General features: G+C 69.1%; 48 protein-coding genes, 1 tRNA gene and 1 riboswitch (2 of these 50 cut by a window edge). Of the genes, 19 read left to right on the top strand and 30 right to left on the bottom strand.

Annotated elements, in window-relative coordinates; translation table 11 throughout:
* Positions 1 to 521: the 3' portion of a DUF305 domain-containing protein gene (locus EVU97_RS10530; protein ID WP_129665641.1), read on the top strand. It extends 238 nt beyond the left edge of the window; only the last 521 of its 759 coding nucleotides appear in the window; the start codon falls outside the window, past its left edge; it ends in the stop codon at positions 519 to 521.
* Between the two features lie 241 nt (positions 522 to 762).
* Here the strand turns inward: EVU97_RS10530 and pdxH are convergent, their stop codons facing one another.
* Positions 763 to 1440, bottom strand: coding sequence for a pyridoxamine 5'-phosphate oxidase (gene pdxH, locus EVU97_RS10525; protein ID WP_129665639.1), 678 nt, complete (start codon positions 1438 to 1440; stop codon positions 763 to 765).
* A gap of 37 nt (positions 1441 to 1477) precedes the next feature.
* On the opposite strand from pdxH, the gene serC reads away from it, so the two are divergent.
* Both serC and pepN read left to right on the top strand, forming a co-directional pair.
* Positions 1478 to 2614 carry a phosphoserine transaminase gene (gene serC / locus EVU97_RS10520; protein ID WP_240730206.1) on the top strand — a complete coding sequence of 379 codons (1137 nt, stop codon included), beginning with the start codon at positions 1478 to 1480 and terminating at the stop codon, positions 2612 to 2614.
* Positions 2615 to 2688: 74 nt separating this feature from the next.
* Positions 2689 to 5271 (top strand): aminopeptidase N, encoded by a 2583-nt coding sequence (gene pepN, locus EVU97_RS10515; RefSeq protein ID WP_129665635.1) that lies wholly within the window; start codon positions 2689 to 2691, stop codon positions 5269 to 5271.
* A gap of 87 nt (positions 5272 to 5358) precedes the next feature.
* Here pepN and EVU97_RS10510 read toward each other — a convergent pair whose 3' ends face one another.
* On the bottom strand, positions 5359 to 6699 hold the full coding sequence (locus EVU97_RS10510) for an MFS transporter (RefSeq protein WP_129665633.1): 1341 nt from the start codon (positions 6697 to 6699) through the stop codon (positions 5359 to 5361).
* A gap of 95 nt (positions 6700 to 6794) precedes the next feature.
* Positions 6795 to 7670 (bottom strand): hypothetical protein, encoded by an 876-nt coding sequence (locus EVU97_RS10505; RefSeq protein ID WP_129665631.1) that lies wholly within the window; start codon positions 7668 to 7670, stop codon positions 6795 to 6797.
* 131 nt (positions 7671 to 7801) lie between these two features.
* Here EVU97_RS10505 and EVU97_RS10500 point away from each other — a divergent pair, with 131 nt between their 5' ends.
* From EVU97_RS10500 to EVU97_RS10485, 4 genes are all read left to right on the top strand, one after another.
* Positions 7802 to 8497 carry a response regulator transcription factor gene (locus EVU97_RS10500; RefSeq protein WP_129665629.1) on the top strand — a complete coding sequence of 232 codons (696 nt, stop codon included), beginning with the start codon at positions 7802 to 7804 and terminating at the stop codon, positions 8495 to 8497.
* 166 nt (positions 8498 to 8663) lie between these two features.
* Positions 8664 to 10115 carry a cell wall metabolism sensor histidine kinase WalK gene (locus EVU97_RS10495; RefSeq protein WP_129665627.1) on the top strand — a complete coding sequence of 484 codons (1452 nt, stop codon included), beginning with the start codon at positions 8664 to 8666 and terminating at the stop codon, positions 10113 to 10115.
* A gap of 42 nt (positions 10116 to 10157) precedes the next feature.
* The gene (locus EVU97_RS10490) at positions 10158 to 11717 is read left to right on the top strand and encodes a S1C family serine protease (protein ID WP_240730205.1); all 1560 of its coding nucleotides are present in this window, start codon (positions 10158 to 10160) and stop codon (positions 11715 to 11717) included.
* A 140-nt stretch (positions 11718 to 11857) separates the two neighbouring features.
* Positions 11858 to 13999 (top strand): AAA family ATPase, encoded by a 2142-nt coding sequence (locus EVU97_RS10485; RefSeq protein ID WP_129665625.1) that lies wholly within the window; start codon positions 11858 to 11860, stop codon positions 13997 to 13999.
* On the opposite strand, the gene EVU97_RS10480 is transcribed toward EVU97_RS10485, so the two are convergent.
* The 3 genes from EVU97_RS10480 to EVU97_RS10470 are packed head-to-tail and all read right to left on the bottom strand — an operon-like array spanning position 13944 to position 17651.
* Positions 13944 to 14339, bottom strand: coding sequence for a cupin domain-containing protein (locus EVU97_RS10480; protein WP_129665623.1), 396 nt, complete (start codon positions 14337 to 14339; stop codon positions 13944 to 13946). The two genes, EVU97_RS10485 and EVU97_RS10480, sit on opposite strands and share 56 nt — an antisense overlap.
* A gap of 19 nt (positions 14340 to 14358) precedes the next feature.
* Complete coding sequence (locus tag EVU97_RS10475) at positions 14359 to 16899, bottom strand: ABC transporter permease (protein WP_129665621.1); 2541 nt, start codon at positions 16897 to 16899, stop codon at positions 14359 to 14361.
* 2 nt (positions 16900 to 16901) lie between these two features.
* Complete coding sequence (locus EVU97_RS10470) at positions 16902 to 17651, bottom strand: ABC transporter ATP-binding protein (RefSeq protein ID WP_129665619.1); 750 nt, start codon at positions 17649 to 17651, stop codon at positions 16902 to 16904.
* Between the two features lie 281 nt (positions 17652 to 17932).
* Between EVU97_RS10470 and EVU97_RS10465 the strand changes: the two genes are divergently transcribed.
* Entirely contained in the window at positions 17933 to 18229 is a 297-nt protein-coding gene (locus EVU97_RS10465) for a WXG100 family type VII secretion target (RefSeq protein ID WP_047312300.1), read from the top strand.
* 86 nt (positions 18230 to 18315) lie between these two features.
* Here EVU97_RS10465 and EVU97_RS10460 read toward each other — a convergent pair whose 3' ends face one another.
* From EVU97_RS10460 to EVU97_RS10425, 8 genes are all read right to left on the bottom strand, one after another.
* Positions 18316 to 20466, bottom strand: a complete 2151-nt coding sequence (locus EVU97_RS10460; RefSeq protein ID WP_129665617.1) for an NADPH-dependent 2,4-dienoyl-CoA reductase — start codon at positions 20464 to 20466, stop codon at positions 18316 to 18318.
* Complete coding sequence (locus tag EVU97_RS10455) at positions 20463 to 21089, bottom strand: PadR family transcriptional regulator (RefSeq protein WP_082128865.1); 627 nt, start codon at positions 21087 to 21089, stop codon at positions 20463 to 20465. The genes EVU97_RS10460 and EVU97_RS10455 overlap by 4 nt, the downstream gene beginning before the upstream one ends.
* An 84-nt stretch (positions 21090 to 21173) precedes the next feature.
* Positions 21174 to 21818, bottom strand: a complete 645-nt coding sequence (locus tag EVU97_RS10450) for an ATP-binding cassette domain-containing protein (RefSeq protein WP_052947075.1) — start codon at positions 21816 to 21818, stop codon at positions 21174 to 21176.
* Positions 21815 to 23476: an ATP-binding cassette domain-containing protein gene (locus EVU97_RS10445; protein ID WP_129665615.1), complete on the bottom strand. Its 1662-nt coding sequence runs from the start codon at positions 23474 to 23476 to the stop codon at positions 21815 to 21817. Before EVU97_RS10445 ends, EVU97_RS10450 begins: the two co-directional genes overlap by 4 nt.
* The gene (locus EVU97_RS10440) at positions 23473 to 24477 is read right to left on the bottom strand and encodes an ABC transporter permease (protein ID WP_129665613.1); all 1005 of its coding nucleotides are present in this window, start codon (positions 24475 to 24477) and stop codon (positions 23473 to 23475) included. The genes EVU97_RS10445 and EVU97_RS10440 overlap by 4 nt, the downstream gene beginning before the upstream one ends.
* 4 nt (positions 24478 to 24481) lie before the next feature.
* Positions 24482 to 26110, bottom strand: coding sequence for an ABC transporter substrate-binding protein (locus tag EVU97_RS10435; RefSeq protein ID WP_129665611.1), 1629 nt, complete (start codon positions 26108 to 26110; stop codon positions 24482 to 24484).
* Positions 26111 to 26505: 395 nt separating this feature from the next.
* The gene (groL, locus tag EVU97_RS10430) at positions 26506 to 28143 is read right to left on the bottom strand and encodes a chaperonin GroEL (protein WP_047312306.1); all 1638 of its coding nucleotides are present in this window, start codon (positions 28141 to 28143) and stop codon (positions 26506 to 26508) included.
* Positions 28144 to 28387: 244 nt separating this feature from the next.
* Positions 28388 to 28666 carry a DUF3263 domain-containing protein gene (locus EVU97_RS10425; RefSeq protein ID WP_047312307.1) on the bottom strand — a complete coding sequence of 93 codons (279 nt, stop codon included), beginning with the start codon at positions 28664 to 28666 and terminating at the stop codon, positions 28388 to 28390.
* Positions 28667 to 28866: 200 nt separating this feature from the next.
* Between EVU97_RS10425 and EVU97_RS10420 the strand changes: the two genes are divergently transcribed.
* From EVU97_RS10420 to EVU97_RS10395, 6 genes are read left to right on the top strand one after another with little or no spacing between them, the layout of a single operon-like run.
* The gene (locus EVU97_RS10420; protein WP_129665610.1) at positions 28867 to 29541 is read left to right on the top strand and encodes a uracil-DNA glycosylase; all 675 of its coding nucleotides are present in this window, start codon (positions 28867 to 28869) and stop codon (positions 29539 to 29541) included.
* A complete protein-coding gene (locus EVU97_RS10415) occupies positions 29538 to 30410 on the top strand; it encodes an SGNH/GDSL hydrolase family protein (RefSeq protein ID WP_047312309.1) in 873 nt (290 codons plus the stop codon). Before EVU97_RS10420 ends, EVU97_RS10415 begins: the two co-directional genes overlap by 4 nt.
* Positions 30407 to 31159 (top strand): molybdate ABC transporter substrate-binding protein, encoded by a 753-nt coding sequence (modA, locus tag EVU97_RS10410; RefSeq protein WP_129665607.1) that lies wholly within the window; start codon positions 30407 to 30409, stop codon positions 31157 to 31159. The genes EVU97_RS10415 and modA overlap by 4 nt, the downstream gene beginning before the upstream one ends.
* A 5-nt stretch (positions 31160 to 31164) precedes the next feature.
* The gene (gene modB / locus EVU97_RS10405) at positions 31165 to 32010 is read left to right on the top strand and encodes a molybdate ABC transporter permease subunit (protein WP_129665605.1); all 846 of its coding nucleotides are present in this window, start codon (positions 31165 to 31167) and stop codon (positions 32008 to 32010) included.
* Positions 32007 to 33077, top strand: coding sequence for an ABC transporter ATP-binding protein (locus EVU97_RS10400; protein WP_129665603.1), 1071 nt, complete (start codon positions 32007 to 32009; stop codon positions 33075 to 33077). Before modB ends, EVU97_RS10400 begins: the two co-directional genes overlap by 4 nt.
* Positions 33078 to 33137: 60 nt before the next feature.
* Positions 33138 to 33902: an SDR family NAD(P)-dependent oxidoreductase gene (locus EVU97_RS10395; protein WP_129665601.1), complete on the top strand. Its 765-nt coding sequence runs from the start codon at positions 33138 to 33140 to the stop codon at positions 33900 to 33902.
* Here EVU97_RS10395 and EVU97_RS10390 read toward each other — a convergent pair.
* The 7 genes from EVU97_RS10390 to EVU97_RS10360 form a co-directional block, all read right to left on the bottom strand.
* On the bottom strand, positions 33862 to 34794 hold the full coding sequence (locus EVU97_RS10390; protein WP_129665599.1) for a phosphatase PAP2 family protein: 933 nt from the start codon (positions 34792 to 34794) through the stop codon (positions 33862 to 33864). The two genes, EVU97_RS10395 and EVU97_RS10390, sit on opposite strands and share 41 nt — an antisense overlap.
* Positions 34795 to 34906: 112 nt before the next feature.
* Entirely contained in the window at positions 34907 to 35221 is a 315-nt protein-coding gene (locus EVU97_RS10385) for a hypothetical protein (RefSeq protein WP_047312313.1), read from the bottom strand.
* Between the two features lie 461 nt (positions 35222 to 35682).
* Positions 35683 to 36612, bottom strand: a complete 930-nt coding sequence (locus EVU97_RS10380; RefSeq protein WP_129665597.1) for a restriction endonuclease — start codon at positions 36610 to 36612, stop codon at positions 35683 to 35685.
* 344 nt (positions 36613 to 36956) lie between these two features.
* Positions 36957 to 37029: transfer RNA gene (locus EVU97_RS10375), tRNA-Thr, on the bottom strand.
* A gap of 204 nt (positions 37030 to 37233) precedes the next feature.
* A complete protein-coding gene (locus EVU97_RS10370) occupies positions 37234 to 37965 on the bottom strand; it encodes a transglycosylase family protein (protein ID WP_129665595.1) in 732 nt (243 codons plus the stop codon).
* 8 nt (positions 37966 to 37973) lie between these two features.
* A riboswitch (cyclic di-AMP (ydaO/yuaA leader) is annotated at positions 37974 to 38145 on the bottom strand.
* Between the two features lie 205 nt (positions 38146 to 38350).
* On the bottom strand, positions 38351 to 39904 hold the full coding sequence (locus tag EVU97_RS10365) for a threonine/serine exporter ThrE family protein (RefSeq protein WP_129665593.1): 1554 nt from the start codon (positions 39902 to 39904) through the stop codon (positions 38351 to 38353).
* Between the two features lie 86 nt (positions 39905 to 39990).
* Positions 39991 to 41973, bottom strand: coding sequence for a serine/threonine-protein kinase (locus EVU97_RS10360; RefSeq protein ID WP_129665591.1), 1983 nt, complete (start codon positions 41971 to 41973; stop codon positions 39991 to 39993).
* Positions 41974 to 42138: 165 nt separating this feature from the next.
* Here EVU97_RS10360 and EVU97_RS10355 point away from each other — a divergent pair, with 165 nt between their 5' ends.
* Both EVU97_RS10355 and otsB read left to right on the top strand, forming a co-directional pair.
* A complete protein-coding gene (locus tag EVU97_RS10355) occupies positions 42139 to 43557 on the top strand; it encodes a trehalose-6-phosphate synthase (protein WP_129665589.1) in 1419 nt (472 codons plus the stop codon).
* The gene (gene otsB, locus EVU97_RS10350; protein WP_240730204.1) at positions 43554 to 44390 is read left to right on the top strand and encodes a trehalose-phosphatase; all 837 of its coding nucleotides are present in this window, start codon (positions 43554 to 43556) and stop codon (positions 44388 to 44390) included. The genes EVU97_RS10355 and otsB overlap by 4 nt, the downstream gene beginning before the upstream one ends.
* Positions 44391 to 44474: 84 nt before the next feature.
* On the opposite strand, the gene EVU97_RS10345 is transcribed toward otsB, so the two are convergent.
* The 4 genes from EVU97_RS10345 to EVU97_RS10330 form a co-directional block, all read right to left on the bottom strand.
* A complete protein-coding gene (locus tag EVU97_RS10345; RefSeq protein WP_129665587.1) occupies positions 44475 to 45524 on the bottom strand; it encodes a LacI family DNA-binding transcriptional regulator in 1050 nt (349 codons plus the stop codon).
* A gap of 140 nt (positions 45525 to 45664) precedes the next feature.
* Complete coding sequence (locus EVU97_RS10340; protein WP_129665585.1) at positions 45665 to 46621, bottom strand: sugar ABC transporter permease; 957 nt, start codon at positions 46619 to 46621, stop codon at positions 45665 to 45667.
* The gene (locus tag EVU97_RS10335) at positions 46621 to 48144 is read right to left on the bottom strand and encodes an ABC transporter permease subunit (protein WP_129665583.1); all 1524 of its coding nucleotides are present in this window, start codon (positions 48142 to 48144) and stop codon (positions 46621 to 46623) included. The genes EVU97_RS10340 and EVU97_RS10335 overlap by 1 nt, the downstream gene beginning before the upstream one ends.
* 86 nt (positions 48145 to 48230) lie before the next feature.
* Positions 48231 to 49547, bottom strand: a complete 1317-nt coding sequence (locus EVU97_RS10330) for a maltose ABC transporter substrate-binding protein (protein ID WP_129665581.1) — start codon at positions 49545 to 49547, stop codon at positions 48231 to 48233.
* Positions 49548 to 49907: 360 nt separating this feature from the next.
* Here EVU97_RS10330 and EVU97_RS10325 point away from each other — a divergent pair, with 360 nt between their 5' ends.
* From EVU97_RS10325 to EVU97_RS10315, 3 genes are all read left to right on the top strand, one after another.
* Positions 49908 to 50978, top strand: a complete 1071-nt coding sequence (locus tag EVU97_RS10325; protein WP_129665579.1) for an ABC transporter ATP-binding protein — start codon at positions 49908 to 49910, stop codon at positions 50976 to 50978.
* A 125-nt stretch (positions 50979 to 51103) separates the two neighbouring features.
* The gene (locus tag EVU97_RS10320; protein WP_129665577.1) at positions 51104 to 52345 is read left to right on the top strand and encodes a DUF4032 domain-containing protein; all 1242 of its coding nucleotides are present in this window, start codon (positions 51104 to 51106) and stop codon (positions 52343 to 52345) included.
* 96 nt (positions 52346 to 52441) lie between these two features.
* Positions 52442 to 53209, top strand: coding sequence for an RDD family protein (locus EVU97_RS10315; protein WP_205744891.1), 768 nt, complete (start codon positions 52442 to 52444; stop codon positions 53207 to 53209).
* A 92-nt stretch (positions 53210 to 53301) separates the two neighbouring features.
* Here EVU97_RS10315 and rlmB read toward each other — a convergent pair whose 3' ends face one another.
* From rlmB to ispF, 5 genes are all read right to left on the bottom strand, one after another.
* Positions 53302 to 54276, bottom strand: coding sequence for a 23S rRNA (guanosine(2251)-2'-O)-methyltransferase RlmB (rlmB, locus tag EVU97_RS10310; RefSeq protein ID WP_118913466.1), 975 nt, complete (start codon positions 54274 to 54276; stop codon positions 53302 to 53304).
* The gene (gene cysS, locus EVU97_RS10305) at positions 54276 to 55724 is read right to left on the bottom strand and encodes a cysteine--tRNA ligase (protein WP_047312323.1); all 1449 of its coding nucleotides are present in this window, start codon (positions 55722 to 55724) and stop codon (positions 54276 to 54278) included. Before cysS ends, rlmB begins: the two co-directional genes overlap by 1 nt.
* Positions 55725 to 55824: 100 nt before the next feature.
* Positions 55825 to 56481 carry an MBL fold metallo-hydrolase gene (locus EVU97_RS10300; protein ID WP_129665572.1) on the bottom strand — a complete coding sequence of 219 codons (657 nt, stop codon included), beginning with the start codon at positions 56479 to 56481 and terminating at the stop codon, positions 55825 to 55827.
* On the bottom strand, positions 56481 to 57566 hold the full coding sequence (locus tag EVU97_RS10295; RefSeq protein ID WP_129665570.1) for an S-(hydroxymethyl)mycothiol dehydrogenase: 1086 nt from the start codon (positions 57564 to 57566) through the stop codon (positions 56481 to 56483). The genes EVU97_RS10300 and EVU97_RS10295 overlap by 1 nt, the downstream gene beginning before the upstream one ends.
* An 83-nt stretch (positions 57567 to 57649) precedes the next feature.
* Positions 57650 to 57671, bottom strand: partial view of a 2-C-methyl-D-erythritol 2,4-cyclodiphosphate synthase gene (ispF, locus tag EVU97_RS10290; protein WP_129665568.1) — the final stretch only. The gene runs 479 nt beyond the window's last position; 22 of the gene's 501 nt are visible here — the last part of the coding sequence; the start codon falls outside the window, past its right edge; the stop codon is at positions 57650 to 57652.

Raw genomic sequence — 57671 nt, 5'->3', positions numbered from 1 at the left:
CGGCGCACCACGCGCAGGCTGTCGACATGTCGATGACGGTGCGCTCGCGCAGCACCGCAGCCGACATCCAGACGCTGTCCTACGACATCGCGACGACGCAGGAGAACCAGCGCGGCCAGATGATGGCGTGGCTGCAGGAATGGGAGCTGCCCCTCGCGGTGTCCGGTGAGCGCATGGCGTGGATGGCGCGGACCGGCCACCAGCACGCTGGTCTTCCGAAGGGACAAATGCTCCTCGCGGACGGCCGGATGCCGGGCATGGCGTCCGGCGAGCAGTTGTCGAAGCTACGCGAGAGCCGCGGCAAGCAAGCAGAGATCCTCTACCTGCGGCTGATGATCGTCCACCACCGCGCGGGCGTGGAGATGGCAGAGGCCGCTCAGGCTGCGGCGAGCGACTCACAGACCGTCCGCCTGGCCAGAACCATGGTGGAGGGCCAGAAGAGCGAGATCAACCTCATGACGAGCATGCTCGCCAAGCGCGGCGCCAAACCCTGGAGCGATGCCGAAGCAGGTCAGAAATAGCCATCAGCACACAAAAACGAAGGGCCGGACGCCACGTGGGAGTCCGGCCCTTCGCCGTTCGGCGCGCACCCGAAGGCGCTGCGGCCGAACAGAACGAAGCACGCCACCAGGGGGAGGGAACGCGGCGCGCTTCGTCATGGTCAACGCTACAACGGGTCGACTTCGTTCCCGAAGGAACACCCACCGCGCGTGAGGTAGGTCGCATCGTCCCGGCAGGGGATTTCGCGTCAGCGAATCTCGTTCACGGCCAACGACGTTCGAGACGCCATGCCGAAGGGTCGTCGAGGTTCCCCTCGGCGGTTCGCACGAAAACAAGACGGTCGTGAAGGCGCGAGTGGCGACCCGCCCAGAACTCGATCTCATCGCAGTCGATGCGGTAGCCGCCCCAGAAGTCGGGCAACGGAACGTCGTCGGGGCTGCCGGTGTCGGGGTAGCGCGCAGCCATCTCGGCGTTCGCCGCTTCGAGCTCGGCGCGTGAGTCGAGCGGGTGCGACTGCTTCGAGACCCACGCACCGACGCGCGAACCCCACGGGCGTGAGTCGAAGTATGTGCGCACGACGTCACGCGGCAGCTCCCGAGCCGTGCCGGTGAACCGGATCGCGCGGAACATCATGGGCCACGTCAGCGCGCCCGCCACCTGAGGGTTGGCCGCAAGATCGGATGCCTTCGCCGACTCGAGATTCGTGTAGAAACCGGGTCCGTCGGTCTCGAGGTAGCGCATGAGCACCGTCCGCACGTGGGGTGCGCCCTGAGCGTTCGCCGTCGCGATGCTGATGGCCTCAGGCTCCGGCACGTCACCCAAAGCGTCCTGGCGGCGGCGCGCGTCGCCCACCCATTGCCGCACGAGGTCGTAGGGCGCCGGGGGCACCTGCGACTCGTCGAGACCTTCACCGTCGTAGTCGATTCGCACCTCAGTCATGCCCCCATCTTGCACCCGCACACCTAGACTGCTCCGAGTGAGTGCCGAGACCTCTGCCGCGGAAACCGTCGTCATCCCCGATTCGCTCAAGCCGAGCGACGGACGTTTCGGTTCCGGCCCGAGCAAGATCCGCCCGGAAGCCCTCCAGGCCCTCGCTTCGCGCTGGGCGCCCGTCATGGGAACCAGCCATCGTCAGGCACCGGTGAAGAACCTCGTAGCCGACGTGCAGGCGGGCCTCACCGAGCTCTACTCCCTGCCCGAGGGCTACGAGGTCGTCATGGGCGTCGGAGGCTCGAACGCGTTCTGGGACGTCGCGACGTTCTCCCTCATCGAGAAGCGTCAGCAGAACCTCGTCTTCGGCGAGTTCACCGCCAAGTTCGCCACTGCTGCGGCGGCACCCTTCCTCGAGGCTCCGCACGTCATCGAGGCACCTGCGGGCAGTGTCGCTTCCCCCGTCGCGACGGCCGGAATCGACACCTACGCCTGGGCGCACAACGAGACCTCGACCGGCGCGATGGCACCCGTGCAGCGCCCCGACGGCATCGCCGAGGACGCACTCGTCGTCATCGATGCGACGTCGGCGGCCGGAGGCCTGCCCGTCGATCTCACCGAGACCGACGTCTACTACTTCGCGCCCCAGAAGTCGTTCGCGAGCGACGGCGGCCTGTGGTTCGCCTTCATGTCCCCCGCTGCGCTCGAACGCGTCGCGCGCATCAAAGCGAGCGGACGTTGGATTCCTCCGTTCCTTGACCTCGACACCGCGGTGACGAACAGTCGCGCCTACCAGACGTACAACACGCCGGCCCTCGCGACGTACGCGCTCATAAAGGAGCAGCTCGACTGGCTCCTCGCAGGCGGCGGCATGGACTTCGCAGTGGGCCGTACGACCGCGTCGTCGAAGGCGCTCTACACCTGGGCCGACGCGCACGAACTGGCCTCCCCGTTCGTCAGCGAAGCCCAGCACCGCTCACTCGTTATCGGCACGATCGATTTCGCCGACACGGTGGACGCCGCCAAGCTGGCCGCGACGCTGCGCGCGAACGGCATCGTCGACGTCGAGCCCTACCGCAAGTTGGGCCGCAACCAGCTGCGCATCGGCATGTACCCGGCCGTCGACCCCTCGGACGTCGAGGCCCTGACGCGTTGCATCGACCACGTCATCGAACGTCTCTGACGTCACTGCTCAAGCGGGCGGGCCGAGCCCGCGCCGCTAGCATTTCCCAGGCTGCATTCCCAGGAAGGACGCTCATGCCCTCGGCCGCGAACCTCACTCGCGCCGTCGCCGAACACCGTTCCGCGACCGTCGAACTCGCCGACCACGCCATTCACCTCGATCTGACGGGGGCGCCGGATTCGACGCAGTCGACCTTCACGTCGACCTCGACGATCACGCTCGTCTCGAGCGAGTCGAGTGTCGAGATCGACCTCGTCGCGGTAGGGGAACCGCAGGTCGAACTCGACGGTGAGCGCGCCCGAGCGACGTACGCGGACTCGCGCGTGCGCGTCGAAGGGCTCACGCCGGGGCGCGAACACACCGTTACGATCACCGCGCAGTGCGTGTACGGCCACACGGGTGAGGGCCTGCACCGCTACCACGACCCCGAGGACGGCGAGACCTACCTCTACACGCACTTCGAGCCGACGGACGCCCGCCGGGTCTTCGCGTGCTTCGACCAGCCCGACCTCAAGGCTCCGTTCCGCATCAGCGTGAGCGCACCGACAGGGTGGCTCGTGCGTTCCAACGCCGAAGCCGAGCACAGCGCGAGCGAGGGCGCCGTCACGACGACCGACTTCGCCCCGACTTTGCCGATCTCGACGTACATCGTGTGCGTCATCGCCGGCCCGTACCACCTCGTCGAGGACGAGTGGGTGAGTGACGACGGCCGCCGCGTGCCGCTGTCGCTCATGTGCCGCCCCGCGATGGCGTCACGTCTGCCGAGCGCCGACCTGCTGCGCTGGACGAAGGCCGGGTTGCCCTGGTGCGAGGAGCGGTTCGGCCGTGAGTACCCCTGGGGCAAGTACGAGCAGATCTTCGTGCCCGAGTACAACATCGGCGCCATGGAGAACCCCGGCCTCGTGACGTTCAACGAGCGCTACCTCAAGCGCGGCGACGCCACCCGCAGCGAGCGCGAGGCACTCGCCAACACGCTTCTGCACGAGATGGCGCACATGTGGTTCGGCGACCTCGTCACGATGCCGTGGTGGGACGACCTGTGGCTCAAGGAGTCCTTCGCCGACTTCATCGGCACCCAGGCGAGCGAAGAGGTCACCGAGTTCGCCGACGCCTGGGTGACCTTCGGGCTCGGCCGCAAGATGTGGGCCTACTCCGCCGACCAACTGCCGACGACGCACCCGATCGTCGCGGACATCCCCGACGTCGAGGCCGCGCGGGCCAACTTCGACGGCATCACCTACGCCAAGGGCGCCTCCGTGCTGCGTCAGCTCGTTGCCTACGTCGGCGAGGACGCCTTCTACGCAGGAGTCTCGGCGTACTTCGCGGACCACGCGTTCGCCAACGCCTCGCTCACCGACTTCCTCACCGCCCTGTCGACCGCGAGCGGACGTGACATGAGCGCGTGGGCACAGGCGTGGTTGCGCACGGCCGGCCCGGACACCCTTTCGGTGGACGGTGGCGAGCTCGTGCGCGAAAGCCTCGACTGGAGCGCCGACGAACCGCCCGCCGCCCCGGCGGCACGCCCGCACCGCCTCCAGGTGACGTCGTTCTCCGTCACGGACGACGGCTGGACGCCCCTGGATTCGGAGTGGATCGACGTCACCGACGCACGCACTCCCCTGCCCAACACGGGCGCCGTCACGCTCGTCGACGACCACGACTGGACGTACGCGCGCATCGTGCCCGACGCCGCCACGTTCGACGCGTTGACGGGTCATCTCGCGGCGCTCGAGCCGACGAACTCGCGTGCCGTCGCGTGGGGTCAGCTGTGGCACGCGTGCCGCGACGCGCAACTTCCGACGCAGACGTTCTGCCGGACGGTGCTCGGGCACATCCCGGCAGAGCGCTCCCCCGCCGTCGTCGACGGCGTGTGCCTCAAGTACGTCACGGCCGTCACGACGTATCTCCCCACCTCGATGCGCACTGAGTGGGGGGACGCGCTGTGGCGTGTCGCGCGGGATGCCTACACCTCGGCCCTCGACGGTGACCTGTACGACGCCTTCGCACAACCGACCGCACGCCTCGATCTCGCGCTGGCGTGGCGACGCGTCCTCACGTGGGCTGCCGGCATCGCTCCCGCGGCGCAGCACGAAATGAGGGCAATGCTCGACGGCCCCGACGGTCTCTTCCACCCCGACGCCGACGAGCGCTGGGCCTTGCTCGTCTCGCGCGCGGCGCACGCCGGCGAGCACGAGGTCGACGAGGTGCGGGCCGAATTGGATCGCGAACTCGAGCGCGATACGACGAAACGCGGCATCGCACAGGCCATTGCCGTGCGCGCCGCGCTGGCGACACCACAGGCGAAGCTCACCGCATGGGAGCGCACCGATGACGAGTCACTGACGAACGAGGAGGTGGCTGCCCTCGTCGCCGGCCTCACGCACCCTGCGTCGGTGCTCTGCGCTCAGGGCGTCGCCCTGCAGGCGCGTTACCTCGATTCGCTGGAGCGGTGGTGGAACGGACGCAGCCAGGTCATCGCCTCGAAACTCGCCCGTGGGCTGTTCGGTGTCGTCACCGATGCCGAGGCCGCTCAGGCCTGGCTCGACGGGCGCGTCGAGGCGCCGGGAGTGTTGCGCCGCATCGTCATCGAGGAGGTCGACCAGCTACGCCGCGCCGAGCGTGCCCGCGAGAACGCGAGCGCCGCAGCCTCCGTCTGAGTCAGAGGCTCGCGAGCTGGGCGAGGATCGGCACGAGCACGAAAGCCGCGAGCGCGACGAGAACGATGAGGCGACGGGTCTTCGGGGTCATGCCGCCGATTCTCTCACTGCGGGTTCGCGCACCGCGGCGTCGCCGCTCTGGCCGGCCAAGACGCTCGCCACAGCGCTGACGCGCTCGTCGTCGGTGTGGTCGAGGTCGCGCTCACTGCAGTGCAGACGCGGACGCATCGCCATGACGTCACGCGAGTCGTAGTGGCGGGCGTGCATGAGCGCCACCCCCGCGACCAGGGTTGCAAGGCCGACGGCGATGCTGCCGACGAGGATGGTCCAGCGGGCGCCGAACGTGTTGCCGATCCAGCCGATGAGCGGAGCGCCAACTGGCGTGCCGCCCATGAGGATCGCCATGTAGAGCGCCATGACGCGACCTCGCAGCGCCGGTGCGACGCTCAGCTGAACGGTGGCGTTCGCCGTCGTCAGCGCCGTGAGCGACGCGAGGCCGACGGGCACGAGGAAGATGCCGAAGAGCCAGACGTTCGGAGCGATCGCGGCGAGCGCCGAGAACACCGTGAACGACACGAGCGCGAGCATGAGAAGGCGCAGCGACGGCGCCTTGCGGCGTGCGGCGAGCAGAGCGGCTGCGAGCGAGCCGACGGCCATGACCGACGAGATGACGCCGTAGGCGCGGGCGTCGGCGTGGAAGACCGTCGTCGCCATGAGGGCCGTCGTGATCTGGAAGTTCATACCGAACGTGCCGAGCACGAAGACGAGCCCCATGATGAGCTGCAGGTCGCGCCGTCCCTGGACATAGGCGAGCCCCTCGCGCACTCCACCGCGGCCCTTGCGCCTGGGCGCCGGACGTAGTTCGCGGGGGTTCATCGCGGCGAGTGCCACAAGAACGGCGACGAACGACAGCGTGTTGACGACCATCGACCACCCCGCGCCGATGCTGGCGATGAGCAGGCCGGCGACGCCGGGGCCGATGAGGCGCGCCGCGTTGAACGAGGCCGAGTTGAGACCGACGGCGTTCGTCAGGCGGCTCTCGGGAACCATCTCGGAGACGAAGGCCTGACGCGTCGGGTTGTCGAGCGCGGTCGCGATGCCCTGGGCGAAGGCGATGGCCATGACGGCGCCGAGGCTCGCGGTGTCGGTGAGCAGCAGAACGGCGAGCAGCGCCGAGGTGAGCGCGAGCGCGCTCTGGCTGAGCATGAGGAGGCGACGCTTCGGGTAGGCGTCGGCGAACGCTCCGGCGAGCGGGGCGAGGAGGACGACGGGCGCGAACTGCAGCGCAGTGACGAGGCCGAGGGCAGCGGCGTCGTGGTCGGTCAGCTCGGTGAGAACGACCCAGTCCTGGGCGACGCGTCCGACCCATGTGCCGACGTTCGACACGAGTGCGCCGGCGGCGTACAGACGGTAGTTACGGATGGACAACGAGGCGAATGTGGGGCTCGTGGTACCTCCTCGGCTCGCGGGACGGGCGGGTGATCACGTCCAGTAACGCCGGAATGCCGCGGAATATTCCGTACCTATGCTTTGGTGACGCGCGTCTCGCCCTCGGGGTCGAAACCGTCGTCGTCGCCGTGGTCGTCCCTCTCGTCCTGAGGCCCGTCGACGAGGGTGATGTCGTCGTCGAGATCGTCGTCGCCCAACTGGTCGTAGGGCGGCTCGGCGTCGACCGGCTCATCGGCCGCCCGAGCATCGAGCGACTCAGTGGTCGGCGACCCTGCGTCGGACGGTTCATCGCGACCCGGCGTCGTCGGCAGCGCAGCCCCGCGCCTTCTTTCTGGGCTCACGTCTCCCCCGCGCAGCCCGAACGCGACCAGAACGAGCGCCGCGAGTTCCCGGGTGACGGTGCGATCGCCCTCCTGCCACGCGGCAGCGGGGTCCGGATCGAGCGATGCGAGGACGCTGGGACGCAGCGTCGTCAGGCCTTCGAGCGCGAGGAGACGTTCACCGCCCGGCATCGCGCGCAGGCGCGCGACGCGCCCGGCCCGCAGGGCGTAGCGAAGGCGGGTGAAGCACCACGGAATGAGTGCGAACAGGATGGGCACGAGCGCCGTCAGGAGTCCGAGCGTCAACGAGAGCCTGCCGAGACCGTCGGCGAGGTCGTGGCCCGACGCGGAGAGGTTGCGCCCCGTCGTCGCCGCGTTGTCGAAGGGGGTGCGCACCTCCTGGCCGACGAACGGGATCTTCGCGACGGCGCTCGCAGCGTCGGTCATGTTCTGAGCGAGCGAACCGCTGCCGGTTTCCAGCTTCGTCGCGCCGTCCTCGGCCACGAGCACGCGGCCGTGCACGATGACGCCCGCCCACACGGCGAGCAGACACCACAGCGCGAGCAGCGCGTCCGCAACGAGCTGACGCGTCCGCCGAGCCGAATCGTCGGCGTAGAACCGCAGGCTCATGACACCTCCCCCTTCGTTCGTCCTGTCCCCATCCTAGGAACGCCTTGCACCGCAGAACGACGCGTTCAGCACGCAAACCCATCCAGCAGACATCCAGAAAACTTCCAGACTCGACGATCAGAATGGTCGGTATGAGCACACCCGAGGCACGCATCCTCATCGTCGAGGACGACACCAACATCCGCGACCTTCTCGCCACGAGCATGAAGTTCGCCGGTTTCGATGTCGCGGTTGCCGGCAGCGGCAGCGAAGGCCTCGGGCTCGCCGCCACGCAGGATTTCGACCTCGCCGTGCTCGACGTCATGTTGCCCGACATGGACGGCTTCACCGTGACGAAACAGCTGCGTGACGGCGGCCGTGAGCTGCCGATCGTGTTCCTCACCGCCCGTGACTCGGTCGACGACACGGTCAAGGGCCTCACCGTCGGCGGTGACGACTACATCACCAAGCCGTTCAGCCTCGAGGAGGTCGTCGCCCGCATCCGCGCCGTGCTGCGTCGCACGAAGGCCGACGACACCGACGGCCCCACGGTGCGCGTCGCCGACCTCGAACTCGACGACGACAGCCACGAGGTGCGCCGCGCCGGACGCGTCATCGATGTCTCCCCCACCGAGTTCAAGCTGTTGCGCTACCTCATGCTCAACGCGGGCCGCGTCGTGAGCAAGAGCCAGATCCTCGACCACGTGTGGGACTACGACTTCCGCGGCGAGGCGGGCATCGTCGAGTCGTACATCTCCTACCTGCGCCGCAAGATCGACGCGGACTTCTCCGAGCCGCTCATCCACACCAAGCGCGGCGTCGGGTACGTGCTGCGCGAACCGCGCTGAACGAGGCCACGCTCTGACCTCCCAGTCGCCGCGTCCGACGCCGTCGACGCTCTCAACTCCCGGCCGCACGGCCCGCGAGCAGTACGCCAGGTTGCGGGGCGGCATTCACCGCTGGCCTCTTCGTGCACGCATCATCGCGGTACTCGCAAGCCTGCTCGGTGCTGCGATGTTCGTCGTCGGCACGGCCGGCTCCTGGCAGCTCGAGACCTACCTCGTGCAGCGAGAGGACGCCGACCTCCAGGCCGCCGCGCCGACCCTCGTCTCCTCGACGATCCAGCAGGAATCCGAAGAGCCGTACATGACGCGCGCGGTGCCGCTCAACGTCTACGCGGCACGCATCGTCGATTCCCGGCGCACCCACGACTACGTTCCGGCCACCGGCCCGCGCCCCGATTTCCCCGTCGTCACGGCCCGAACGGCCCGCACGTCGGAAGGCACGCCGCAAACGATCGGCTCCCAGGGCTCGTCGACGGCGAAGTGGCGCATGGTGCAAGGCATCGACGAGGCCTCGGGCCGCCCCTATGCGGTCGCCGTCAGCCTGTCGAACGTGCGCACGGTCGTACGCCGCATGCAGATCATGACGATCGCCGTCAGCTCCCTCGCACTGCTCATCGCGACGGGCGCAGGCCTGTGGGCCGTGCGCCGCGCGTTGCGCCCGTTGCGCGACATCGAGGACACGGCCGCGGCCATCGCCGCCGGTGACCTCACGCGCCGCGTGCCCGACCCGGAAACGACCGACGAGGTGGAGAGCCTCGCGCACTCCCTCAACGTCATGCTGAGCCAGATCGAGCGCTCGATGGCCGTCAAGGATCGCAGTGAGGAGAGCATGCGTCGCTTCGTCGCAGATGCCTCCCACGAGCTGCGCACTCCCCTCGCGACCGTCCGCGGTTACGCGGAGTTGTACCGCGTCGGCGCCGTCACCGACCCGGCCGACGTGTCCGCCGGATTCGGGCGCATCGAGAACGAAGCCAAGCGGATGAGCGCCATGGTCGACGACCTGCTCCTGCTCTCGCGCCTCGAGACCGAACAGCGCGCCGCGACGGTCGGTTCCGACTCGGCCGCGACCGCACGCCCCGTCTCCGACGTGGATCTCACCGTCATCGCTGCGGACGCCGTCGCCGACGCAGAGGCCCGCGTCACGTCACAGCGCTTCCGAGTGCGCGGCATCGACGGACCGCTCGGGCCCGTCACGGTGCGCGGAGACGAGCAGCGCCTGCGGCAGGTCGTGACGAACCTCGTGACGAACGCCGAGCGCTACACGCCCGAGGGCACCGAGGTCGACGTCCGCGTCGGGCACCTGCCCGGCCCGGACGGACGGCGCGATGCCGTGCTCCAAGTGGTCGACCACGGCCCCGGCATCCCCGAGTCGATGCGCGAGCGCGTGTTCGACCGCTTCTACCGCGCCGACCCGGCCCGCAGCCGCACCCAAGGCAGCACCGGCCTCGGCCTGTCCATCGTGGCCGCCATCGCAGCGGCCCACCACGGCACCGCGTCGGTCGACGAAACTCCTGGCGGCGGAGCCACGTTCACTCTCCGTCTGCCCTCCGGCCGCACAGCGGATCCACAGACAGACCAGGCCCGCTCAACCGATGCGCACCCACCGCCCACGACCCACTAACCTCGGTTCGAAGAAGGACCACGCGACAGCAGGAGTCTCGACATGACCGACCACCCGAACGCCACGCCAGACCGCCCGGACGGCGGGATGCGGCGCCCGCTGCCCGGTCAGCATCAGGCTCCTGCCACCGGCGCTTCCGACTCGGGCCGTCCCGGGCAGGGTGACACCTCCACTCCCTCGGGAGGCTCGCGCCCCGTCGACGCCACGCAGGAGATCCGTCCCGAACCGGCACGTCCGTACGGCCCCGGTGACCACCCGAACACCCAGGAAGCGGGCCACCAGGGCACGGCCGGACACACCGTGCCGCAGCCACGCCAGCAACCGGCGCAGGCTCCGAACCCCCAACAGCAAGCGCCCTGGGGCGCTCCGGCGGGCGGGTACGCCGCGATGAACGCCCACCCCGGCGGTCCGGCGGCACAGGGCCCCGCGGCCTCGGCGTTCTCTACGACCGACCAGGAGAAGGCGAAGAGTCGCAAGGGCCTGTTCGCTGCGGTCGGCGCCACCGCCGTCCTCGCAGCGGCGCTCGCCTCCGCAGGCACCTACGGCGTCGTGAAGGCAGGCGACGACGGCACCGGCTACACGAGCGGTAACTCCACCGTCATCAAGGCCGACCCGAAGGACTTCGCCGACGCGGGCACCGTCAACTGGTCGGCGACGGCGGCGAAGGTGAACCCGAGCGTCGTCTCGATCTCGGTCCGTTCCGGCGATAACGGCGGGCAGGGCTCGGGCGTCATCCTCGACAAGCAGGGCAACATCGTCACGAACAACCACGTCGTTGCGGGCGGCGATCGCGGGGACGACGCCGAGGTGCAGGTGACGCTGCACAACAACCGCACTTACAAGGCCGACATCGTGGGCACCGACCCGTCCACCGACCTCGCCGTCATCCGTATCAAGGACGTGCCGTCGCTCACCCCGGTGGAGATCGGCGACGACAAGAAGCTCGTCGTCGGCCAGCCCGTCATGGCCGTCGGTAACCCCCTCGGCCTCGCGGGCACCGTGACGACGGGCATCGTCTCCGCGATGAACCGTCCTGTGACGACGAGCGGCGGAAACTCCGGGGGGTCGTCGACGTCGAACGACACCGTCGTGACGAACGCGATCCAGACCTCGGCCGCCATCAACCCGGGCAACTCCGGTGGCGCGCTCGTCGACGGCAGCGGCCGTCTCATCGGCATCAACTCCTCGATCGCGTCGTTGAGTTCCGGCGGCGGCTCCGGTCAGAGCGGCAACATCGGCATCGGCTTCGCCATCCCGATGAGCGTCGTGAAGAACATCTCCGACCAGCTCATCGACAAGGGCGAGGCCGAGCACGCACTGCTCGGCATCTCTACTCAGCCCACAGAGGTGAGCAACGGAAAGGCCACGCTCACCGCGGCGAAGGTCTCGTCCGTGAGCAAGGGCAGCGGCGCCGAGAAGGCCGGCCTGCGTGAGAACGACGCCATCATCGAGCTCGACGGTCAGCCCATCACGTCGGCGAACGCGCTCGTCGCGCAGGTGCGCTCACGCACGGTGGGCAGCACGGTGAAACTGACGATCATCCGCGACGGCAAGCAGCAGAACGTCCAGGTCACGCTCGGAGCCCAGCCCGCCAAGCAGTGACCTGAGGACGCGTCAGTTCGCAGGGCCCATCCCGGCAACATCGGGGTGGGCCGTGCGCGTCGACAGCGGCACCGAGCAGTGCGGCCGAGCCCGCTATTGTTGGCTCTCCCCCGCCGCTCGCGACCCGAGGTGAGTCACCCATGCCCGCACCCACGTCGGATGCCGTCCTCACCCACGAACGCGAACACCTCGCCCGGGCGCGCGCCAACCTCGCCCGGATGCGGGAGGCCACACTGGCCCTGGATGCGTCGAAGGCGAGCGACGCCGTCAGCGGTGAGGCCCTCGGCGCGACGCTCGCCCGGCGCGTGGCGGCCCTGACCGACGACCCGTCGACAACCCTCTTCTTCGGCCGCATCGACTACACCGACCCGACGCAGGCCGCCGCCCACGAGGAACAGCTCTACGTCGGGCGCCGACACGTCTCCGACGAGGACGGCGACCCGCTCGTCATCGACTGGCGCGCACCGGTTTCGACAGCGTTCTACCGGGCCTCGCCCGCCGAGCCCATGGGCGTCAGCCTGCGGCGACGATTCGGCGTCGAGCGCGGCGAACTGACCGCCTACGAGGACGAGCACCTCAGCCGCCCCAACGAAGGCGACGGCGTCGACAGCGACCTGCGCAGCGCGATCCTCGCCGAAGAGATCGAGCGACCGCGCTCCGGCCCGATGCGCGACATCGTCTCGACCATCCAGCCCGAGCAGGACGCTCTCGTGCGCGCGGACGTGACGACCACCGTCTGCATCCAGGGAGCGCCCGGCACCGGTAAGACCGCCGTCGGTCTGCACCGCGCCGCGTGGTTGCTCTACACCTTCCGGGCACGGCTCGATCGCGCCGGCGTCCTCGTCGTCGGCCCGAACGCGGCGTTCCTCGACCACATCTCCGCCGTGCTCCCGTCGCTCGGCGAGGCGCGGGTACGCCACGCGACGATCGCGACCCTCCTCTCGGGCGACGCCGACCCCGAAACCCCGAAGGAACGCCGCTGGGTCGTGCGTGGCACCGATGACGTGGCTGTCGCCGTGCTCAAGGGGGACGCGCGCTGGGCGCCCGTGATCCACCGTGCCGTCTGGGCACACGTCGGCGAACCGACCGAAGCGCTCGTCGTACCGCGCGGCTCCCGTCGGTGGCGCGTGGCCGCCTACGAGGTGGCGGAGATCGTCGACGAACTCCGTACGCGGGGTGTCCGCTACGAGGCGGCCCGCGCGATGTTGGCGCAGCGGCTGGCCCACGCCGTCATGGTGAAGCTCGAAGCGTCGGGCGATTCGCCGGACGACCGGGTGCAGGACGCCATCGCGCGCAGCGCCCCGGTGAAGGCGTACGTCAAGGCGCTGTGGCCCAAGATCGACGCGGCCAGCGTCGTCCATCGGCTCCTGTCCGACGCCGACTTCCTCAGCGAGTGCGCGCGCGAGGACCTCGACGCCGACGAGCAGGCTCTCGCCCCGTGGGCGAAGCCGCCGCGGGCCAAGGGCTCGGCGCGGTGGAGCGTCGCGGACCTCGGGCTGCTCGACGAAGCCGCGGACGCGATCGAGCGCACGACGAGCCTCGGGCACGTCATCGTCGACGAGGCCCAGGACCTCTCGGCCATGCAGTTGCGCGCCGTCGGCCGTCGCTGCTCGACGGGTTCGGCAACCGTGCTCGGCGACATCGCGCAGGCGACGACGCCGTGGGCGCCCGGCTCGTGGGACGCCTCGATGGGTCACCTCGGCAAGCCCGAGTTCCACCTCGAGGAACTGCGTCAGGGATTCCGTGTGCCGGCGGCCGTCATCGAGTACGCAGCGCTCCTCCTGCCGACGATCGCGACGGGGCTCGCAGCGCCGGAGTCGGTGCGTTCCAACCGTGGACGCCTCGAGCACCTCAAGGTCGACGGCGCGCAGGCCCTCCCCGCAGGAACGCTGGACGCGATCCGCAGCGCGGCCAACGAGCCGGGATCGGTTGGCGTCATCGCCGTAGGATCGACGCTCGACGCACTCGAATCAGCGCTGCGTGACGCAGGGCTGGCCTACGGACGACTGGGCAGCGATCACGGCGATGCTGAGGATCACCAGATCGAACTCGTGCCCTCCGACGTGGCGAAGGGCCTCGAGTTCGACCGCGTTGTCGTGGTGGAGCCGGCCGACATCGTGGCTGCCGAAGCCGACGAGCTGACGGGGCTACGGCGCCTCTACGTCGTCCTGACGCGTGCCGTCAGCGCCCTGACGATCGTGCACGCCCAAGGGCTGCCGCCGCAGCTCAGTTCGAGCGCGGCGCCCGCAGGTGAGCCCGCTCGGCCAGTTCTTCGTCGCTGACGGGAACGAGCAGGTCGGCGCCCGGCGGCAGCACTGCCGTGACGGTGAAGACGGTCTCGGCGTCGTCGAGGTTGTTCGCGTCCTGGTAGTGGATGAGGTCGCCGCCCGGCTCCCAGAACGCCTCCCCCGCGCGGAGGATGCGCTCGGGTTCACCCTCGACCTCGAAGCGCATCTCACCGGAGATGAGGTAGCCGAAGACGGGGCCGGGGTGGCGGTGCGGCGGGCTGCCCGCGCTGCCGGGCGGGAGCGTGACGAGCACCGTCGTCACGTCTGCGGGGCCGGGCACGTGTTCGACGTTCGCTTGGGACAGAACATCGATCCTGGGGTCGGTGTCGCTCACGGCCTTCTCCTTCGATTGATCACTCTGTGGCGATGGCGGACAGGATGTTGAGCTTCGACGCGCGTCGGGCCGGCCACCAGGCGGCGAGCACACCCACGAGAGCCGCGAGCACGAGGAAGAGCGCGAGGCGCCCGTACGGAATGACGAGGACGTCAACACCCGAATCGGCCTGCGTGCGCTGGAACAGCACCCCGAAGATCGTGCCGAGGACAACGCCGATGAGAGCACCGATGAGCGAGATCGTCACGGCCTCGAGGCGCACCATCGAGCGCAGCTGACGGCGGCTCAGACCGACCGCCCGTAGCAGCCCGATCTCGCGGGTGCGCTCGATGACGGACAGCGCGAGCGTGTTGATGATGCCGAGCACGGCGATGACGATGGCGAGACCGAGCAGGCCGTAGATGAGGGTGAGCATCGAGTCGATCGGCGCGCGCTGCTCGGCCGCGTAGCCCTCCTGGTCCTTCACCGTGATCGTCGGGATGTCCTTGACGACACCTTCGAGCCCGGCCTGCACCTTCTTCCGGTCGGCGCTGTCGGCTGCGAGGACGTGGAGCATGTTGTCCTTCTCCGCGCCGCCGATTGCTTCGAACGTCGGGATGGTGACGACGTAGTCGTCCTGACGGTCGTTGTCCTCCTTGTCGAAGACACCCGCGACGTTGACCGCGCGGGTGTGCGAGCCGTCGACCGTGATGCGCACCTGAGTGCCCGGCTTCCAGTTGAAGGCCTTCGCGACGTCCGTCGAGACGAGGAGCTTCGAGTCGTCGAGCGCGTTCGAACCCTGCGTCACCGTGATCGGTGCAACGTCGTCGAGCGTGGCCGCGTCGACGGCCAGGAAGGTGGCGGGAGCGTCGTTGGCCGTGCCGTCGCCGTAGCGCTGGCGTGAGACCTCACGGACGCCGTCGACCTTCTTCATCGACGGCGCGATGCTCTGCGACATCGGCTCCGAGCGCTGGCCGCTCACGACGAAGTCGCCTCGGAAACTCTTGGCGATGAGGGCATCGATGCTGCCCGAGGCCGAGGCGCCGAACACCGTCATCATCGACACGAGCGCGAGCCCGATCATGAGCGCCGATGTCGTGGCCGCGGTGCGGCGCGGGTTACGCAGCGAGTTCTCCTCGGCGAGGCGTGCCACGACGCCCTGACGCCGGGCGAGGGCACCGATGCCGCGTACCACCGGGCGGGCGAGCACGGGTGTGGCCGCGATGGTGCCGAAGAGCATGAGCACCATGCCGGTGACGAACACCCAAATGCTCGAGTCGGTGACGAGCTGCGCGACGACGAGCGCGACGCCGATGACGAACAGGAGCGCACCGAACCACGCGCGACGGGAGACCGTCTGCTCGGGCTCGACCTGGTCGTCGCGCATGGCAGCGATCGGTGAGATGCGGGAGGCACGGCGGGCCGGAAGCCAGGCCGCGAGCGTCGTGACGCCGAGGCCGATGACGAGCGACACGATAATGGTGCGGGGCTCGAGTGTGAGGCCACCGATGTCGATCTCGGCGCCGAGACGAGCGAGCAGGGCCGAGATGCCCTTGGCGAGCAGGACGCCGACGCCGATGCCGAGCACCGAACCGATGAAACCGACGACGAGCGCTTCGATGACGACGCCGCCGAAGACCTGACGCCGCGACGCGCCGAGCGCGCGCATGAGCGCCAATTCCTTGCTGCGCTGCGCGACGAGGATGCCGAACGTGTTGACGATGAGGAACGAGCCGACGAGCAGCGCGACGCCCGCGAAGACGAGGAGGAAGGTCGTGATGAACGACAGCGCGTCCTGGATTCCGGAGGCCGCCTCGTCTGAGGCCTGCTTGCCGGTGACGACCTCGAAGCCCTCCGGAACGGTGGGTTTGAGGGCCTTGACGACGTCGCCCTGGGACGTGCCGGGCTCGGCCTCGACCCACAGCGAGGTGTAGCCGTCGCGCCCGTCGAGGAAGAGCTTCTGGGAGGTCTTCGTGTCGACGACGGCGAGCGTCGTGCCGACCATCGAGCCGTTGGCGTAGGAGGCGAAGCCGACGAGTTTGCCGGAGTAGCGCGGCGTCTCACCGGTGGTGAGGATGCTCACGGTGTCGCCGATTCGGTAGCCGCCGCGCTCTGCCGTTTTCGGATCAAGCGCGATCTCACCGTTCTTCGTCGGTGCCCGGCCCTCGGTGATGTGGAGGCCCTCGGCGCCCTCGGCGGCCTTGGCTGTGTGGAAGTTGACGCCGAACGCAGGCGCCCCCTGCCCGCCGATGACCTTGCCGTCCTTGGCCAGGACGGTGGCCGAAATGGAGGTGACGACTCCGTCGACCTGCTTGACGCCGTCGGCGGCTCGGGCCTTCTCGAGCGCGCTCGGCGGGATGATGCGAGCGCCGAGGCGCGAGCCGTGGCCGCCGTTCTCCTGGGCGAGGCGGACGTTGGCGTCACCGACGGTGCCGTTCATGATGCCGGTGAAGGCCTTGCCGAGGGAGTCGGTGAACATGAGCGAGCCGGCGACGAAGGCGACGCCGAGCACGATGGCGAACGTGCTCATGAGCAGGCGCAGTTTGCGCGCCCACACCGTCTTGAGCGAGGTGGCGAGCACCCTTATCGCCGCCCGGCGCGGGACTCGAATTGCTTCATGCGGTCGAGCACGCGCTCCGACGTGGGGTCGCGCATCTCGTCGACGACGCGGCCGTCGGCGAGGAAGACGACACGATCGGTGAAGCCGGCAGCTAAGGCGTCGTGGGTGACCATGACGATGGTCTGCCCGAGCCGGTCGACGCTGCGACGAAGGAAGCTCAGGACCTCTTCGCCGGAGCGGGAGTCGAGGTTGCCGGTGGGTTCGTCGGCGAAGATGATGTCGGGCTGCGTGACGAGGGCACGCGCACATGCGACGCGTTGCTGCTGGCCGCCGGAGAGCTGGCTGGGGCGATGCCCGAGTCGCGATTCGAGCCCGACGGCGTGAATGACGTCGTCGAACAGTTCCTGGTCGACTTTGCGCCCGGCGATCGAGGCGGGCAGCAGGATGTTCTCGCGCGCTGTGAGCGTCGGCACGAGGTTGAACGACTGGAAGATGAAGCCGATGCGGTCGCGGCGCAGCGCGGTGAGGCGCTTGTCATCGAGGCCGCTGACCTCGGCGTCACCGATGTAGACCTTGCCGTCGGTGGGCGTCTCGAGCGCAGCGAGGCAGTGCATGAGGGTGGATTTGCCCGATCCGCTCGGGCCCATGACGGCGGTGAACTCGCCCTCGTAAAGATCGAGGCTCACCCCGTCGAGCGCGAGGACACGCGCGTCGCCCTCGCCGTACGCCATCGTCAGGCCGTCGGCCTCCGCCGCGATCGTGCGTTCGCTCATGCCGCCAACCTAGCGCGCCGCACTGACAAGGGGTGGAAACGGTCGCGCCGCCGAGACCACGAGCCGGCGGTGGTCACAGACAAGGCAATGGGCTACGGCATCAACGGGATACCCGGGGTAAGGGAAGGTAGGGGCAGTCACGTGTCGGGGGTGCGCACCGTCCACAGGTGTGACGGCTGGGCGCGCCTGTGGATGACCGAACGCACCGCTCGAAGCGTCCTGCCTACCGTCGAACTCGAGGAGACGAACCCCCTCGCCTCCCCCGTTCGAAAGGCAGCACCATGGCATCGCAGTACACCGTCGATTCCGACGCGATCTCCACCCACGGCACCGACACGGCTACCCTCGTCACCGAGCTCGAGACGTCCCTGACGAACCTCAACACGAAGCTGACGACCCTGCAGACGCAGTGGAAGGGCTCGGCGTCGACCAACTTCTCGTCCCTCATGACGACGTGGCACACCGACATGACGAAGCTCAAGGGCACCCTCAGCTCGATCAGCTCGACGCTTCACCTCACGAGCAACGAGTACTCGACGGCCGAGGACACCAACATGCGTCGCTGGATCAGCGCCTGACAGCCCACTCACGCCCGAAGCGCGCCCGCGCGAACCTCCACGACCTAGCGTAGAAGAACGTGCGGGCGCGCTTCGGACCTGCAGGCTCACAAGGCGGCGGCAACCTCCGTCGCCTGCTTGATGGCACGCTTCGCGTCGAGCTCGGCGGCCACATCGGCTCCGCCGATGACGGTCACCTTGCTCTCGTCGAGGCCGGGGATGAGGTCGCGCACCGACTCCTGGCCGGCGCAGATGACGACGGTGTCGACGTCGAGCACCCGCGTGACCGGCTCGCTGGCGTCGAACTTCTCCTGCGCCTCGCTCGACACCTTGCCCAGACGCTTGTCGAGCGCCTTGAGCTGCGGCACCATGCCGAGCGGCAGGCCGGTTTTCTTCGACAGCTTCGTCACCGGGCCCACGGGGCGCGGCGGCGCGGCGGTGAGCGTCAGGTGGAGGCCGTCATCGTCGATGCGGTCGTACGTGGCGCCGCCGATGAACTCGACCTTCGAGTCCTTGAGCGTCTGCCGGTGCACCCAACCGGTCGTCTTGCCGAGGCCCTTGCCGAGCGCCGTGTGCTTGCGCTGCACGAGGTAGACCTGGCGGCGCGGATCCTCCATCACCTTCTCGGTGATGTTGCCCGGCACCGTTTCGGAGTCGGTGACGCCCCAGCGCTCCATCCAGTGCTTGAGCGTCTCGTGCGGCTCGTGCAGGAGGAACTCGCTCACGTCGAAACCGATGCCTCCGGCGCCGACCACGGCGACGCTCGCGCCGGCCGTCTTCTCGCCGCGCAACAGTTCGTCGTACATGATGACCTTCGGGTGGTCGAGGCCCTCGATCTGCGGGCGACGCGGCACGACGCCCGTGGCGAGCACGACGTGGTCGAACTCGGCCAGCACGTCGGCGTCGGCCTTCGTGCCGAGGCGCACCTCGACCTTGAGCTCCTCGAGGCGACGCGTGAAGTAGCGCAGGGTCTCGGCGAACTCCTCCTTGCCGGGGATGTTCATCGCGAGACGGAACTGGCCACCGAGGTGATCGCGCGTCTCGAACAGCGTGACGGCATGGCCGCGCTCGGCGAGGTTCGTCGCGGCGGCGAGACCGGCGGGGCCGGCGCCGACGACGGCAACGCTCTTGGTGCGCTGCTTCGGCACCGGCAGGAGCACGAGCTCACCCTCGCGCCCGGCCTGCGGGTTGACGAGGCAGCTCACCTTCTTGCCGCCGAAGGTGTGGTCGAGGCAGGCCTGGTTGCAAGCGATGCAGGTGTTGATGAGGTCGGTACGCCCGGCCTCGGTCTTCTTGACGAAGTCCGGGTCGGCGAGCAGCGGGCGCGCCATCGAGACCATGTCGGCCAGGCCGTCGGCGAGCAGCTGCTCGGCCACCTCGGGCGTGTTGATGCGGTTGCTCGCGATGACGGGGATGTCGACCTCGGCGCGCAGCTTGCCGGTGGCCCACGCGAACGCGGCGCGCGGCACCGACGTCACGATCGTCGGGATGCGAGCCTCGTGCCAGCCGATGCCCGAGTTGAACATCGACGCGCCGTCGGCCTGCAGGTGCTGCGCGAGCGTCGCGATCTCCTCGAACGTCTGCGAGTTGTCGACGAGGTCCGCCACCGAGATGCGGTACAGCACGATGAAGTCCTCACCCGCGGCGTCACGCACGGCACGGACGATCTCGCGCGGCAGGGTCATACGCGCCTCGGCGCTGCCACCGAAGCGGTCCGTGCGGTCGTTCGTGCGCGCGGCGAGGAACTGGTTGATGAGGTAGCCCTCGGAACCCATGATCTCGACGCCGTCGTAGCCGGCTTCCTTCGCCAGGCGCGCCGACGTCGCGTAGTCGCGGATCGTGCGCTCGACGTCCTTGGTCGTCATCGCCTTGGGGCGGAACGGCGTGATCGGCGACTTCTTGTTCGACGCGCTCTTGCTCCAGGGCGTGTAGCCGTAACGACCCGCGTGGAGGATCTGCATGAGGATGCGGCTGTCGTGCTCGTGCACCGCGTCGGTGACGATCTTGTGGCGATCGACCTGACGCTTTGCGGTGAGCATCGACCCGAACGGGCTGAGCTGACCGGTCGTGTTCGGCGCGAACCCACCCGTCACCATGAGCGCGGTGCCGCCCTCGGCGCGGACGGCGAAGTAGCGTGCCAGCTGCGGGAAGTCACGCTTCTTGTCCTCGAAGCCGGTGTGCATCGAGCCCATCATGACGCGGTTCTTCAGCGTCACGCCGCTCACCTCGAGCGGGCTGAGCAGGTGCTCGTAACTCATGCGGTTCTCCTCGATGTACGTGACGCCTCGGGCGCCTCGGTGGTCTCGTGTCGGATGGCAGTCGGTGGGGTGTCTGCGACGGGAACGTCGGAGGCTCCGAACAGGTCGAGCATCTCGTCGCACCACGCGAGCAGGGACTGCTCGGTGAGGATGCCGCCGCGCAGCACCGCGTACAGCGGACGCTCCTCGTCGGTGAGCGCTTCGACGTCCGGGTAGTGCTTGGCACGGTTCGCCTCGAAGTAGGCGAGCTGTTCGGCGTGCTCGGCGCGCCGGCGTCGAATGTCGGCGACGACGGCGTCCTCGTCACCGAAGCCCATGCCGCGGATCTTGACGGCGAACTCCGAGCGCAGCTGTTCGCTCGGGGTGGGCTCCCGCGTCCAGCGCAGCAACTCTTCGCGACCGAGATCGGTGACGGCGTAAACCCGTCGATCCGGGCGCCCCTCCCCCGGTTCGATGCGGACGGCGAGCAGGCCGTCCTCGGCCATGCGCCCGAGGACGCGGTAGATCTGTTGGTGCGTGGCTCGCCAGAAGAAGCCGAGCGAGCGGTCGAAGCGACGCGTCAGGTCGTACCCGGTGGCCTCCTGCTCCGCGAGGGAGACGAGGAGCGCGTGCTGCAACGACATGCACTTAGTTTCATATGCGCGCAGGTGCATGTCAACGCGGGCAGCGTGAAGCCACCCAAGGGCTGGGTTGAAGGGTTCAGCGACTCACGCCGAGAGCGTGCGGCCCCCTGCGTCGAGGGCGTAGCGGTACTCGGCGAGCGACGCGGCGAGCGCGTGATCGTGCGTGACGAGCAGGATGCCCAACCCGTCAGCCGCGCGGCGCCGGAGAGCGTCAGCGATGGCCGTCGACGTGATCGGGTCGAGGTGGGCCGTGGCCTCGTCGGCGAGGAGGTAGCGCGGCCCCTGAGCGAGGGCTCGGGCGAGAAGCAGCCGCTGGAGCTGCCCTCCGGAAACCTCACGAGGCAACCGGTCGAGCACCGAGCCGTCGAGGCCCACCTCCTCCGCGAGCGCCACGGCATCGACCTGCCGACCGCGCAGACGGGCCGCCAGCTGGATCGCGTCGCCAAGGCGCATGCGCGGATCGGCCGCCGCGAGCGGGTGTTGGGTGAGCAGCGCGGTGTGGCCACTCAACCGCCCCCCGGCACGCACGGGTTCGTCGTCGCAGCGCACCTCACCGACACTCGGGGCGAGGAGCCCGGCGAGCAGTCGCGTGAGTGTCGACTTGCCGCTACCCGAGGGGCCCACGAGGGCCGTGACGGCGCCCGGGAGCACCTCGAGGTCGAGCGGACCGACCTGCGCGCCGTTCGCGCCCGGGTAGGTGTACGCCACCTGGCGTGCCACGAGACTCATCGCTCCCCCTGCCCAGCGCGCGCAGCCGTCGCCGTGAGTGCCCGCAGGTAGTCGTCGGCCGTCTCGGCGGCCAACGCTGCAGGCTCGGTGTGCGCCACGAGGACGCCGTCACGCAGCACCGCCACGCGGTCGACGAGGTCGCCGCTCAGCACGGCGTCGATCTCGTGCGTCACGACGAGGACGGCGACGCCGGCGTCGTCCGCAATGGCGCGCAGCACGGCGAGCAACTGCGAGGCGAGTTCGGGGTCGAGGCCGGCCGTCGGTTCGTCGGCCACGAGCACCCGCGGTTCGGAGGCGAGCGCTGCGACGAGCGCCGCGCGGGCCAGCTGACCGCCGGAGAGCTGGTGCGGGAAGCGTTCGAGCAGGTTCTCGTCGAGGTGCACGAGCTCGCAGAGCTCGGCCAGGGCGCGTGCACCGTCATGACGGCGGTGCACCTCCTCGATCTGCCCGCGAAGGCGCCGGGTCGGGGTGAACGCGTCCGAGACGTCCTGCGGAACGTGGCCCACCTGCGCGGAGGCCGAACCCGGACGGTGCGGGTCGACGACGATGTCGCCCGCTACGATGCGCCCCTCGACGCGCGCGTCACGCGGCACCAAACCGCAGCAGGCCGCCACGAGCGTCGACTTGCCAGCACCGGACTCACCGACGAGGGCCGTCACCTCCCCCGCCGCGACCGCGAAGCTGATGTCGTCGCACGCGAGCGTCGTCTGCTCGCCGCGGCTACGGCGCACGCTGACGTGCTCGAGGCGCAGCGCAGCGCGGTGGCCTGAATCGCGAGCGCCGGACGCCTCGTCAGAAGGCTCTTCCGACCCGGCCTGCTCGGCCTCGACCAGAGCGGGCGGCGCAGAAGCCCCACGTGTGCGCTTCGCGTACAACGACGACAGCGCCAACGTCAGCACGACGAGGAAGATCGACGGGAAGACGAGCGGCCACCACTGCCCGGTGAGCAGCCCCGCGCGCGAGGTCGCGATGAGCGTGCCGAGGCTGGCCTGTTCGGGGCGCAGACCGATGCCGAGGAACGACAGGGTCGACTCGTGCCAGATCGCGTGCGGCACGAGCATCGTCACGGCGAGCGCCGTCTGCGGGGCCACCGCGGAGAGCACGTGGTGGCGCACGATCTGCGTCGCCGATGCTCCGGCGACGCGGGAGCACGCGACGTAGTCGGACGCGAGCACGGCCTGGGTCTCGGCCCGCACCACGCGGGCGACGGTGGGCCAGTGCGTCAGCGCGAGCGCGATGAGGATGGCCGTGACGGAGCCACGGAACATGGCGACGACGACGATCGCCGCAAGAAGGTGCGGCACGGAGGCCACGGCGTCGGTGACGCGCATGAGCAGACGATCCGCCCGCCCGCCGAGGCTGGCCGCCGCCGTCCCGACGGCAAGACCGAGCACTGTCGCGACGAGCGCCGCACCCAGCGCGACGACGAGCGAGACCCGCAGCGCCTCGGCCACCTGGACCGACACGTCGAAACCGAGCGTGTCGGTGCCCATGACGTGCGGCCAGCCGGGGGCCGTGCGGGCGGTGTCGTAGTTCGACTCGCGCATCCCCGACGACGCGAGCAGCGGCCACAGCACGGCGTAGGCCGCGATGAGGGCGAGAACGATCGCCGGGCCGCGCCGTGGCCGCAAACCAGCAGAGACGCTTCGGGGGCTCATCGCTCCACCTGCGCTCGCGGGTCGACGACGAGCAGGGCACAGTCCGAGAGCCACGAGCCGAGCATCATGACGAGCGTCGTGGCAGCGGTGACCGCGGCGAGCAACGCGAAGTCGGCCGTCAGGGCCGCCTCCACGGTGGCGTCGGCGAGGCCGGGCCAGCTGAAGACCTCCTCGACGACGAGGGCGCCGACGACGAGCTCGGGCAGCCGCGCCCCCATGAGGGCGATGAGAGCGGCCGCAGAGACCGGGGCGATGTGGCCGCGCAGCACCTCACCGCGCGAGAGGCCGCGCACCTGGGCCTCACGTACGGCGCCGCTCCCGAGCGCCTCACGCACGGACTCGCGCAGGGCCAGGGCGAACCAGGGCACCTGGCTCAGGGCGAGCACGACCGCGGGCATGACGATGTGGTGCACCACGCCGCCGAACGTCACCGGCTGCCCGGGCTCGGTGAGCCCGCCGACCGGGAACCAGCGCAGGGTCACTGCGAACAGCGCGACGGCGAGCAGACCGATGACGAACGGGGGCATTCCGGTGAGGGCGAGCGTCACCCGTTCGAGCGCGCGATCGAGCAGACCGTCGGGGCGCAACGCGGCGACAGCGGCGACGCCGAACGCGACGAGCAGCGCGATGACGAGCGCGACGACCGACAGGCCCAGCGTCCACGGCAAGCGCTCGGCGAACACCGTCGTCACGGGCTGTTTGAGGCTGTGGCTCGCACCGAAGTCGCCGGTGAAGGCGTTCGCCATCCAGTTCCACCACGTCTGCCAGAACGGCACGTCAAGCCCGAGCGAGTCGCTGATCGCGTCGCGCTCGGCGCGACCCGTGTGCTCAAAGCCGTCCCCGAGGTAGGTGACGAGCGGGTCGAGCGGCGAGAGCGCCGCGAGCGCGAAAGTTGCCAGCGTCACCGCGGGCACGACGAACAGCGTCGCGAGGGCACGGCGTGCCGTGAGCACGCCGATCTCGTGACGCCGTTCCCCGAACCGACGACGAAGTTCCTTCACGCGATCAGTTCTTCTTCCACGCGCCCAGCGACCACCACGGGCCCCACGTCGTGCCGTGAGAGTGCGGCTCGACGATCGGCGCCGGGCCGGAGAAACCCTTGTCGCGCGAGGCGTACGTGTGGTGCAGCGTGGCGAGCACGACGTACGCCGGGTCCTTGACGTACTCGTCCTGCGCGGCGCGGTACTGCTTCGTCGCTTCGGTCTCGTCGGAGGTCGACTGTGCCGCCTCCAGAGCTGCGTCGACCTTCGCGTTCTTGTAGTTGCCGGGGTTGTCGAACGGCCCGGACGCGGAACCGCGCGAGTGCAGCGCGCGGTGGGCCTGGGTGTCGACGGTGTACGGGTTGTCGCCACCACCGAGCATGACGGCCGTCGTGCGCATCTTGGGTTCGATGTCGTCCCAGCTGCCGCCCCACAGCTTCACGTTGACGCCGAGGCCGCGCAACTGGTCGGCGAAGGCGGAGGCCAGTTCGCGGCGCAGGGTGTCGGACGCGGGGTAGGCGAGCGTCAGCTCGGCGCGCTTGCCGTCCTTCGTGCGGACACCGTCGGCGCCCTTCTTCCACCCCGCCTCGTCGAGGAGTTTCTCGGCCTCGGCCTTGCGGGCTGCACTCTTGGCCTTCGTGAAGTCGACGTCGGCGTGCTGGGGGAAGACCTTCGTGATGGGGCTGACCTCCGGGGTGCCACGCCCGGCGAGCACCTTCTCGACAAGCGCCTCACGGTCCACCCCGATGTTGAGCGCACGGCGCGTCTCGGGCTGGGAGGTGATCGGCACGGACACCGGCAGCGAAACCCCACGCCAGTCGGCGGAGCGCACACCGGTGACCTTGAGGCCGTCACGCCCCTCGACGCTCTTGGCCAGGCGCGGCGGCAGCGCGGAGCCGTCGACCTGCCCGGAGACGACCTGCTGCATGCGGGCGTTGTCGTCCTCGACGTGACGGATGACGACCTTGTCCACCTCGGGCTTGCCGCTGCGGTACTTGTCGTTGGCGACGAACGTGGCCTCGTTCGGCGCGAGCCTCTGGAGCTTGAACGGGCCTGTGCCGACGGGCTTGGTGTTGAGCTCGGAGTTCGCCGCGTCACCCGAGGTGACCTTCTCGCTCGGCGCGATGCCGAGGAGCAGGCGCGAGGCGAAGCCGCCGTTCGGCGCCTTGAGGCGGAAGACGACCGTGGAGGCGTCCGGCGTCTCCACCTTGTCGATGAGGCGGTAGTCGTCGGCGATCGGCGACGCGGACTTCGGGTCGAGCACCGCGCGGTAGGTGGCCGCAACGTCCTTGGAGTCGAAGGCGCTGCCGTCGTGGAACGTCACGCCCTTCTTGAGGCGCACCGTCCACGTCTTGCCGCCGTCGCTCACCTTCGGCTTCGACTCGGCCAGCGCGGGCGCGAGGTCGGGAAGCTCCTTGTCGTTCGGCGCCGACGGACGCAGCAGACCCTCGAACACAGGTGAAACGCCCGTCGCGCCGTAACCGGCTACCGGGTAGTACTGACCGACCGGCTCGGCATCTGCCAGCGTGATCTGGTTCGTCGACGACGACGCCTTGTCACCGTCCGAGCCCCCGGGCGCCGAGCACCCCGCCAGAGCCACTCCGAGTGCGGCCGCTGCCGCAGCGATGGTCGTCCTGTTCGCCGTGCGAACCATGTGCGTACTCCTTGTGATCCAGAATCCCCAGCGCCGAGGCGCAGGCCTACCCTAGCGCCCTGGTGCGACGACGTCGCACATAGGCCGTGAGGCACGCGTCACTGTGCCGCCACCACGCCGGTCGACGCGCACAGCGAAGCGGGCGACCACCCGAAGGTGATCGCCCGCTTCGTCAGAGATGAGCCCGGCAGGTGTCAGAAGCCATTCCTTCTCGGGCTTCTGACACCCGCTCGGCTATGGCCGGGGCTGAGCTCGCTTCGCTCGCCGAGCCCCAAGCTTCGCCTCCCAGGGTCAGAAGCCCATGTCTATCTGGGCTTCTTCCTCGCACTCCGCTACGGCCGAGGGCCGCCCTCGCATTCGCTCGGACGACCCTCAACCTACGCATGCGCGCTTCGTCAGAAGCCCATGCCACCCATGCCGTCCATACCCGCACCGGCGGCGTCGCCGCCGGCGTTCTTCTCGGGCTTGTCGGCGATGACGGCCTCGGTCGTGAGGAACAGCGCCGCGATGGACGCAGCGTTCTCCAGAGCCGAACGCGTCACCTTGGCGGGGTCGATGATGCCCGAGGAGATCATGTCGACGTACTCGCCCGTGGCGGCGTTGAGACCGTGGCCCGGCGTCAGACCGCGCACCTTCTCGACGATGACGCCCGGCTCGAGACCCGCGTTGAGCGAGATCTGCTTGAGCGGAGCCTCAGCGGCGACGCGCACGATGTTCGCACCCGTGGCCTCGTCACCCTCGAGACCGGCGAAGGCCGACTCGGCGTCCTTCGTGGCCTGGATGAGCGCGACGCCACCACCGGCGACGATGCCCTCCTCGACGGCGGCCTTCGCGTTGCGAACGGCGTCCTCGATGCGGTGCTTGCGCTCCTTGAGCTCAACCTCCGTCGCGGCACCAGCCTTGATGACGGCGACGCCACCGGCCAGCTTCGCGAGGCGCTCCTGGAGCTTCTCGCGGTCGTAGTCGGAGTCGGAGTTCTCGATCTCGGCGCGGATCTGAGCAACACGGCCCTTGATCTGCTCGTCGTCGCCGGCGCCCTCGACGATCGTCGTCTCGTCCTTCGTGACGACGACCTTGCGGGCGCGGCCGAGCATGTCGAGCTCGGTGGTCTCGAGCTTGAGGCCGACCTCCTCGGAGATGACCTGGCCGCCCGTGAGGATGGCGATGTCGCCGAGCATGGCCTTGCGGCGGTCACCGAAGCCCGGAGCCTTGACGGCAACGGCCTTGAACGTGCCGCGGATCTTGTTGACCACGAGCGTCGACAGGGCCTCGCCCTCGACGTCCTCGGCGATGATCATGAGGGGCTTGCCCGACTGCATGACCTTCTCGAGAACCGGCAGCAGGTCCTTGATGTTCGAGATCTTCGAGTTGACGACGAGGATGTACGGGTCGTCGAGGACGGCCTCCATACGCTCGGTGTCGGTGACGAAGTAACCCGAGATGTAGCCCTTGTCGAAGCGCATACCCTCGGTGAGCTCGAGGTCGAGGCCGAACGTGTTCGACTCCTCGACGGTGATGACGCCTTCCTTGCCGACCTTGTCCATGGCCTCGGCGATGAGCTCACCGATCTGCGGGTCAGCGGCGGAGATGGACGCGGTAGCAGCGATCTGCTCCTTCGTCTCGATCTCCTTGGCGTGGTCGAGCAGCTGCTTGCTCACGGCGTCGACGGCCTGCTGGATGCCGCGCTTGAGCGCCATCGGGTTGGCGCCGGCCGCAACGTTGCGCAGGCCCTCCTTCACCATGGCCTGCGCGAGGACGGTGGCCGTCGTCGTGCCGTCACCGGCGACGTCGTCGGTCTTCTTGGCGACCTCCTTGACGAGCTCCGCGCCGATCTTCTCGTACGGGTCGTCGAGCTCGATCTCCTTGGCGATGGAGACACCGTCGTTGGTGATCGTGGGTGCGCCCCACTTCTTCTCGAGGACGACGTTGCGGCCCTTGGGGCCGAGCGTCACCTTCACCGCGTCGGCAAGGGTGTTCATGCCGCGCTCGAGGCCGCGACGGGCCTCCTCGTCGAAAGCAATGGTCTTGGCCATGTGCGTGGCTCCTCCACGTGACGTACGTAGTGACCGCACCAGCGCCCGCGACGGACGAGCCCGATCGTTCGCGCGGTCATGTCGCGCGAGCCCCGAACCCTCACTCATGCAGTCAGGTCTTTGTCACTCTCATGTTCAGAGTGCTAAGGCCATGATTAGCACTCGCCCCCTGCGAGTGCAAACGGCGACGGGGCTGCGACCGCCGTGTTCGCTCACAGCGGCAGACGCAGGTCGGGGTGGGCGCTCAGCTCGTGCGACGGCGTGAGGCGCGACGGCGCTGGATGCGCTTGACGAGCAGCGGGTCGGCCGCGAGCGCCTCGGCCGTGTCGGCGAGGGCGTTGAGTTGCTGGTAGTACTGCGTCGCGCTCATGCCGAAGCGCTCCTTGATGGCGGCTTCCTTGGCGCCGGGCAGCTTCCACCACTCGCGCTCGAAGGCGAGCATGGCGCGGTCTCGTTCACTCAGCCCGGGCGCCTCGTCGTCACCGGGGACGCGGGCACCTGCAGGGGTCTCGATGACGGGCATGCGACCAGGGTAGATCGTCGCCTCCTGCCCGCCCGAACACCAGGGCCAGAACAAAGGCGCGTGGATGGCGGGTTTGGCTGAAGATGACGCCGACGTCGCGCGCATCTTCACCCAAACCGACCATCCACGTGCAAGACGCTCGAGCCTCCGGCCCGTTCGGAGCACGCCGCGGTGAATCGACTCGCGATAGATTTGGCGGCATGCCGCAGCCGTATGACGAACTCGTACATCCCAGCTGGGTGGAACCCCTCGCGCCGGTCGCCGACCACATCGCCACTGCCGGGCAGTTCCTGCGCGACGAAGTGGCCGCCGGGCGCGGGTACCTGCCGGCGGGCGAGAACGTCCTGCGAGCGTTCACCCAGCCGTTCGAGGACGTGCGCGTCCTCATCGTCGGCCAGGACCCGTACCCGACGCCGGGGCACCCGATCGGGCTTAGCTTCGCCGTCGATGCGCACGTCCGCCCGATCCCGCGCAGCCTGCAGAACATCTACGCGGAACTCAAGGACGACCTCGGCATCGAGCCGCCGGAACACGGTGACCTGAGCGCGTGGACCGACCAGGGCGTGCTCCTGCTCAACCGCTGCCTCACCGTTCAGCCCGGCAAGCCCGCAAGCCACCTTGGTCACGGCTGGGAGAACGTCACGGCGCAGGCCATCACGGCGCTCGTCGAGCGCAAGCAGCCCCTCGTCGCCATCCTCTGGGGTCGCGACGCCCGCTCACTCGCCCCGCACCTCGGCGACACCCCGACCGTCGAATCCGCGCATCCCTCACCGCTTTCCGCGCGCAGCGGCTTCTTCGGCAGCAAGCCCTTCAGCCGCACGAACGAGCTGTTGGAGCAGCTCGGAACCCACACGATCGATTGGCGTATTGCATGACGAACGACCTCCCCGCACCCGGGGCTCAGGCATCCGAACAGACGCACCACGGTCTGCTCTGGCACCGGTACGTCGCCATCGGTGACTCCTTCACCGAGGGCATGAGCGACCACGACCCCCGCGAGGACGACGCCTACCTCGGGTGGGCTGATCGCCTCGCCGTCGACATCGCGATGCAGCAGGAGGAGCGGGGCGCGAAGCTCGAGTACGCCAACCTCGCGGTGCGCGGCAGACTACTCGCGGACGTCATCGGCCCCCAGCTCGACGCGGCCCTCGCGATGAAGCCCGACCTCGTGAGCATGGTGGGTGGCGGCAACGACATCATGCGCCCGTCGGTCAACCTCGACGATCTCGCGGCCGGCATCGAGGACGCCGTCGTCCGCCTCAAGGAGGCCGGCTCCGACGTCCTGCTGGCGACGCTCGTCAACCCCGCCGCGTCGAAGATCATGACGCGCCTGCGCCCGCGCATCACGTGGCACCTTGCGAACCTGTGGGGTATCGCGCAGCGGCACGACTGCTACGTGCTCGATCTGTGGTCGATGACCCCCCTGCGCGATCCGCGCATGTGGTCCGTCGACCGTCTGCACCTTTCCGCCGAAGGCCACAAGCGCGTCGCGCAGCAGGCGGCATGGACGCTCGGGCTTCCGACGACCGGCGAGTGGCTCGCCCACCTGCCGGCGCAGGCTCCGAAGCCGGTGCGCCAGCGCGTCGCCGAGGACGCCGAGTGGGCGCGTCAGTACCTCGCGCCGTGGGTGGAACGTCGTATCAAGGGCACGAGTTCCGGTGACGGTCGCCTCCCGAAGCGTCCCGAACTCACGCCCGTGGATCTTCTGACGGCCCGCTCGTTGATGGTCGACGACGAGGCGTGACGGCACGGGCATGGCGCCTCATGAGTGTGCCGGTTGCAGCAGCGCTCGCCATGGGTGCCGGCGGCTGCCGTGCGTCGGAGGGCGACGACAAGACCGTCACGGTGCTTGCCGCCGCGTCGCTCACGGAGTCGTTCACGACGTTGGCGCGCGCCTACGAGAAGGCTCACCCCGGCACCCACGTCGAGGTGAGCTTCGCGGCCAGTTCGACGATCGTCACCCAGCTCTCCCACGACGCCCCGGCCGACGTGGTGGCTCTCGCCGACACCGAGGCACCGAAGAAGCTGCCGAAGGATCTGGCCGAGGGCAAGGCGTGGACGCCGTTCGCCACGAACCGCCTCGAGATCGTCACGCCCCGCGGGAACCCAGCGCACGTCACGGGTCTCGCCGACCTCGCGAAGGTCGACACCGTTCTGTGCGCCAAGGAGGTGCCGTGCGGGCGCGCTGCCCACAAGGCCCTCATCAAGGCGAAGGTCGCGCCACACATCGTCAGCTACGAGAAGGACGTCAAGGCAACGCTCGCCAAGGTCGTCGCCGGTGACGCAGAGGCGGCGCTCGTGTACGCCACCGACGCCTCGAGCGCACGCTCGAAGGTGAGCGGCGTCGAGGTACCGACGGCCTCGAACGTCACGACGACACTGCCGATCACGGCGTGGAGCGACACTGCCGACGCGAAGGGTTTCGCGCAGTTCGTGCGCGGCGACGAAGGGCGACGAGTCCTGCAGGGCAACGGCTTCGGCCTGCCCGGCTGACGACGATGAGCGACGAGACGGCAAGCGCTCCCCCGCCTGCACGCAGGAGCGCAGGCACGGGTGAGCGCGGCGGGATCGTGCTCGTGACACTCGCCGTCGTCGCTCTGCTCTTGATCGTCCTCCCCCTCGTCGCGCTGCTCACGCAGGTGCGTTGGGGCAGCCTCCTCGACGACCTCACGACTGCCGGTGCCCGCGAGGCTTTGTGGCTTTCGCTACGCACCACCGTGACGTCGGCGCTGCTCGCTTCCTTCTTCGGCACTCCGCTCGCCTGGTGGCTCTCCCGCCTGCGTGGTCGCGCCGCCGCCTGGACGCGGGCCGTCGTCACCGTGCCCCTCGTGTTGCCGCCGGTCGTCGCGGGCGTTGCTTTGCTCGATGCGTGGGGGCGCTCGGGGCTGCTCGGGCGCGCCGTGACGGCTGTGACGGGCGAGCCGGTGCCCTATTCGTGGGTCCGCGTCGTCATGGCGGAAACGTTCGTCGCGATGCCGTTCTTCGTCCTCGCCGCCGAGGGCGCGTTCCGCGGCCTCGACGCGCGCTGGAGCCGCACCGCCGAGGTGCTCGGCGCCTCCCGCTGGTTCACGCTGCGCCACGTCCTCGTGCCGATGACGCTGCCCGGCCTCCTCGCCGGGCTGACGCTCGCGTGGGCGCGCGCGTTCGGCGAGTTCGGGGCCACGATCACGTTTGCGGGCAGTTACCCCGGGCGCACTCAGACGGGGCCGCTCGCCGTCTACCAAGCCCTCGACATCAGCCAGGACGCCGCGACGGCGCTCGCGGCGCTCATGCTCGCCCTCTGCGTTGTCCTGCTCGCCCTGCTGCGGGGTCACTGGGTGGGCGCGGGAGGTGAGCGCCGATGACCGGCCTCTCGCTTGCCGGCACCACCCGTCGCGGCAACTTCGTCCTCCACGCTGCGCTCGACGCCGCACCCGGTGAGGTCATCGGTGTTCTCGGGCCGAACGGCAGCGGCAAGACGACGCTGCTCGAGGTGCTCGCCGGACTCACGCCCCTCGCCGAGGGCGCCCTCCACGTCGGCGGCGAGCGTTGGGACGACGGCGCACGGCACCTTCCGCCACGCGCCCGCCGCGTCGGGATGATGACGGCTCGCGGTGACCTGTTCCCCCACCTCAGCGCCCTCGACAACGTCGCGTTCGGGCTGCGGGCCCGCGGGGCCTCGAAAGAGGCTGCGCGAGCGAGAGCGCGTGAAGAACTCAGCCGCGTAGGCCTTGCCGCTGACCTCGCCGGGCGACGTCCGGACGCACTCTCCTCCGGCCAAGCCCAGCGAGTCGCGCTCGCGCGTGCTCTGGCGCTCGACCCGAGCGTCCTCCTGCTCGACGAACCGCTGTCCGCCATCGACGCACGGGGCCGCGACGACCTACGGGCGCTCCTCGGCGAGCGCCTGCGCGACCAACAGGAAGTCGTGACCCTTCTCGTCACGCACGACGCCGTCGAAGCGCTCACCCTCGCCGATCGCCTCGTCTTCCTCGACGGCGGTCACCTCAGCGACGGCGGCACGCCGAGCGAGGTCGTGCGCCGTCCGCGCAGCCCGTTCGCTGCGCGCCTCGTGGGGCTCAACCTGTGGCGTGGGCGCGTCGTCGACGGCGCGACGCTCGTCACCGCTGACGGTGCACGCATCACGGCCGCCGGGGGCGAGCACCCCCCGGCAGGCGATCTTGAGCACCTCGCCGCATTCGCACCGAGCTCCGTGTCTCTGTGGCCGAGCCGTCCCGAGGGTTCCCCGCGCAACACGTGGGCGGTGCGCGTCGCGCAGATCGAGCACACCGGCACCTCGGCGCGCGTGCACCTCACGGGGGACGCGGACCTCGTCGCGGACGTGACGCTCGACGCCGTCGCCGACCTCTCACTCGCACCCGGAGTACCCGTCCACGCCACGGTGAAGGCCACCGAGGTGACCCTCTACCACTGAGGTTCGGGCGGGCGTGACGCAGCCCACAAAGCCGCTTCGCCAGTCGATAGGGTTCGAGGCATGAACATCACGCAGAACACCGTCGCCCTCGTCACCGGTGGCGGCTCGGGCCTCGGGGAGGCCACCGCCCGCCGCCTGCACGACGCCGGAGCGGGCGTCGTCATCGTCGACCTGCCCTCGTCGAAGGGCGAAGCACTCGCCGCAGAGTTGGGCGAGCGCGCCCGCTTCGTCGCCACCGACGTGCGCGACGAGGCCCAGGTTCAGGCCGCCGTCACCGCCGCCACCGAGCTCGGTGAACTCCGCATCACCGTGTCCTGCGCCGGCGTGGCCACGCCGGGCCGCATCCTCGGCCGCAAGGGTGTGCACGCACTCGAGCAGTACAAGACGGTCATCGACATCAACCTCGTCGGCACGTTCAACGTGCTTCGCCTCTCCGCCGAGGCGATGGCGAAGAACGAGCCGGTCGACGGCGACCGCGGCGTCGTCGTCATGACGGCCAGCGCCGCCGCCTACGACGGCCAGATCGGCCAGGCGGCCTACGCCTCGAGCAAGGGCGGCGTCGTCGGCCTCACGCTGCCGGCCGCGCGCGACCTCGCCGACCTCGGTGTGCGCGTCATGACGATCGCGCCTGGCACGATGGAGACGCCGATGCTCGCCGGGCTGCCGGAGGCCGCGCGCGAGGCGCTCGGTCAGGCCGTGCCGCACCCGTCGCGTCTGGGCCGCCCGGACGAGTACGCCTCGCTCGTGGCCCACATCGTCGACAACGGGCTGCTCAACGGCGAGGTCATCCGCCTCGACGGGGCTCTGCGGATGCCCCCGAAGTAAGGAAGTCGGAGGCGGCGACTGTCGCGCGCGCACTGGCGGGACTGTCCGATTCGTGCTGCCAGATGCGCTCCTCGGCGGCCTTGACCACCCGGACGATGACGAGGGCGATGAGGAACAGCGCGACGCCGCCGACGATGTCGAGCACGAAGTGGTTGCCCGTGGCCATGACGTTCCAGTAGGTCATGGCGGGGAACAGCCACGCGAGGCGCGCCCACGTCGGACGGGTGTGACGCCACGTCTCCCACAGCGCGTAGGCCACCCAGGTCGACCACGCGCAGTGCAGGCTGGGCATGGCGGCGTAGAGGTTGGCCGAGCGTGACGGGTCGCGCGCGAGCGCGCCCCCGAGGATGTTGTAGACGGCGTTGATGTCGACGACGCCGGGCACCGCGAATCGCGGCGGCGCCATGGGCAGGAGCCAGAAGACGAGCAGGCTGGGCAGCGTCGTCGCGATGAGAAGTCTGCGTAGCCTCCGGAAGCCCTGGGGGTTGAACCACCAGACGAGCGCCAGGGTGATGGGCACGGTGGCGAGCACCATGCCGTAGTAGTAGCCCGCGGCGATGGCGAGGGGCGGCACTGCGGCGAGGCCGGCGTTGAGCCAGAGTTCGACGTCGATGTGGAGCGTCTTCTCCAGATCGAACAGTTCGTGCGCGTGGCGCACGGACTCGATCGGGCCTCCGCGGATGTGCTCCTGCGCGTAGCTGAAGTACTGGAAGAACATCCAGAAGATGAACAGCTCGAGCAGCAGCGCAGGACGCCCGCCGACGGGCTTCGCGAGGTTGCGCACCCAGCGTGGCGGTGCGGCGGCGTCCTCGCCGAGCAGTTCGTCGTCCGAGGCCCCGATGCGCTCGCGGGGGGAGGCGGATGCCTCCGACGAGGGGCGCTCGGCACTCACGTGGGCACCTCCTCGTGCCGGAGAACGGATCGCCCGAGTCTATCGGGCAGGGTCACGACGAGCCGCCCGCATCGCGTCAACAGACGGTGCGCGCGGCGCGTGCGCACGGGTATCAGCTGCGGTCGACGAGGGCGTACGACGCAGCGGCGGAGGCCGCCGCAACACCGAGGACGGACGGCCAGGCGCCAACCTTCTTGGCGAGGGGGTGGGACGCACCGAAACCGCCGAGGTACACGGCGCCGAGGGCGGCGGCCTTGGCGGCACCGGCCTTGGCGACCCAGGTGCGTCCGGCGTAAGCACCGGCGAGGGCGAGGACCACGCCACCGAGCGGGCGGATCTGCGTCTCGCGGGCGGTGACGTAGCCCCCGAGGAGGCCGAGCGCTGCGAGGGGTGCGGTCTGGACGTCTGCTGCGGGCTTGAGGTTCATGTCGTCATCGTAGGAAACGACCCTGAGCCGCACCTCGACGCCCCCGCGCCCGGGGCAGCCCCACCCAAGGAGCCGCCGAAGAAATGGACACACAAAGAGCCACGCGAGGCGGATTCCGCGAGCTGGAGATGGGACTCGAACCCACAACCACCTGTTTCCCTGCGGGGCTCCTCGGCTGGGTACTGCTGGGACTCGGAATCCCTGTGTTTCCAACGGTATTCGCGTGCATGCGCGGGCCGTCTCGGGCTGGATCGGCCCTTCTCGGGACCAAAGAGGAGGCGTGAGTGGAGGGGCTGGCCGGATCTAGCCGCCGACCCTGTAGCGGAGCAGAGGAGCCTGCCGGAGTGGCCGGGTCAAGGGTGGACGGAGTCCATCACGCAGTGACACGGAGCGCCCTTGATGCGGTCCGGAGGTGGGCGGAGAGTGGAGCAGAGGGTCGGAGGCGTGAAGGTGACGTGCGCTCAGAGCGAGTCGTAGAAGTCCTCGTCCAGCCGGAGCAGGGTGGCGACGTAGTCCGTCTGCACGCCGACCCGGTGTTTGAGCATGAGTTCGGCGAGTTCGATGCCGTTGATGGGGATGATGCGCACCCCCACGCGGTCGGCATAGTCGAGGGCCTCACGGGTGAAGGCGCACGTGGCGATGAAGACGCCTCGGTCGGCCTGCTGGCCCTGGAGTGCTCCGACGAAAGCTTGCATGGCAGGTCGGCCCACGGTGCGGTCTCTTGCGTAGCGCTTCGCTTGGACGTAGATGCGGTCGAGGCCGAGCGGGTCTTGGCTGATGACGCCGTCGATCCCAGCGTCGGCGCTGTCGCCGGTGGACTCGATGTGACCCGCTGTGCCGTATTGCATCGCGCCAAGGACCTTCAGAACGAGGGATTCGAAGTCCTTCGGCGAGAGCTGCGTGACGCGTTCGAGGATCTCGGAGACGAGGGCGCCGTGGACCGTGGCGACGGTGGCGTCGATGATCTCCTTGGGGGTATCCGCGTCTGCTACGACTTCGTCGGTCGTGGTGACGGCGTCGGTCTCGCCCTGGGCGCGGTTGGGCTTGCGACTGCGACGTCGGAACTCTTGGAACTCGTCGAACTGCGCGAGGTTGGCGTTGGAGATTGGCCCGGCCGTTTGGCTCAGGAGTTGGCGACCACGGGGGGTGATCTCGGCGTATCCGCGTCGAGGTCGCGAGACGACTCCGGCCTGCACCAAGTAGGTGATGGCCCAGCCGACTCGATTGGTCACCACCAGCTGGCCGCTGCCGATCTTTTGGGCGCGGTCGGCCTCGCTCATGTGCATAACATCTGCAACCTCGTCGGGCATGGTCCGGAACTGGGTCTCGCCATTCGCTGCGAGGATCTCCAGGACGGGACGCATCATGTCCTCGTAGGTGGGGACCGACACGGTTGGCTCCGTCCGACAGGTGGCTGTGAGGCGGCACTCTAGCAACCGTGGCGCTTAGTGCAGGACGAAAGGACGGGGCTCCTCACGCGGCTCCGCCCTCGTCTGTGCCGAGCGGGCTCGGCACGGCGGCCGGCCGAAGGCCCGCCGGCTCGCGCCGGAGGCGCGCTTGAGTCAGTGAAGAAACTCCTCACACTCGCCGGATGGGTCAGCTAGGCGAGCGCCGCTCACCGTTTGGTCATGCTCGCGCGACCTCCGTCGAAGTCTCGAAACGGGATGGACTACCAAGGGACACACTCGGAACCTTCACCGCCGAGAGGGCCGAAAATCCGCGCCATTCCGGGCAGAGCTGGAGATGGGACTCGAACCCACAACCACCTGTTTACAAGACAGGTGCGCTACCAATTGCGCCACTCCAGCACGCCGCCCGTGCCGGGCGACCACGCGATCCTACCGAACCTGCACGGGGCCTGCCCGCCAGGCCACGACCAGGCCCGCTCTCCAGTGCAATTCGGTGGTCCCGGTGACGAAACATCGCGGCCAGATCGACAGATCTGCATCAGGAAACGCCGACAGGCCCCGCCGCTCGAAAGCGGCGGGGCCCGTCAGCCCTGGATCAACCGATCAGTGGTTGTTCAGGTAAGCCTGCAGAGCGCGAACCGTGCGGGCGTTGAGGTAGCTGGCGCCGTCGCGCGAGATGCCGACCTTCGTCTGGAGCGCAGCAACGGTGCGCGGGCCGACAATGCCGTCGGCGTACACGCCGACCTTGCGCTGCAGGGCCTTCTTCGTCTGGACGCCGACAACACCGTCGCGGAACGTGCCGACCCAGGCCTGGAGCTCACGGGCCGTGCGCGGGCCGAGAACACCGTCGACGGCGAGCTTGCCACCCTGCGACGCGGCCGGCGCCGAGTACTTGACGGCCTGACGCGCGGTGGAGCGCGAAACCTGCGTGGCGGCCGGAGCGGCAGCAGCGCCGCCGTTGGCCTTGGTCAGGCCGGCGCGGACGGAGCAGACCGGCCATGCGCCCGGGCCCTGCACGCGCAGAACCTTCTGAGCGATCGCAATCTGCTGCTCGCGGGTGGCGAGGTGAGCGGAGGAGGCGTACTGACCGCCGCCGAAGCCACGCCACGTCTGCTGCGTGAACTGCAGGCCGCCGTAGAAGCCGTTACCCGTGTTGATGTGCCAGTTGCCCGTCGACTCACAGTGAGCGACGCGGTCCCAGACCGAGGCGGCGGAGGCCGAGGAGGCCTGCGTGAGACCGGCACCGACGGTGGCGGCACCGGCGAGAGCCACGCCGGCGACCTTGCGGCCGGTGGTGCTTTCGGAAGCAGCGACGTGCTTGGGGGTGTAACCCATGGAGAGTGTCCTTTCCTGACGTACGCCTGTGAGGTGAGCTGTCGGGTTCGGGCAGTCAGGTGCCCGGCCGGCGAGGACCGGCTTCACCCCGAGACGCTCACCGTGCGGCGAGCGTCGGAAGTGGGTCCCCCACCCTCGTCTTCAGCCCGCGATCTGCGGGTGAAACGGCGGTGCCAGACGAGGTTTGGCGTGTGCACCGCCCACTGAATAAGTGGTTGTGTTGAGTTCTCATGTCGCCGTGACGACACGAGAAATACATCGTGCACAGCGAAGGGAACGTTACGGGACGAGAGACCTGCGTAACAATCAGGTCGCGGTAACTTCGTGACAGATCAGGCCTTTCGGGCCCGGAATGTGATGCAGATCACACAAAATCGGCGTGATGTCAGCGCCGGCGGGCTCGTCGACGGCGTACCAGCGGCTTGTCGAGCGGGGCCGAGAGCACGTCGCCGAGCACCAGTCCGGTGCTGATCGCGAGGGCCACTCCGACGGCGCCGAGCATCGTCGTCACACCCACGCCGGACTGGGCCACCTTGGTGGCGCCGATGACCGACCCGGAGACCGACTCGTACATGCCCCGGAAGATCCGCAGGCCCGGCAGCAGCGGCGAGACCGCCGGCATGACGATGACGAGGGCGGGCGCACCGAGGCGCAGCGCCACGAGCCGCGCCGAGAACCCGACGCTGACGGCAGCGACCGCCGTGGCCGTCGTCGCCCCGATCCCGACATAACGCGTCAGCAGCGCAACCCCGACGACGCCGAGGGCTCCCGCCGCAGCTGTCGGCAGGAGCATCCGCACGCGGGAGCGCATCGTGACGGCGGCACACGCCGCACCGATGGCACCGCACGCCACCTGCAGGAGCAGGACCGTGGGCGGCATGTCGAAGCGCAGGGAGCCGGGCGATTGGAGGCTGAGGTCGAGCGCCCGGTCGAGGTTCAGCGTCAGCGCCAGACCGGCACCGACGCCGACGGTGATTCCCGCGCAGTCGAGGATGACAGTGAGAACACGACCCGACGCCGTGACGGGGTAGCCGGTGACGGCGTCCTCGACCGCGGAGGCCATCTGACGACCGGGCAGGAGCGCGACGATGCCGCCCGAGATGGCATAGGCGAAGTCGGCCGTCGACATCGTGCCGGGCAGGTTGTGGGCGACGAACTCCCCCACGACGCGGCTCTGGTGCGACATGTAGGCGAACCACGCGAGGGCCGTCGAGATGAGACCGCCGGCGGCGGCGCCGTAGAAGGCGGGGACACCGGCGTTGCTCAGGCGTCGGCCCACTCGGTCGACGAGCACGGCGGAGACGAACGCGACGGCGACGGCCATCCAGCCGCCGCCGAGGATCGTTGCGACGGATGCCGCGAGACCACCGAAGGCAACCGAGACGAGCCAGCGCGGGTAGAGGCGCGGCATCCTCTGGATGCGCTTCAGTTCCTTCGTCGCCTCGTCGAGATCCAGGCCACCGGACACGAGCGACTCGACGAACTGGTGCACGGCCATAAGCCGAGAGAAGTCGCGCGTCGAGGAGCGCACGACACGCAACATCGTGAGGGGCTGACGGCCGTTCGTCGACGGGCTCTGCAACAACAAGGACTGGTTCGTGATGTCGACCTCGAGGCGGCGCAGGCCCGCGGATGCCGCGACGGCGACGACGCTCGCCTCGACGTCACGCGTGCTCGCGCCACAGCGGAGGAGCAACTCGCCCACACGGGCGGCGATGTCGAGCGCCTTCTGCTGCTCGGTGTCGTCGTCCGGCCCGCCCATGACGTTCGGGTCGCGATAGGGCGTGCGCTTGAGCGCGTCGGCGATGGGCAGCGGCTCGGTGACCGGCTCGCTGCGCAGGAAGCGCATCCGTGGCGGCAACCCCGGGGTCGGCATGCTGGACGAGTCACTCGAGGGGTTGGGCCCCGTGCTCGACTGATCCCGTCCGTACTGCGCCATGCCTCGAAGAATAGTTCGTGGGCCTCGACCGACCGTGGGCCCGCGCTGTGGGTGGGCTGTGGAACGGGGCCCGAAGCGTCAACGGATCAGTTGCCGAGGCCGGACGCCGGCAGGTACTCCGCGAGCGGATCGGTGATGCCGCCGGTGAGCGGAACCCAGGAGATGTCGCCGCCTTGCATGAACGAGCCGACGAGCATGAACAGGCCGAGACCGGCGAGCGCGGGCGCCACGATCCTGCCAGCCGACTCCGGGACGAGCGCCCGCACGACCGAACGTGAACCCCGGCGATAGCCGACGGACCCGGCGCCGCGCCACATCGTCCACTGACCCGCCACGGCCCCCGCGACGATGGGCAGTGCCCACCACGCCCGTGCGACGCCGTCACCGCGCACCATGGCCCAGCCGATGGCCACGAGCGAACCGACGCACGCGAAGACGAGTGCGGGGAGCACGAGGGCCGCGAGCGTCGAGACGAGAGCGCGCAGCAGATGCCAGGGCGAACTGGCCACGGCGACGGCGCCGTCGCTCTTTCGTCGCCCGGCCTCGTAGCGGCGAAGGACGGTCTGCGTGATCGTCGAGTCGCTGAAACGCGCCGCGACGTTCCACACGATGAGCAGGACGAGTCCAACGACGGGCACGAGCGCCGTGAGGCCGACCCAGAGCAAGAACATCGCCTGCAGCGTGCCCGAGCGGTGTGGCAGGTTGATCCGCGGATCGTGCTCGCCGGGGCGGCTCTGCGCCTTGACCGCCGAACCCGGGCGGTAGGGGCGCGCACCGTTCTGCGGCGCGCCGCCGTACGGGCCCTGCTGCGGCGGCACGGCCGGCGCCGGTTGCGGCTGCCCGTTCGCGCCACGCGACTGACCGAACTGGCCGTAGGCAGGCGCCGCCTGGGGCGCCCCGCCCGAACGCTGCGTCGGGCCGTCGTACGCCAACTGCTGCGGTCGCGATGCGACGGGGCGCTCGCTCACGGGAGCGACACGGGTAGCGTCGACGACCGGCATGACGGAGGTGGCGGCCGGGCCTGGGGCGGCGGGCGCCGGGGCTGCGGGCTCGCGCACAGGAACCACGGTCGTCGGTTCGCCGCGGGCGTAGCGTTCCATCTGCTCGACGACCTCGCGGGCCGAGGGTCGCTCCCCCGGCACGGGGCTGAGTGCGGCCGCGAGCAGCGGCCGGAGACGCGCGTCGACGCCGGTGAGGTTGGCCTGCCCCCGCGTCACGCGGTCGAGGACGGCCGGCATCGGCCCGCGCCCGAAGGGCGGCTCCCCCTGGGCGGCGAAGGCGAGCGTTGCCGCCCACCCCCACCAGTCCGTGGACGTGGAGACCGGGGCGCCCTCGACGAGCTCCGGCGAGAGGTAGCCGGGGGTACCCATGACGAGGCCGGTCGAGGTGAGGCGCGCGTCGTCGGCGATGTGCGCGATGCCGAAGTCGATGAGCACGGGGCGTCGACCCACCATGAGCACGTTGCTCGGCTTGAGGTCGCGGTGGACGACACCTGCGGCGTGGATGGCGCGAATGGCGTCGGCGAGGCTGCGCCCGAGGTCGGCCATCTCCTCCGCGCCCAGGGGACCGCGCTCGTCGACCACCTTGTCGAGGGGGTCACCGGGTACGTACTCGGTGGCGATGTAGGGACGCTCGCCGTGCGGATCGGCGGTGATGACGGCAGCGACGTTGGGGTGGTGGACGCGCTCGAGCGTGTCGACCTCGCGCGCGAGACGCGTGCGCGCATCGGGGTCGTAGGCGATGTGCGGGCGAAGAACCTTGACGGCGACCTCACGACGACGCGGGTCGGCGGTGTCGATGGCTCGGTACACGACGCCCATGCCGCCCTCACCGATCTTCTCCGCGAGCTCGAAGCGCCCCACCATCCGGTCGTTCCCCTCCGGGCGGCGTGAACTGACGCGGGTGGCCTCGTCGTCACGGTCGCGCGGCGGCGCCGCCCGCGTGGCGTCGCCATCCGCTGCTGCTCCCCACGTGGTGCGCTGGGTCGACTCGTCGGCTTCGGCGCGGCGCGGACGGGGCAGACGGTGCCCGCCGCGTCGGGCGTCACCAGCGTTGTCGAGAGGCGTCATGACCCCACCGTAGGGCGCCTCCTTGAACTTCCGCTGTATCGGCGTGCCCGTGTCACGCGGTGGCAACCCGTTCGTCACCGAGGCGCGATAACCTCGAATCACCGGTGATCGAGCCGGGGTTCGTCGCCGGGCGAACACCTGCGAATACGGGGAGTCCACACACCGATGAGCCACACCTACGACTTCGTCGTCGCCGCCAACCGTCTGCCCGTCGACCGTGTCACTGCCGAGGACGGCAGCGAAGAATGGCGCCGCTCGCCGGGCGGCCTCGTCACCGCCATGGACGCCGTGATGCGCGGGCGTGAAGGCGCCTGGGTCGGCTGGGCGGGTGACCCAGGCGAGGCTCCGGAGCCCTTCGACGACGCCGGCATGCACCTGCACCCCGTGCCGCTGTCGGAGCAGGAGATCGCCGAATACTACGAAGGGCACAGCAACGACACGCTGTGGCCCGTCTACCACGACGTCATCGTCTCGCCGACGTTCAAGCGGAGCTGGCGTTCGGCCTACCGCACGGTGAACAAGCGTTTCGCCCAGGCGTGCGCCGACGTGGCCGCCGAAGGCGCCACCGTGTGGGTGCACGACTACCAGCTCCAGCTCGTGCCGCAGATGCTGCGTGAGCTGCGCCCCGACCTGCGCATCGGGTGGTTCAACCACATCCCCTTCCCCGCCGTCGAACTGTTCGCGCAGCTGCCGGGGCGCGAGGAGATCCTCGAGGGCCTGCTCGGTGCCGACTTCCTCGGGTTCCAGCGCACCGAGGACGCGGGCAACTTCCTGCGCGCCGTGCGTCAGTACCTCGAGCTCGAGGTCACCGGTGGCGTCGTCGACCTCGGTGACCGTGCGGTGCGCGCCACGGCGGTGCCGATCTCGATCGACACCGCGGGCCTGCGCGAGGTGCTCGAGAGCGACGAGGTGCAGGCACGCGCCCGCGAGATCCGCGAACAGCTCGGCAACCCGGACAAGATCCTGCTCGGCGTCGACCGCCTCGACTACACGAAGGGCATCCGTCATCGCCTCAAGGCCTTCGGCGAGCTGCTCGCCGACGGTCAGCTCGACCCGAAGCGTCACAAGCTCATCCAGGTCGCGACGCCGAGCCGTGAGCGGGTCAAGGCGTACATGGATCTGCGCGATCAGGTCGAACTCACCGTCGGGCGCATCAACGGTGACTTCTCGAGCATCGGCGCCACGGCGCTCACCTACATGCACCAGTCGTTCGACCGCGCCGAGATGGCCGCGATGTTCGCCGCTGCCGACGTCATGCTCGTCACGCCGCTGCGCGACGGCATGAACCTCGTCGCGAAGGAGTACGTCACGTGCTGCCCCGCCGACGGCGCACTCGTGCTCTCGGAGTTCACCGGCGCGGCAACCGAACTGAGCGAGGCCTACACGTGCAACCCGCACGATCTGGCCGGCCTCAAGCAGGTCATCATGCGGGCCATCACGGCGACGGAGGAGGACCGCGAGCGCCGCATGGACGCGTTGCGTTCGACCGTGTCCACCGCCACGGTGCAGGAGTGGGCCAAGCACTACCTCGCGGCTCTCGAGGCCGCACCAGCGCGGCCCGAGGACGAGAGCGACAACTCGTGAGCGAGTCGACGCCCCCGATCAAGGATCAGCGGTCCGACGCCGGGCTGCCCGCCGACCTGCGCGCGGCGATCGAGCACTTCGCGCGAGAGCCTCGAGTGCTCGTGGCCTCGGACTTCGACGGCGTGCTCGCCCCCCTCGTCCTCGACCCGATGAGTTCGCGCCCGCAGCCGGGCACCGTCGAAGCATTACGCGCGCTGGCGGAGCTGCCCGAGGTTGACGTGGCCGTCGTCTCGGGGCGCGACCTCGCAACGCTGGGCAAGCTGACGGGGCTCGCGGCGTCTGACGGGATCATGCTCGTCGGCAGCCACGGTGGCGAGTCGAGCCCGCCACTCACCGACGGGTCGGCGACGCCGTCCACCGGTTTGGGCGAGGCCGAGCATGCGGCGCTCAAGGGTGCCACCGAGGCCTTGGAGGCCGTCGTCGAGCGGTTCGGCCACGCGCGCGTCGAGCACAAGCCCGCCGGCGTCGTGCTGCACACGCGCGGCATGGACGACGCCGAAGCTGCTCGCGCCACCGCCGCTGCGCTGGCTGTGCCCGAGGACGTGCCCGGCGTGCGGGCCATGCGCGGCAAGTCGGTCGTAGAACTGTCGGTGCTCGACGTGACGAAGGGCAGCGCACTGGCCGCACTGGCCCAGAAGGTGGGCGCGGACGCCGTCGCATACTTCGGTGACGACGTCACGGACGAAACGGTCTTCGAGGCACTCGACGCAGCCGAGGGCCACGTCACGGTCAAGGTGGGTGAGGGCGACACGGCCGCCGCCCACCGCGTCGAGACGTGCGAGGTCATGCCGACGCTGTTGGACACACTGCTTGCAGCCCTCAGCGCCCGCTGAGGCGCCTTGCGTCCGCGTGGGGCACTCCGGTTCGGTTGATGCGGTCTGAGCTGACTCGAAGTGCGTCAGGCGCCCCCCCCTGCGTCAGGTGCTCGAGTGAACCCTCACGGCACCCGTGTGCGGACCTGTCGAGGCGCGCACGACGAGTTCGGGGGCGAACACCACCTCGTCGTGTTCGCTCGCCTGCCCCTTGATCTGCTGCACGAGAATGTCGACGGCGCCCGCTGCCAGTGCGGCGACGTTCTGGCGCACCGTCGTCAGCGGCGGTGCGGTGTGTTCGCACATCATCGAACCGTCGTAGCCGACGACCGACAGGTCACCGGGGACGTCGAGACCCTCGAGGCGTGCCGCTCGGATGGCACCCAGCGCCATGAGGTCCGAACCGCAGATGATCGCGCTGACCCCGCGCGCGACGAGCCGACGAGTCGCCAGTTCACCGCCTTCCAGCGTGAACCACGTGTGCTCGACGAGCGCCTCGAAAGTCTGGGCGGCCGCGATCTCACGGAAGGCCTGCGTCTTGCGGATCGAGGGAATGTAGCGAGCCGGCCCGACGGCCAACCCGATGCGGTCGTGGCCGAGGCGACGCAGGTGTTCGACGGCGAGATGGATCGCCGCGCCGTCGTCGGTCGAGAGCGACGGCGCCGGCAGATCCTCGCGGTGTCCGTTGATGAGCACGAGCGGCAGACCGGCCTCGAGCATCTCGCGCTGGCGCGCCACGGACGCCGTGGTGTCGGCGTGGCGCCCGCTCACCTGGACGATGCCCGCGACGCCTCGCTCGAGCAGCATCGAGAGGTACTCGTCCTCCTGCACGCCGCCCGCGCTCGTCGGGCACAGAACCGCCGTGTACCCCTCCGCGGCGAGTCGGGTCGTCACGGCCTGAGCGAGGGCCGGAAAGATCGGGTTGTCGAGCTCGGGCACGACGAGGCCGATCGCCCCAGTGCCCGCACGCTGCAGGTTCGAGGGGCGCGAGTACCCGAGCACGTCGACCGCGGTGAGGACGCTCTGTCGGGTGGCCTCGGCGACGCCCGACTTGTTGTTGAGCACTCGGCTCACGGTCGCCTGCGACACCCCAGCCGCCTCCGCGATCTCCAACAGTCGCAGCGGCGAGCCCCCCTCGCCATGCACGTTCGCCATGTCTCCCCCAGAACTCGACGCGTACGTCGACCGTACAGTTCGCGCCTCCCTCCGAAATGATGTGTCTCGACCTTCGACGGGAGACGCCACTGCCGCCGAGGCCGTGAGGCGCCCGGCGGCAGTGGCGGGTGGCGGGACACTCACTTGACGGAGCCCGAGGTGAGTCCTCCGATGAGCTGCTTCTGGAACGCGAGGTAGAGGCCCATGATGGGCAGCGAGCACAGGAGCGCGCCCGCAGCGAACTGCCCGAACAGGGCGTTGCGCTGCTGACCGAAGGTCATGCCGTACAGACCCACGCCGAGCGTCTGCTTCGACACGTCGGTGAGGAAGATGCTCGCGAGCAGGAACTCACCGAACAGGCCCACGAACGTCACCATGAAGACCGTCACGAGGATCGGTCGCACGAGCGGCAGCGTCAGGGAGAAGAAGACGCGGGCGTGTGAGGCACCGTCCACGTGCGCGGCCTCGTCGAGTTCCTTCGGCACGGTGTCGAAGTAGCCCTTGAGCAGCCACACGTTGGAACCCATCGCACCGCCCATGTAGACGAGGATGAGGCCCCACAGCGTGTTGAGGCCGAACGGCGGCAGCACCTCGCCGATCTTCGTGAAGGTGATGTAGAGGCCGACGAAGGCGAGCAGTGCCGGGAACATCTGCAGCAGCAGGAGGGCCAGCAGCATCGCACGCCGGCCCTTGAACCGCAGGCGCGAGAACGCGAAGGCCGCACAGGCGCCGATGAAGACGCACAGGGTCGACCCGACGAACGCGATGATGAGCGCGTTCTTGTACCACGTGACGAACGGGTGCGACTCGTCGGTGAACAGCGCCGTGAAGTTGTCGAGCGAGAAGCCGCTCGGCAGCAGGCCCGTCGAGCTCAGCGTGCCGGCCGGGTTGAATGCGGCCGACATGAGGAACACGATCGGGAACAGCGCGAAGGCGAGGGCCAGCAGCGCGAGGGCGTGGCGCCACCACACGTCCCGGAAGCTTCCGCGAACCACCGGCTTATTCGCGCGGGCGCCCTTGGCCTCGTTGGCGGTGCGGGCGGCGTCACCGATCGGCTCGAAGGGAGCGACCGGCCCGTTGACGGGGCTGACGGACATCAGTTGACCTCCTCGAGGGCCTTGCTGCGCAGGAAGCCGGGGAAGCTCAGCAGCGCGACGATGATGAAGATGACGACGGCGATCGCGGAGGCGAAGCCGAAGTTCGGGCTCGTGCCGTCCATCGCGAGACGGAAGGCGTACGTGATGAGCAGGTCCGTGGAACCGATCTGGGTGTCGCCTCCGACGAAGGGAGCACCCTTCGTCACGAGGTAGATGAGGCCGAAGTTGTTGAAGTTGAAGGCGAACGATGCGATGAGCAGCGGGCCGACGGCGACGATGCGGGCGGCCTCCATGACGTCACCGGGCAACGACTGCAGCGCACCCGTGCACACGACGAACATGTAGGGGAGGCCGAGCCACAGGTTGACGAGCAGGATGGCGGCGCGCGCGGCCCACGGGTCACCCATCCAGTCGATGTCGAGGCCCGTCATCGTGTTGATGAGGCCGAACTCCTGGTTGAACATCGAGGCCCACACGAGCGCCGAGACGAACACGGGCACGGCGTACGGCAGGATGAGCAGGCTGCGGTAGATGGCCTTGCCCTTCATGCGCGGGTCGTTGAGCAGCAGGGCGAGAAGCATGCCGAGCACGAACGTCGTGAGCACCGAGAGCACGGCGAAGGCGATGTTCCAAGCGAAGATGCCGAGGAAGCCCGAGCGCAGCGTCGGGTTGGTGAACAGGCTCGTGTAGTTCTTGAGCCCGACGTTCTCCTTCCACCCGACGGCGAGCGGCGAGCCTTCACCGTTCTTCGGCTCCCAGCGCGCGTTCTTCGCGACGTAGACGGTGCCGGTGGAGCTGTCGACGAGTTCGTTCTTGGCCTCGTCGAGACGCAGCGCGGGCTTGCCCTCGAACGCCTGCGTGGCGCCGCTGGCCTTGATGCCGCCTCCGTCGTCGGTGGGCACCGCGAAGGCGCTCAGATCCTTGCGGCGGTTGGCCTCGCCGAGGTTGAGGATGTGGAAGCCCTCGGCCGAGGTGATGCGCCCGAGGCTCATCTCGGTCGCACCCGCGAGCGGCGCGGTGCCCTTGGCGTCACCGACGAGCTTGTTCCCCTTCTCGTCGGCGAGCAGGAAGTACAGGTCGCCCTTCGTGACGTCCTGGCCCTCCTTGACCGCAACCGAGAGGTTGTACGTCGGCGAACCCGGAACCTGCTGCACGGAGTAGGCGATGTTCTGCTTCGTCGACTCCTCCTTGGAGACGAGGTGGCCCTGGCCGTAGTTCGTGAACGACGTGGCAGCCGTGTAGGCGATCGGCCACACCTGGAGGCCGACGAGCAGCAGCAGCCCTGGCAGCAAGTACTTGGCGGGGACGTTCTTGCGGGTGCCGTAGACGACGAGGACGGCCATCGCGACGAAGGCGACCCCGACGACGGCGAGCGAGTACCCGGCGGACGCGAGCTTCGTCACGAGGTAGAGGCACAGCGCGAGGGCCGCGGCGATGGCCACCCACTTGGTGACGATCGCCCAACGGGCGCTCTTCGCGGGAGGCAGAGCTGAACTCTGCGCGGGGGCGGCAGGCGTCGCCATGAACGTTCTCCAGGGGGGTGAGGCGAAGGGGTGGGTGCGGCGTGAGCCGGTGACCGAGGGACGGTCACCGGCTCACGGGAGGAGGGTCAGTTACCGGCCTTGATAGCGGCCTGAATCTCCGACTGCGCCTTGTTGAAACGGGCGTCCGGTGCGGACTTGCCCGAGATGACGTCGGCCAGGGCCTGGCCGAGCGGCTGCCAGACGGCGTTCATCGCGGGGATGTTCGGCATCGGCTTGGCGCCCTCGCCGGCAGCTGCCCACTGGGCGACCTGCGGGTCGGTCTTGGCCACGGCGTCGAAGGCGGCCTTGAGTGCCGGCGGACGCTTGCCGACCTCGAAGAGCTGCTTCTGCGCGGCTTCGGTGGTGAGTAAGGACGTCGCGAACGTCTGGGCGACCGTGGCGTTCTTGGCCTTCGATGAGACGTAGAACATCTGGACGCCGAGGAACGGCGTCATCTTGCCGCCGCCTTCGACGGTCGGCATGGCGCTGACGGCGTACTTCACGCCGGCCTTGTCGTAAGTCGGAAGCGACCACGGACCCGTGATGGTGTAGGCGGCCTTGCCGTTCGCGAAGAGGTTGTCGGCGTTCGTCTTGTCGATGTTGGTCGACAAAACCTTCTTCTTGCCGAGCTCGGCAAGAAGGTTCGCGCCCTTGAGCGTCTCCGGCGAGTTCACCATGAGCTTGTTGGCGTCGTAGTCGCCGTTGTCCTTCGTACCGAAGATGCCGCCCTTGAACCCGGAGAGGAACGGGTAGCCGTGGTAGGCGTCGCCGACCTTGCCCATTTCGAGGGCGAGGACGTTGGTGGCCTTCTTCGAGTCGACGGCCTTCTGGCCCGTGGCGATGAGCTCGTCGAGCGTCTTCGGCGCGTCCTTGGCGTAGGCCGTGTTGCGCACGAGGGCCATGTTCTCGACAGCGTAGGGCACGCCGTAGGTCTGGCCGTTGTACTTCGACGCCGTGATGGCGACCGGGTTGAACCCGGCAGCCGTCTGGGCGGAGAGCTGGACGGGAGCGACGGAACCATTGGCGACGAGCTCGCCCATCCAGTCGTGTGCGCCGACGATGATGTCGGGAGCCTGACCGGCCTTGAAGGCGGTGTTGTAGTTGCCGCGCACGTCCGTGGCGGTCTGCACGGAGACCTTGACGCCGTTCTGCCTGGCGAACTCCGAGGCCAGCTTCGAGACGGTCGGGGCAGCGGTACCGTCGGTCCAGATGACGAGGTCGGCGCTGGCGTCGCGCTTCGGGTCCTTCGCGTTGACTGCGCCGGTCGCGGCGGCCGAGCCGGACGCGGACGATCCGGACGACTTCGAGCTGCTCTTGCTCGAGGACGAGTCTGTGCCACCGCAGGCGGACAGCGAGAAGGCGACGACGCCCGCGAGGGCGACGGCAACACTGCGCTTGGTCATGGGTACTTTGATACATGAGGAACGCCCTCGGGTGAGAGCGTGTGGTCCACTTCACATTGTGAGGACGCTTTCACCGTTTGCAAAGTTTTTCAGATAACGGTTTCATCACCGCGCAGAGCGACGCGGGCGGACATGTCGAACCGATTCCCGTGCGCCCGTTGGAGATCGGATTCGGAGTCCGGCTGCACGGCGAGGATGTATCAGCTGTGCTCGTTTGAGCAGCACAGAAGCAAATGTGCGCCAGGGGTAGGCAGGGGCCACCCTCCTGGGGCATGATGTGTGCGTCATCACATTTCGTGAGACACCCGTTCACAACGGATCGTCCGGCACGTTCCTGCCGGTGAGCGCCAAAGGAAAACCATGGCAACTGTCACGTACGACCGCGTCTCCCTCACCTATCCGGGCGCCGAGCGCCCCAGCGTCTCCGACCTCAACATCGACATCGCAGACGGCGAGTTCCTCGTCCTCGTCGGCCCCTCGGGCTGCGGCAAGTCGACTTCCCTGCGCATGCTGGCCGGCCTCGAGGAGATCACGAGCGGCCGCATCCTCATCGACGGCAAGGACGTCACCGCGCTGTCCCCCAAGGACCGCGACGTCGCCATGGTCTTCCAGAACTACGCGCTCTACCCGCACATGAGCGTCGCCGACAACATGGGCTTCGCGCTCAAGATCTCAGGTGTCGACAAGGCCGAGATCCGCAAGCGCGTCGAAGAGGCCGCCCAGATCCTCGACCTCACCCAGTTCCTCGAGCGCAAGCCGAAGGACCTCTCGGGTGGTCAGCGTCAACGTGTCGCCATGGGCCGCGCCATCGTCCGTCAGCCGCAGGTGTTCCTCATGGACGAGCCGCTGTCGAACCTCGACGCCAAGCTGCGCGTCCAGACGCGTACGCAGATCGCCGACCTGCAGCGCCGCCTCGGCGTCACGACCGTCTACGTCACGCACGACCAGGTCGAGGCCATGACGATGGGTGACCGCGTCGCCGTCCTCAAGGACGGCCTGCTGCAGCAGTGCGACACCCCGCGCAACATGTACGACCGCCCGGCCAACGTCTTCGTCGCCGGTTTCATCGGCTCGCCGGCCATGAACCTCTTCGAGGTGCCGATCAAGGACGGCGAGGTGCTTCTCGGCACGAGCAGCATCCCGATGCCGGCGAGCGCCAACCCAAAGGCCAACCGCGTCACGCTCGGCATTCGACCCGAGGATCTCGCGCCGGCCGACGAAGGGCTCAAGGTCGACGTCGTCATGGTCGAGGAGCTCGGCGCCGACGCATACGTCTACGGCAAGACGCAGGCAGACGGCGAGGAGTACCAGGTCATGGCTCGCGTCGACGGCCGCCGTCCCCCGAAGAAGGGCGACACGATCTTCTTCGCGCCGAAGACCGACCACATCCACCTCTTCGACGTCGAGACGGGCGAGCGCGTCAACGACTGACCCGCACTGCACGAGGTGAGGGGCGCCGCAGCCTGCGGCGCCCCTCACGCGCGTTCGGAGCTCGGCTGGTGGACACGCGGAGCGCGCGGAACCGGCACACCTATGCCAGATGGGAGAATGACGCGGTGGCACTCGACATCAAGGCCTCACGGCCCTACCCGGCGCTGTTCAGTCTGCCGTGGAGCACCCCGCTCGAGGAGTGGCCCGCCGACCGTCTGGCTGCCCTCCCCCGCGGCATCTCGCGTCACATCGTGCGTTTCGCCCGCGTCGACGGCCGCGTGTTGGCCGTCAAGGAGATCAAGAGCGACATCGCGTTGCGCGAGTACAACATGCTCAAGCAGCTGCGCCGCCTGCACCTGCCGTGTGTGGAAGCCATCGCCGTCGTCACCGGCCGAACCGCCCCCGACGGCTCTCCCCTCGACGCCTGCCTGCTCACCCGTCACCTGCAGTTCTCCATGCCCTACCGGGCGATGATCAGCCAGACGCTGCGCCCCGACGCCGCCACACGGCTCATCGACGCCCTCGCCGTGCTGCTCGTCAAGGTGCACCTCGTCGGTTTCTGGTGGGGCGACGTCTCCTTGTCGAACGCCCTCTTCCGCCGCGACGCCGGTGAGTTCGCCGCGTACCTCGTCGACGCCGAGACCGGCGAACTGCGCGATCAGCTCTCCGACGGTCAGCGTGAGCACGACCTCGACATCGCCCGCGTCAACATCGCCGGCGAACTCATGGATCTCCAAGCCGGCGGCATGCTTCCGGAGGACATGGACCCCATCGAGGTGAGCAACACCATCGTCGAGCGCTATCACGAGCTCTGGCGGGCGATCACCGACACCGAGCGCTTCGACGCCAGCGAGGCTTGGCGTGTCGAGGAACGCATCCGGGCTCTCAACGAGCTCGGCTTCGACGTCGGTGAACTCGACATCACCACCGACATCGACGGCACGACGATGCAGATCAAACCGCAGATCGTGGAAGCCGGCTACCACTCACGCCGTCTGCGCCACCTCACGGGCCTCGAGGTCGGCGAGAACCAGGCGCGTCGCCTGCTCAACGACCTCGTGAGCTTCACCGCGAGCAAGAACCGTCAGAACGACGACGAGGAGGCCGTCGCCCGCGACTGGCTGGCCACGATCTACGAGCCCGTCACGCGCTCCGTACCGCCCGAGATGCGCGGCAAACTCGAACCCGCCGAGATCTTCCACGAGGTGCTCGAGCACCGCTGGTACATGTCGGAGCGACAGCGCCACGACGTGACGATCGAACAGGCCGTCGTGGACTACGTGAAGCACATCCTTCCCACGAAGCCGGACGAGAAGAACGTCATCGCGCCCGACACGACACCGATGCAGATGGATCTCAACCCCTGATCCGTGCGTCCTAGTGCGGTACGCCTTCGGCCAACGCCAGCCCGAACGGGCTAGCGTGTGCGCCAGGACATGACGAACCACAAGGGTGGAGGAACAGTGAGCACCAACGATCCGCACGGTCCGGGCGGCCTCGGAGACCAGTTCAACGCCAATGCGCACGGCCAGAACAACGGCGGTCAGTACGGGCAGCAGCCTCACGGCCAGCAGCCGGGACACGACGCGTACGGTCAGCAGGGCAACCAGCACTACGGGCAGCAGCCATACGGCCAGCAGCAGTACGGCCAGCAAGGGCACGACGCGTACGGCCAGGGCGGCCAACAGTACGGCCAGCCCGCGTACGGCGCGCAGCCTGGCTACGGCCAGCAGCAGTTCGGTGCCATGGCCCAGGCCCCGATGCCCTACGCGCACTGGGGCAAGCGCGTCCTCGCGTACCTCCTCGACACCCTGATCATGATGCCGTTCATCATCATCGCCGCCATTGCGATGGGCACGTCGATGAGCGACCTCGAGACCTCCACCGACGTGTACGGCAACACGACCACCACCGGCAGCCCGAGCACGGGCGCCTTGGCTCTCGGGATGCTGTGCTATCTCGTGGTTTTCGCGTTCTCCATCTGGAACCTTGTGTTCCGTCAGGGCAAGACGGGCCAGAGCCTCGGCAAGAAGTGGACCGGTATCACGCTCCTCTCGGAGCAGACCGGTCAGCCCCTCGGCGCCGGCATGACGTTCGTGCGTGGGCTCGCACACTTCCTCGACTCGCTTCCGTGCAACATCGGCTACCTGTGGCCGCTGTGGGACACCAAGCGTCAGACCTTCGCCTACAAGATCATGAACTCGGTCGTCGTGGAGAAGCCGAACAGCTGATCGCCTCACGCACGAACGAGGAGCGCCCCGACCGGATCGGTCGGGGCGCTCCTCGTGTTTCGCGTGATGCAGCCGCGCTGTACGGCGCAGTGTCAGCGCGTCGAGCCCAGCCCGCGGTTCACGGCCACCTGGTACAGCGTGACGCTCGTGGCGATGCCTGCGTTGAGCGACTCGACGGAGGAACTCATCGGCACCGACACGATCTGGTCGCAGGTCTCCGCGACGAGACGCGAGAGGCCCTTGCCCTCGGAACCGACGACGACGACGAGCGGGCGGTCCGCCAGCTCGAGGCCGGGCAGGTCGACGTCACCGTCCATGTCGAGGCCGATGACGAAGAAGCCCGCCTTCTTGAAGTCCTTGAGCGCCGCCGTGAGGTTGCTCGCCTGAGCCACCGGGATGCGCGCAGCTGCACCGGCCGAGGTCTTCCAGGCCGACGCGGTCATGCCGGCGCTACGTCGCTGCGGAACGACGACGCCGTGGCCACCGAAGGCCGCCGTCGAGCGGACGATGGCGCCGAGGTTGCGGGGGTCGGTGATGCCGTCGAGCGCGACGACGAGCGGCGTGCCGGGCAGCTCCGGGTCGATGAGGTCGCCCGGGTGGGCGTAGTCGTACGGTGGCACCTGCAGCGCCAGGCCCTGGTGCACGGCACCGTCGGTGAGGCGGTCGAGTTCGCCGCGCGGCGTCTCGAGCATCGGCACGCCCTGCTCCGTGGCGATCTTGAGCGTCTCGCGCACTCGGTCGTCGGAGTCGATGCGGCTCGCGACGTAGAGCGTCGTCGCGGGCACGCCCACGCGTAGCGCCTCGAGCACCGAGTTGCGCCCGGCGATGACCTCGCTCGAGGTGCGCTCACGGCGACTCCCGCTCGAACGTCGTCCGTTCGGGGCGCCCTGGGCCGCGCCCGATCGGGCCGCGGACTTGTACGCCTTGTGGTTCGGACGTTCCTCCGCCTTCGGCGTCGGGCCCTTGCCCTCGAGGCCACGACGACGCTGGCCACCGCTGCCGACGGTCATGCCCTTCTTCGAACTGCCCTTGCGAATCGCGCCTCGGCGCGAGGAGTTGCCTGCCATCAGTTGTCCTTTCCGCCCTGCCGCGCGAGACTCCAGCGCGCGCCGTCAGGGGTGTCCTCGACCACGACGCCGGCGTCGGCCAGCTGGTCGCGGATGGTGTCGGCCGCCTCGAAGTTCTTCGCTGCGCGGGCGGCCTTGCGCTGTTCGACGAGCGCTTCGACGAGGGCGCCCAGGGCGTCCATCGCCTCGTCCTGGCCGCCGGCCGAACGACCCGACCACTGCGGGTCGAGCGGGTTGACGCCGAGCACGTCCGTCATGGCGGCGACCTGCATGGCGAGTTTCTCGACGCGCTCCACGTCGGCCTCGTCGATGGCGGTGTTGCCCTCGCGGATGGCGTCGAAGCAGGCCGCGAGCGCACCGGAGACGTTGATGTCGTCATCCATGGCCTCGACGAAGGCGCGCGGCAGTTCCACACCGGCGACGTCGTCGCTCGTGAGCACGGCGTCGGCGCCGAGCGCACGACGCAGGAAGCCCTCGATGCGCTCGACCGCAGCCGCAGCCTCGGCGAGCGAGTCCGGCGTGTACTCGATCGTCGAGCGGTAGTGGACGGCGCTGAGGTAGTAGCGCACGACGATGGGCCGCACCGTCTTCGTCAGTTCGTTGACGGCGAGGGTGTTGCCGAGCGACTTGCTCATCTTCTCGCCGGAGAGGGTGACCCAGCCGTTGTGCATCCAGTAGCGCGCGAAGCCGAGGCCCGCGGCGTGCGACTGGGCCTGCTCGTTCTCGTGGTGCGGGAAGCGCAGGTCGATACCGCCGCCGTGGATGTCGAACGTGTCACCGAGCCAGCGTCGCGCCATGGCGGAGCACTCGAGGTGCCAGCCCGGGCGGCCTTCACCCCAGGGCGTGGGCCAGTTCGCGGAGGCGGGTTCGTCGTCCTTGCGCCCCTTCCACAGGGCGAAGTCGCGCGGATCATTCTTGCCACGCGGATCTGCGTCGCCCGCAGCCTCCATGTCGTCGAGGTTCTGACGCGTGAGGGAGCCGTACTCGGGGAAGCTCTTGACGTCGAAGTAGACGTCACCGGAGCCGTCGGACGCCGGGTAGGCGTGGCCTCGCTCGATGAGCATCTCCATGAGCTCGACCATGTCGGTGACGTGCCCGGTGGCACGCGGCTCGTACGTGGGTCGCTTGACGCCGAGGGTGTCGAGCGCGTCGCTCGTCTCGCGTTCGTGCAGGTAGCTCCATGCGAACCACGGCTCGCCCGCCTCGGCGGACTTGCGCAGGATCTTGTCGTCGATGTCGGTGACGTTGCGCACCAGCGTGACGTCGTAGCCGTGCCCGCGCGTCAGCCAGTTGCGCAGCACGTCGAACGCGACGGCGAAGCGCAGGTGGCCGATGTGCGGTGAACCCTGCGTGGTGAGGCCGCAGATGTAGATGCCGACCTTGCCGGGGTTCACGGGTTCGAAGTCGCGAAGCTCGCGAGTGGCGGTGTCGAAGATCTGCAGAGTCACAGGCCCGATTCTATCGGCCCCCGCAGGCGTGCTCGCCCGGCCACGTTCTCGCCCCGGATCGACTGCAGGTGGATCCGGGGCGAGAACCCGCAGTAGTGGGTCACTCGTCCTCGAGGCCGACCTCTTCGGCGGCGAGCGTCGTCGAGTCGCCGTGGCCCGTGAGCACGACGGTGTCGCCGGGCAGGGTGAACAGCTTCTCGCGGATCGACGCCACGAGCGTCGGCTTGTCGGAGTAGGAGCGACCGGTCGCCCCCGGCCCGCCCTGGAACAGGGTGTCTCCGGTGAGCACCGCGCCGAGCGCGGGGACGAAGAAGCACACCGCACCCGGAGCGTGTCCCGGCGTGTGCATGACGCGGACGCTCGTGCCGGCCACCGTGAGCTCATCGCCGTCGGCGAGCGCCTCGTCGGGCTGCCAGTCGTGCGTCATGTCCCACAGGACGCGATCCTCGGGGTGGAGGAACACGGGTGCCCCCGTGGCTTCGCGGACGTCACCGGCCGCAGTGATGTGGTCGTTGTGGGCGTGCGTGCACCAGATGCCGACGACCGTGCGGCCCGCAACGGCGTCGAGGATCGGGGCTGCGTCGTGGGCCGGGTCGACGACGGCGACCTCCCGGTCATCGCCGATGAGCCAGACGTTGTTGTCGACGTCCCAGCTGCCACCGTCGAGTTCGAAGGTGCCGGACGTGACGACACGCTGGATGCGCAGGCCGTCCTCGTGTGCGAGAACAGCGGCGCCCTGGTCGGTGAATTCGGCCATCAGAGGGTCACCACCGAACGCAGCACCTTGCCGCCCTTCATCGTGTCGAAGGCCTTCTCGACCTCGTCGAGACCGATCTTCTCGGTGATGAACTCCTCGAGCGGGAAGCGGCCCTGCTTGTAAAGGTCGACGAGCATCGGGAAGTCGCGCTCCGGCAGGCAGTCGCCGTACCAGCTCGACTTGAGCGCACCACCGCGGCCGAAGATCTCGAGCAGCGGCAGCGTGAGCTCCATGTCGGGCGTCGGCACGCCGACGAGGACGACGCGGCCGGCCAGGTCGCGGGCGTAGAACGCCTGCTCGTACGTCTCGGGACGACCGACAGCCTCCACGACGACGTCGGCCCCGAAGCCGCCCGTGAGTTCACGGATCTTCTCGACGGCGTCGTCCTTCTTCGAGTTGATCGTGTGCGTGGCGCCGAACGCCTTGGCGTTGCCGAGCTTCTCGTCGTCGATGTCGACGGCGATGATGGTCGTGGCGCCGGCGGTCCTCGCACCCGCGATGGCCGCGCACCCCACGCCACCGCAGCCGATGACGGCGACGGACTCACCGCGCGTCACCTGGCCGGTGTTGACGGCCGCACCGAAACCGGCCATGACGCCGCAGCCGAGCAGGCCGACCGCCGCGGCGTCGCTCTCCTCGACCTTCGTGCACTGACCGGCCGCGACGAGCGTCTTCTCGATGAACGCACCGATACCGAGCGCCGGCGTCAGTGCGGTGCCGTCCTCGGCGAGCGTCATCTGCTGCGTCGCGTTGGCCGTGTCGAAGCAGTACCAGGGCTGGCCCTTCTTGCACGCGCGGCACTGGCCGCACACCGCACGCCAGTTGAGGACGACGAAGTCGCCCACCTCGACGTTCGTCACACCCTCGCCGACGGCCTCGACGCGACCGGCCGCCTCGTGCCCGAGGAGGAAGGGGAATTCGTCGTTGATGCCGCCCTCGCGGTAGTGCAGGTCGGTGTGGCAGACACCGCACGCCTCGATCGCGACGACGGCCTCACCCGGGCCGGGGTCGGGAACGACGATGTCGACGACTTCCACGTCGGCGTTCTTGCTACGGGCGATGACGCCCTTGACGGTCTGGGACATACCGGCTCCTCAAATGTTGTCGGGTCTGATCCCAACCTAACGAGAAGCGGTGACAACCTCGACCCGCGTCATGTCAGGGACGGTCAGTCGCGCGGGTAGACGAGC

This window comes from Dermacoccus sp. 147Ba (assembly GCF_004151355.1).
Lineage (GTDB): Bacteria > Actinomycetota > Actinomycetes > Actinomycetales > Dermatophilaceae > Dermacoccus > Dermacoccus abyssi.
Note: the sequence above shows the minus strand (reverse complement) of the source record. Positions and strands in the feature narration are given on the sequence as shown.

Excerpts from the sequence above, each read along its gene's own strand:
- pdxH (WP_129665639.1), bottom strand. The coding sequence starts at position 1,440 with ATGACTGAGGTGCGAATCGACTACGACGGTGAAGGTCTCGACGAGTCG.
- pepN (WP_129665635.1), top strand. The coding sequence starts at position 2,689 with ATGCCCTCGGCCGCGAACCTCACTCGCGCCGTCGCCGAACACCGTTCC.
- EVU97_RS10505 (WP_129665631.1), bottom strand. The coding sequence starts at position 7,670 with ATGAGCCTGCGGTTCTACGCCGACGATTCGGCTCGGCGGACGCGTCAG.
- EVU97_RS10500 (WP_129665629.1), top strand. The coding sequence starts at position 7,802 with ATGAGCACACCCGAGGCACGCATCCTCATCGTCGAGGACGACACCAAC.
- EVU97_RS10495 (WP_129665627.1), top strand. The coding sequence starts at position 8,664 with ATGTTCGTCGTCGGCACGGCCGGCTCCTGGCAGCTCGAGACCTACCTC.
- EVU97_RS10490 (WP_240730205.1), top strand. The coding sequence starts at position 10,158 with ATGACCGACCACCCGAACGCCACGCCAGACCGCCCGGACGGCGGGATG.
- EVU97_RS10485 (WP_129665625.1), top strand. The coding sequence starts at position 11,858 with ATGCCCGCACCCACGTCGGATGCCGTCCTCACCCACGAACGCGAACAC.
- EVU97_RS10470 (WP_129665619.1), bottom strand. The coding sequence starts at position 17,651 with ATGAGCGAACGCACGATCGCGGCGGAGGCCGACGGCCTGACGATGGCG.
- EVU97_RS10465 (WP_047312300.1), top strand. The coding sequence starts at position 17,933 with ATGGCATCGCAGTACACCGTCGATTCCGACGCGATCTCCACCCACGGC.
- EVU97_RS10460 (WP_129665617.1), bottom strand. The coding sequence starts at position 20,466 with ATGAGTTACGAGCACCTGCTCAGCCCGCTCGAGGTGAGCGGCGTGACG.
- EVU97_RS10455 (WP_082128865.1), bottom strand. The coding sequence starts at position 21,089 with ATGTCGTTGCAGCACGCGCTCCTCGTCTCCCTCGCGGAGCAGGAGGCC.
- EVU97_RS10450 (WP_052947075.1), bottom strand. The coding sequence starts at position 21,818 with ATGAGTCTCGTGGCACGCCAGGTGGCGTACACCTACCCGGGCGCGAAC.
- EVU97_RS10445 (WP_129665615.1), bottom strand. The coding sequence starts at position 23,476 with ATGAGCCCCCGAAGCGTCTCTGCTGGTTTGCGGCCACGGCGCGGCCCG.
- EVU97_RS10435 (WP_129665611.1), bottom strand. The coding sequence starts at position 26,110 with ATGGTTCGCACGGCGAACAGGACGACCATCGCTGCGGCAGCGGCCGCA.
- groL (WP_047312306.1), bottom strand. The coding sequence starts at position 28,143 with ATGGCCAAGACCATTGCTTTCGACGAGGAGGCCCGTCGCGGCCTCGAG.
- EVU97_RS10425 (WP_047312307.1), bottom strand. The coding sequence starts at position 28,666 with ATGCCCGTCATCGAGACCCCTGCAGGTGCCCGCGTCCCCGGTGACGAC.
- EVU97_RS10420 (WP_129665610.1), top strand. The coding sequence starts at position 28,867 with ATGCCGCAGCCGTATGACGAACTCGTACATCCCAGCTGGGTGGAACCC.
- EVU97_RS10415 (WP_047312309.1), top strand. The coding sequence starts at position 29,538 with ATGACGAACGACCTCCCCGCACCCGGGGCTCAGGCATCCGAACAGACG.
- modB (WP_129665605.1), top strand. The coding sequence starts at position 31,165 with ATGAGCGACGAGACGGCAAGCGCTCCCCCGCCTGCACGCAGGAGCGCA.
- EVU97_RS10400 (WP_129665603.1), top strand. The coding sequence starts at position 32,007 with ATGACCGGCCTCTCGCTTGCCGGCACCACCCGTCGCGGCAACTTCGTC.
- EVU97_RS10395 (WP_129665601.1), top strand. The coding sequence starts at position 33,138 with ATGAACATCACGCAGAACACCGTCGCCCTCGTCACCGGTGGCGGCTCG.
- EVU97_RS10385 (WP_047312313.1), bottom strand. The coding sequence starts at position 35,221 with ATGAACCTCAAGCCCGCAGCAGACGTCCAGACCGCACCCCTCGCAGCG.
- EVU97_RS10370 (WP_129665595.1), bottom strand. The coding sequence starts at position 37,965 with ATGGGTTACACCCCCAAGCACGTCGCTGCTTCCGAAAGCACCACCGGC.
- EVU97_RS10365 (WP_129665593.1), bottom strand. The coding sequence starts at position 39,904 with ATGGCGCAGTACGGACGGGATCAGTCGAGCACGGGGCCCAACCCCTCG.
- EVU97_RS10360 (WP_129665591.1), bottom strand. The coding sequence starts at position 41,973 with ATGACGCCTCTCGACAACGCTGGTGACGCCCGACGCGGCGGGCACCGT.
- EVU97_RS10355 (WP_129665589.1), top strand. The coding sequence starts at position 42,139 with ATGAGCCACACCTACGACTTCGTCGTCGCCGCCAACCGTCTGCCCGTC.
- EVU97_RS10345 (WP_129665587.1), bottom strand. The coding sequence starts at position 45,524 with ATGGCGAACGTGCATGGCGAGGGGGGCTCGCCGCTGCGACTGTTGGAG.
- EVU97_RS10340 (WP_129665585.1), bottom strand. The coding sequence starts at position 46,621 with ATGTCCGTCAGCCCCGTCAACGGGCCGGTCGCTCCCTTCGAGCCGATC.
- EVU97_RS10335 (WP_129665583.1), bottom strand. The coding sequence starts at position 48,144 with ATGGCGACGCCTGCCGCCCCCGCGCAGAGTTCAGCTCTGCCTCCCGCG.
- EVU97_RS10330 (WP_129665581.1), bottom strand. The coding sequence starts at position 49,547 with ATGACCAAGCGCAGTGTTGCCGTCGCCCTCGCGGGCGTCGTCGCCTTC.
- EVU97_RS10325 (WP_129665579.1), top strand. The coding sequence starts at position 49,908 with ATGGCAACTGTCACGTACGACCGCGTCTCCCTCACCTATCCGGGCGCC.
- rlmB (WP_118913466.1), bottom strand. The coding sequence starts at position 54,276 with ATGGCAGGCAACTCCTCGCGCCGAGGCGCGATTCGCAAGGGCAGTTCG.
- EVU97_RS10300 (WP_129665572.1), bottom strand. The coding sequence starts at position 56,481 with ATGGCCGAATTCACCGACCAGGGCGCCGCTGTTCTCGCACACGAGGAC.
- EVU97_RS10295 (WP_129665570.1), bottom strand. The coding sequence starts at position 57,566 with ATGTCCCAGACCGTCAAGGGCGTCATCGCCCGTAGCAAGAACGCCGAC.